General features: G+C 67.3%; 53 protein-coding genes and 4 tRNA genes (1 of these 57 only partly in view). 20 read left to right on the top strand and 37 right to left on the bottom strand.

What is annotated here, in order from left to right:
• A protein-coding gene (locus AC07NC_RS04315) for a TrmH family RNA methyltransferase (protein WP_494568695.1) crosses the window boundary here: on the bottom strand, window positions 1-750 show its 5' portion. The gene continues 63 nt to the left of window position 1, outside the view; only the first 750 of its 813 coding nucleotides appear in the window; the start codon lies at window positions 748-750; its stop codon lies off the left edge, out of view.
• 62 nt (window positions 751-812) lie between these two features.
• On the opposite strand from AC07NC_RS04315, the gene AC07NC_RS04310 reads away from it, so the two are divergent.
• A tRNA-Asn gene (locus AC07NC_RS04310) sits at window positions 813-887 on the top strand.
• Between the two features lie 148 nt (window positions 888-1035).
• Here AC07NC_RS04310 and trhO read toward each other — a convergent pair.
• The 9 genes from trhO to AC07NC_RS04265 all read right to left on the bottom strand — a co-directional run bounded on the left by trhO (window position 1036) and on the right by AC07NC_RS04265 (window position 6377).
• On the bottom strand, window positions 1036-1992 hold the full coding sequence (gene trhO, locus AC07NC_RS04305) for an oxygen-dependent tRNA uridine(34) hydroxylase TrhO (RefSeq protein ID WP_494568694.1): 957 nt from the start codon (window positions 1990-1992) through the stop codon (window positions 1036-1038).
• 31 nt (window positions 1993-2023) lie between these two features.
• Window positions 2024-2100, bottom strand: a tRNA-Arg gene (locus AC07NC_RS04300).
• 18 nt (window positions 2101-2118) lie between these two features.
• On the bottom strand, window positions 2119-2424 hold the full coding sequence (locus AC07NC_RS04295; protein WP_035308636.1) for an ETC complex I subunit: 306 nt from the start codon (window positions 2422-2424) through the stop codon (window positions 2119-2121).
• A gap of 78 nt (window positions 2425-2502) precedes the next feature.
• Window positions 2503-2579: transfer RNA gene (locus tag AC07NC_RS04290), tRNA-Pro, on the bottom strand.
• A 45-nt stretch (window positions 2580-2624) separates the two neighbouring features.
• Window positions 2625-3104, bottom strand: coding sequence for a DUF192 domain-containing protein (locus AC07NC_RS04285; protein WP_287926637.1), 480 nt, complete (start codon window positions 3102-3104; stop codon window positions 2625-2627).
• A gap of 22 nt (window positions 3105-3126) precedes the next feature.
• A complete protein-coding gene (locus AC07NC_RS04280; protein WP_494568693.1) occupies window positions 3127-3651 on the bottom strand; it encodes a cold-shock protein in 525 nt (174 codons plus the stop codon).
• A gap of 274 nt (window positions 3652-3925) precedes the next feature.
• Window positions 3926-4000 (bottom strand) — tRNA-Glu (locus AC07NC_RS04275).
• Between the two features lie 96 nt (window positions 4001-4096).
• Entirely contained in the window at window positions 4097-5908 is a 1812-nt protein-coding gene (gene recJ / locus AC07NC_RS04270; protein WP_494568692.1) for a single-stranded-DNA-specific exonuclease RecJ, read from the bottom strand.
• 40 nt (window positions 5909-5948) lie between these two features.
• Window positions 5949-6377: a hypothetical protein gene (locus AC07NC_RS04265; protein ID WP_494568691.1), complete on the bottom strand. Its 429-nt coding sequence runs from the start codon at window positions 6375-6377 to the stop codon at window positions 5949-5951.
• Window positions 6378-6499: 122 nt separating this feature from the next.
• Here AC07NC_RS04265 and phaC point away from each other — a divergent pair, with 122 nt between their 5' ends.
• A complete protein-coding gene (gene phaC, locus AC07NC_RS04260; protein ID WP_494568690.1) occupies window positions 6500-8572 on the top strand; it encodes a class I poly(R)-hydroxyalkanoic acid synthase in 2073 nt (690 codons plus the stop codon).
• Window positions 8569-8946, top strand: a complete 378-nt coding sequence (locus AC07NC_RS04255) for a hypothetical protein (protein ID WP_035310266.1) — start codon at window positions 8569-8571, stop codon at window positions 8944-8946. The genes phaC and AC07NC_RS04255 overlap by 4 nt, the downstream gene beginning before the upstream one ends.
• On the opposite strand, the gene msrB is transcribed toward AC07NC_RS04255, so the two are convergent.
• The 5 genes from msrB to rplM all read right to left on the bottom strand — a co-directional run bounded on the left by msrB (window position 8943) and on the right by rplM (window position 11922).
• Window positions 8943-9446 carry a peptide-methionine (R)-S-oxide reductase MsrB gene (msrB, locus tag AC07NC_RS04250; RefSeq protein ID WP_494568689.1) on the bottom strand — a complete coding sequence of 168 codons (504 nt, stop codon included), beginning with the start codon at window positions 9444-9446 and terminating at the stop codon, window positions 8943-8945. The two genes, AC07NC_RS04255 and msrB, sit on opposite strands and share 4 nt — an antisense overlap.
• A 64-nt stretch (window positions 9447-9510) precedes the next feature.
• Window positions 9511-10443, bottom strand: a complete 933-nt coding sequence (gene argC, locus AC07NC_RS04245) for an N-acetyl-gamma-glutamyl-phosphate reductase (RefSeq protein WP_494568688.1) — start codon at window positions 10441-10443, stop codon at window positions 9511-9513.
• A 3-nt stretch (window positions 10444-10446) separates the two neighbouring features.
• Complete coding sequence (locus AC07NC_RS04240) at window positions 10447-10881, bottom strand: hypothetical protein (protein ID WP_494568687.1); 435 nt, start codon at window positions 10879-10881, stop codon at window positions 10447-10449.
• A 70-nt stretch (window positions 10882-10951) separates the two neighbouring features.
• Window positions 10952-11446 carry a 30S ribosomal protein S9 gene (gene rpsI, locus AC07NC_RS04235; RefSeq protein WP_008260755.1) on the bottom strand — a complete coding sequence of 165 codons (495 nt, stop codon included), beginning with the start codon at window positions 11444-11446 and terminating at the stop codon, window positions 10952-10954.
• 2 nt (window positions 11447-11448) lie between these two features.
• A complete protein-coding gene (gene rplM / locus AC07NC_RS04230) occupies window positions 11449-11922 on the bottom strand; it encodes a 50S ribosomal protein L13 (protein ID WP_183196355.1) in 474 nt (157 codons plus the stop codon).
• A gap of 264 nt (window positions 11923-12186) precedes the next feature.
• On the opposite strand from rplM, the gene AC07NC_RS04225 reads away from it, so the two are divergent.
• Window positions 12187-13587 (top strand): alkaline phosphatase PhoX, encoded by a 1401-nt coding sequence (locus AC07NC_RS04225; RefSeq protein ID WP_494568686.1) that lies wholly within the window; start codon window positions 12187-12189, stop codon window positions 13585-13587.
• Here the strand turns inward: AC07NC_RS04225 and AC07NC_RS04220 are convergent.
• Window positions 13556-14656 (bottom strand): COX15/CtaA family protein, encoded by a 1101-nt coding sequence (locus AC07NC_RS04220; protein WP_494568685.1) that lies wholly within the window; start codon window positions 14654-14656, stop codon window positions 13556-13558. The genes AC07NC_RS04225 and AC07NC_RS04220 overlap by 32 nt on opposite strands.
• 135 nt (window positions 14657-14791) lie before the next feature.
• Here AC07NC_RS04220 and AC07NC_RS04215 point away from each other — a divergent pair, with 135 nt between their 5' ends.
• From AC07NC_RS04215 to AC07NC_RS04205, 3 genes are all read left to right on the top strand, one after another.
• Entirely contained in the window at window positions 14792-15043 is a 252-nt protein-coding gene (locus tag AC07NC_RS04215; protein ID WP_008260584.1) for a hypothetical protein, read from the top strand.
• A complete protein-coding gene (locus tag AC07NC_RS04210; protein WP_008261676.1) occupies window positions 15043-15237 on the top strand; it encodes a DUF2842 domain-containing protein in 195 nt (64 codons plus the stop codon). Before AC07NC_RS04215 ends, AC07NC_RS04210 begins: the two co-directional genes overlap by 1 nt.
• Before the next feature lie 148 nt (window positions 15238-15385).
• Entirely contained in the window at window positions 15386-17431 is a 2046-nt protein-coding gene (locus AC07NC_RS04205) for a TonB-dependent receptor (protein WP_494568684.1), read from the top strand.
• A gap of 64 nt (window positions 17432-17495) precedes the next feature.
• On the opposite strand, the gene AC07NC_RS04200 is transcribed toward AC07NC_RS04205, so the two are convergent.
• Both AC07NC_RS04200 and AC07NC_RS04195 read right to left on the bottom strand, forming a co-directional pair.
• Window positions 17496-19484 (bottom strand): phosphocholine-specific phospholipase C, encoded by a 1989-nt coding sequence (locus AC07NC_RS04200; protein WP_494568683.1) that lies wholly within the window; start codon window positions 19482-19484, stop codon window positions 17496-17498.
• 187 nt (window positions 19485-19671) lie between these two features.
• On the bottom strand, window positions 19672-20277 hold the full coding sequence (locus AC07NC_RS04195; protein ID WP_494568682.1) for a helix-turn-helix transcriptional regulator: 606 nt from the start codon (window positions 20275-20277) through the stop codon (window positions 19672-19674).
• A gap of 291 nt (window positions 20278-20568) precedes the next feature.
• Here AC07NC_RS04195 and AC07NC_RS04190 point away from each other — a divergent pair, with 291 nt between their 5' ends.
• Both AC07NC_RS04190 and AC07NC_RS04185 read left to right on the top strand, forming a co-directional pair.
• Window positions 20569-21561, top strand: coding sequence for a helix-turn-helix domain-containing protein (locus AC07NC_RS04190; protein WP_494568681.1), 993 nt, complete (start codon window positions 20569-20571; stop codon window positions 21559-21561).
• 80 nt (window positions 21562-21641) lie between these two features.
• Window positions 21642-22076: a hypothetical protein gene (locus tag AC07NC_RS04185; RefSeq protein WP_008259387.1), complete on the top strand. Its 435-nt coding sequence runs from the start codon at window positions 21642-21644 to the stop codon at window positions 22074-22076.
• Here AC07NC_RS04185 and AC07NC_RS04180 read toward each other — a convergent pair.
• The 7 genes from AC07NC_RS04180 to AC07NC_RS04150 form a co-directional block, all read right to left on the bottom strand.
• Window positions 22073-23023 carry a hypothetical protein gene (locus tag AC07NC_RS04180; protein WP_008261057.1) on the bottom strand — a complete coding sequence of 317 codons (951 nt, stop codon included), beginning with the start codon at window positions 23021-23023 and terminating at the stop codon, window positions 22073-22075. The two genes, AC07NC_RS04185 and AC07NC_RS04180, sit on opposite strands and share 4 nt — an antisense overlap.
• A complete protein-coding gene (locus AC07NC_RS04175) occupies window positions 23020-25446 on the bottom strand; it encodes a fimbria/pilus outer membrane usher protein (RefSeq protein WP_494568680.1) in 2427 nt (808 codons plus the stop codon). The genes AC07NC_RS04180 and AC07NC_RS04175 overlap by 4 nt, the downstream gene beginning before the upstream one ends.
• Window positions 25447-25450: 4 nt before the next feature.
• Window positions 25451-26218, bottom strand: a complete 768-nt coding sequence (locus tag AC07NC_RS04170; protein ID WP_008260166.1) for a fimbrial biogenesis chaperone — start codon at window positions 26216-26218, stop codon at window positions 25451-25453.
• Between the two features lie 105 nt (window positions 26219-26323).
• A complete protein-coding gene (locus tag AC07NC_RS04165; RefSeq protein WP_008263118.1) occupies window positions 26324-26944 on the bottom strand; it encodes a hypothetical protein in 621 nt (206 codons plus the stop codon).
• A gap of 148 nt (window positions 26945-27092) precedes the next feature.
• The gene (locus AC07NC_RS04160) at window positions 27093-27683 is read right to left on the bottom strand and encodes a hypothetical protein (protein ID WP_494568679.1); all 591 of its coding nucleotides are present in this window, start codon (window positions 27681-27683) and stop codon (window positions 27093-27095) included.
• Window positions 27684-27854: 171 nt separating this feature from the next.
• Window positions 27855-29225: an MFS transporter gene (locus AC07NC_RS04155; protein WP_494568678.1), complete on the bottom strand. Its 1371-nt coding sequence runs from the start codon at window positions 29223-29225 to the stop codon at window positions 27855-27857.
• 148 nt (window positions 29226-29373) lie between these two features.
• Complete coding sequence (locus tag AC07NC_RS04150; RefSeq protein WP_494568677.1) at window positions 29374-30246, bottom strand: NAD(P)H-hydrate dehydratase; 873 nt, start codon at window positions 30244-30246, stop codon at window positions 29374-29376.
• Window positions 30247-30360: 114 nt separating this feature from the next.
• On the opposite strand from AC07NC_RS04150, the gene AC07NC_RS04145 reads away from it, so the two are divergent.
• The 3 genes from AC07NC_RS04145 to AC07NC_RS04135 all read left to right on the top strand — a co-directional run bounded on the left by AC07NC_RS04145 (window position 30361) and on the right by AC07NC_RS04135 (window position 33219).
• Window positions 30361-30699 carry a P-II family nitrogen regulator gene (locus AC07NC_RS04145; RefSeq protein WP_008261682.1) on the top strand — a complete coding sequence of 113 codons (339 nt, stop codon included), beginning with the start codon at window positions 30361-30363 and terminating at the stop codon, window positions 30697-30699.
• A gap of 89 nt (window positions 30700-30788) precedes the next feature.
• Window positions 30789-32195: a type I glutamate--ammonia ligase gene (gene glnA, locus AC07NC_RS04140; protein WP_008258959.1), complete on the top strand. Its 1407-nt coding sequence runs from the start codon at window positions 30789-30791 to the stop codon at window positions 32193-32195.
• Window positions 32196-32364: 169 nt separating this feature from the next.
• A complete protein-coding gene (locus AC07NC_RS04135) occupies window positions 32365-33219 on the top strand; it encodes a DUF6065 family protein (RefSeq protein WP_035308514.1) in 855 nt (284 codons plus the stop codon).
• Between the two features lie 11 nt (window positions 33220-33230).
• Here the strand turns inward: AC07NC_RS04135 and tatC are convergent, their stop codons facing one another.
• Genes tatC through AC07NC_RS04120 form a run of 3 tightly spaced genes read right to left on the bottom strand, consistent with a single transcriptional unit; the run spans window position 33231 to window position 34956 of the window.
• Entirely contained in the window at window positions 33231-34124 is an 894-nt protein-coding gene (tatC, locus tag AC07NC_RS04130) for a twin-arginine translocase subunit TatC (RefSeq protein ID WP_292148489.1), read from the bottom strand.
• Window positions 34121-34714 (bottom strand): Sec-independent protein translocase protein TatB, encoded by a 594-nt coding sequence (gene tatB / locus AC07NC_RS04125; RefSeq protein ID WP_494568676.1) that lies wholly within the window; start codon window positions 34712-34714, stop codon window positions 34121-34123. The genes tatC and tatB overlap by 4 nt, the downstream gene beginning before the upstream one ends.
• A 23-nt stretch (window positions 34715-34737) precedes the next feature.
• On the bottom strand, window positions 34738-34956 hold the full coding sequence (locus AC07NC_RS04120; RefSeq protein WP_035308509.1) for a twin-arginine translocase TatA/TatE family subunit: 219 nt from the start codon (window positions 34954-34956) through the stop codon (window positions 34738-34740).
• A gap of 107 nt (window positions 34957-35063) precedes the next feature.
• Between AC07NC_RS04120 and rnhA the strand changes: the two genes are divergently transcribed.
• The gene (gene rnhA / locus AC07NC_RS04115; protein ID WP_008263255.1) at window positions 35064-35516 is read left to right on the top strand and encodes a ribonuclease HI; all 453 of its coding nucleotides are present in this window, start codon (window positions 35064-35066) and stop codon (window positions 35514-35516) included.
• Here the strand turns inward: rnhA and AC07NC_RS04110 are convergent.
• The 7 genes from AC07NC_RS04110 to kdsA all read right to left on the bottom strand — a co-directional run bounded on the left by AC07NC_RS04110 (window position 35513) and on the right by kdsA (window position 42955).
• The gene (locus tag AC07NC_RS04110) at window positions 35513-36922 is read right to left on the bottom strand and encodes an MFS transporter (protein ID WP_035308506.1); all 1410 of its coding nucleotides are present in this window, start codon (window positions 36920-36922) and stop codon (window positions 35513-35515) included. The two genes, rnhA and AC07NC_RS04110, sit on opposite strands and share 4 nt — an antisense overlap.
• 43 nt (window positions 36923-36965) lie before the next feature.
• Window positions 36966-37439 (bottom strand): NfeD family protein, encoded by a 474-nt coding sequence (locus tag AC07NC_RS04105; protein ID WP_494568675.1) that lies wholly within the window; start codon window positions 37437-37439, stop codon window positions 36966-36968.
• A 16-nt stretch (window positions 37440-37455) separates the two neighbouring features.
• Window positions 37456-38433 (bottom strand): SPFH domain-containing protein, encoded by a 978-nt coding sequence (locus tag AC07NC_RS04100; RefSeq protein ID WP_494568674.1) that lies wholly within the window; start codon window positions 38431-38433, stop codon window positions 37456-37458.
• Window positions 38434-38511: 78 nt separating this feature from the next.
• A complete protein-coding gene (locus tag AC07NC_RS04095) occupies window positions 38512-39609 on the bottom strand; it encodes a DUF3089 domain-containing protein (RefSeq protein ID WP_494568673.1) in 1098 nt (365 codons plus the stop codon).
• The gene (gene rfaD, locus AC07NC_RS04090) at window positions 39606-40607 is read right to left on the bottom strand and encodes an ADP-glyceromanno-heptose 6-epimerase (RefSeq protein WP_494568672.1); all 1002 of its coding nucleotides are present in this window, start codon (window positions 40605-40607) and stop codon (window positions 39606-39608) included. Before rfaD ends, AC07NC_RS04095 begins: the two co-directional genes overlap by 4 nt.
• Complete coding sequence (gene rfaE2, locus AC07NC_RS04085) at window positions 40604-42058, bottom strand: D-glycero-beta-D-manno-heptose 1-phosphate adenylyltransferase (protein ID WP_494568671.1); 1455 nt, start codon at window positions 42056-42058, stop codon at window positions 40604-40606. Before rfaE2 ends, rfaD begins: the two co-directional genes overlap by 4 nt.
• Before the next feature lie 18 nt (window positions 42059-42076).
• Entirely contained in the window at window positions 42077-42955 is an 879-nt protein-coding gene (gene kdsA, locus AC07NC_RS04080; RefSeq protein ID WP_494568670.1) for a 3-deoxy-8-phosphooctulonate synthase, read from the bottom strand.
• A 112-nt stretch (window positions 42956-43067) separates the two neighbouring features.
• Between kdsA and AC07NC_RS04075 the strand changes: the two genes are divergently transcribed.
• Genes AC07NC_RS04075 through sseA form a run of 3 tightly spaced genes read left to right on the top strand, consistent with a single transcriptional unit; the run spans window position 43068 to window position 46614 of the window.
• The gene (locus AC07NC_RS04075; protein ID WP_494568669.1) at window positions 43068-44504 is read left to right on the top strand and encodes a cryptochrome/photolyase family protein; all 1437 of its coding nucleotides are present in this window, start codon (window positions 43068-43070) and stop codon (window positions 44502-44504) included.
• A 37-nt stretch (window positions 44505-44541) separates the two neighbouring features.
• Complete coding sequence (locus AC07NC_RS04070) at window positions 44542-45762, top strand: class I SAM-dependent methyltransferase (protein ID WP_494568668.1); 1221 nt, start codon at window positions 44542-44544, stop codon at window positions 45760-45762.
• Between the two features lie 15 nt (window positions 45763-45777).
• The gene (gene sseA / locus AC07NC_RS04065) at window positions 45778-46614 is read left to right on the top strand and encodes a 3-mercaptopyruvate sulfurtransferase (RefSeq protein WP_494568667.1); all 837 of its coding nucleotides are present in this window, start codon (window positions 45778-45780) and stop codon (window positions 46612-46614) included.
• 1 nt (window position 46615) lies between these two features.
• On the opposite strand, the gene AC07NC_RS04060 is transcribed toward sseA, so the two are convergent.
• Both AC07NC_RS04060 and AC07NC_RS04055 read right to left on the bottom strand, forming a co-directional pair.
• Window positions 46616-47977 carry a dicarboxylate/amino acid:cation symporter gene (locus tag AC07NC_RS04060; RefSeq protein ID WP_035308490.1) on the bottom strand — a complete coding sequence of 454 codons (1362 nt, stop codon included), beginning with the start codon at window positions 47975-47977 and terminating at the stop codon, window positions 46616-46618.
• A 33-nt stretch (window positions 47978-48010) separates the two neighbouring features.
• Window positions 48011-49105: an amino acid ABC transporter substrate-binding protein gene (locus AC07NC_RS04055; protein ID WP_322298616.1), complete on the bottom strand. Its 1095-nt coding sequence runs from the start codon at window positions 49103-49105 to the stop codon at window positions 48011-48013.
• Between the two features lie 81 nt (window positions 49106-49186).
• Here AC07NC_RS04055 and metC point away from each other — a divergent pair, with 81 nt between their 5' ends.
• Genes metC through AC07NC_RS04035 form a run of 4 tightly spaced genes read left to right on the top strand, consistent with a single transcriptional unit; the run spans window position 49187 to window position 55273 of the window.
• Window positions 49187-50365, top strand: a complete 1179-nt coding sequence (metC, locus tag AC07NC_RS04050) for a cystathionine beta-lyase (RefSeq protein ID WP_494568666.1) — start codon at window positions 49187-49189, stop codon at window positions 50363-50365.
• Between the two features lie 23 nt (window positions 50366-50388).
• Window positions 50389-51738, top strand: coding sequence for an O-antigen ligase family protein (locus tag AC07NC_RS04045; protein WP_494568665.1), 1350 nt, complete (start codon window positions 50389-50391; stop codon window positions 51736-51738).
• Window positions 51713-53812: a DNA topoisomerase IV subunit B gene (gene parE, locus AC07NC_RS04040; RefSeq protein WP_494568664.1), complete on the top strand. Its 2100-nt coding sequence runs from the start codon at window positions 51713-51715 to the stop codon at window positions 53810-53812. The genes AC07NC_RS04045 and parE overlap by 26 nt, the downstream gene beginning before the upstream one ends.
• Before the next feature lie 48 nt (window positions 53813-53860).
• On the top strand, window positions 53861-55273 hold the full coding sequence (locus tag AC07NC_RS04035) for an FAD-binding oxidoreductase (protein ID WP_494568663.1): 1413 nt from the start codon (window positions 53861-53863) through the stop codon (window positions 55271-55273).
• The last annotated feature ends 89 nt before the right edge of the window (window positions 55274-55362 follow it).

Here is a 55362-nt window from a genome sequence, read left to right as displayed (position 1 = left end):
CAACGAATCAAAGCCCCCCGCCATGGGCACGCCGACAGCGCGGCACCGATCAATCACCGCGCGGGGCAGACCCGGCCCCTCCGACCCCACCATCAGGGCGACGCGGCCCTGGGGCCGGTAGTCCGCCAGCCTCAGCGTCGCCGACGGGGTCAGGGCCAGCACCTCCACCCCCGCCGTCTGCATCGCCGCCACCAGATCCTCGGCCGATCCGCCGACCGTGAACGGGGTCCGCAGCACGGCCCCGACCGAAACCCGGATAGCCTTGCGATAGAAGGGGGCGCAGCAGGTCTCATCCAGCAGGACGGCCCGCGCCCCGAAAGCCGCCGCATTGCGGAACACCCCGCCCATATTGTCGTGATTGCCGATGCCGCTGGCGATCACGAACACATCCTCGTCGGCGACGGCCGCCAACAGGTGCTCGACCGGCGGCGCGACGGGCTTCTCACCCAGGGCCAGGATGCCCCGGTGCAGCGGAAATCCGGCGATCCGGTCCAGAACGGCCTGGCCGGCGACATAGACGGGAACCGACGGCGCAAGCGCCGCAATGACGTCGCTCAGGGCCGCGACCCGTTTCTCCGCCAGCAGCAGGGCGCGGGGTCGGCATCGTGAGGCGGCCGAGGCCAGCACCCGCACCACCACCTCGCCTTCGGCCACGAACAAGCCCTCGCGGCCCGTCAGGTCGCGTTCGCGAATATCGCGAAAGCCGGAGATCCGGGCGTCATCGGGGTCATTGATCGAGATCGTGCGCATTCGTCGTTTTTCCCATTGCACGAATCGAATGGCCGCTGCTATAGGCCCGCCTCCCGAGCAGTTCCGCGGTAGCTCAGTGGTAGAGCAGCCGACTGTTAATCGGCTGGTCGTAGGTTCGAATCCTACCCGCGGAGCCACTCGGGGCTAAGACTGTCGGCATCAGGCATCTCGCCGCCAGCGCTGTTTTGGCCTGAAAATCGACGGGTTCAGCAAAGACCGCCCATTCGTTGGCGACGCCCTGACCGGTTCTCTTCTCTCCCTCATCGCCGCGCCTGGGCCTGACGATCACCCGTCTTCGCGTCGTCCCAGATGTTCCGTCCCGCGCAGATGGGCGAGCTCGATCTGTCTCTGACGTTCGGCGTAGCGCAGCCTCTGCGCGTCGTCGCGCGTATCCCGGCAGCGTTCGCAGCAGACGCCCTCGATGAAATGGGGCGACGCCCGGCCTTCGGCGTCCAGGGGCATACGGCACCCCCGGCACAGGGTGTGGTCGCCCTGAACCAGGCCATGACCGACCGAGACCCGCTCGTCGAAGACGAAACAGTCGCCGCGCCACAGGCTGTCGGCCGGTTCGACCTCTTCCAGATAGCGCAGGATCCCGCCTTCCAGATGGTGGACGTTCTCGACTCCCTCGGCCTTCAGGAAGGCGGTCGATTTCTCGCAGCGAATGCCGCCGGTGCAGTACATGGCCACCCGCTGCGGCTTCATCTGGTCCATCAAGGCGCGGCCATCGGTGCGGAACCAGTCGGGAAAATCGCGGAAGCTGCGGGTGTTCGGCTGCACCGCCCGCTCGAAGGCGCCGATTTCGCCCTCGTAGTCGTTGCGGGTGTCGATCACCAGGGTGGTCGGATCGGCGATCAGGGCGTTCCAGTCCTGAGGCGCGACATAGACCCCGGCCTGTCGCGCCGGATCCAGGTCCGGCTGGCCCATGGTCACGATCTCGCGCTTGATCCGGACCTTCAGCCGCAGAAACGGCATGTCGCCGGTCCAGGCGTATTTGACCTCCAGATCGGCGAAGCCCGGAATGGCGCGGATGTCGGCCAACACCGTTTCAATACCCGCTTCAGGACCGGCGATCGTGCCGTTCAGCCCCTCGGTCGCAACCAGCAGCGTGCCTTTGACCGCGCCGGCTTCGCACACGCTGTGCAGCCGCGCCTGCACCGCCTCGACGTCCTTGATCGCGGCGAATCGATACAGGGCGGCGACGCGAATCTCGCCGGGGTTCAGGGATTTTGAATCGGTCATGGCGTGGCTTTCAGCGGCGCCGTCGCGAGAGTGGCGCGCCCTGCAGGACTCGAACCTGCAACCGTCCGCTTAGAAGGCGGGTGCTCTATCCGGTTGAGCTAAGGGCGCTCGGCAGCGAGCCGGGCGTCAATGCGTCCAGGGCTGTTTGCGATTGGGGGCGAAATTGTCGGCGTAGGCCTTCAGGATCGTCGGGGCCTCGTTCGGCTCGTGCAGGCGGAACGGAATGCCGTGGCGTTCGGCATAGGCGACGGCTTCTTCCTTCGAATCAAAGGCGAGACGCACCTGACCGTTCATGTCCGACGAACTGGTCCAGCCCATCAGCGGATCGAGGCTGCGGGCCGAGGCCGGTTCAAACTCCAGACGCCAGTCGCGGCTCTTGGCCTTGCCGGACTGCATAGCGGTCTTGGCTGGGCGGTAGATGCGGGCGAGCATGGCGAAATCCCTAGTGATCGGCAGGTCCAGTGGACCTGCCATAACGCGCGCGGGACACGGAATCCAGCGGCCGTCCATTGGTCGGGGCGAGAGGATTCGAACCTCCGACCCTCTGGTCCCAAACCAGATGCGCTACCAGGCTGCGCTACACCCCGGACCGAACGGAGCGCTCTATTGGCACTTCGTCGCGCGATCCGCAATCAAGGCTTGAAATAAGGATGCAAAATCCTGTCGCCGGGCTTGGCGCCGATCTCGGCCGCGCGACCCGCGCGAAGCTCCAGCACGCCGTTCGCGGCCCCGTTCGACGGTATCGGAACCTCGGAAAAGGGCGTGGCGTGGGAGGCGATCGAGACGATCCGGCCTTTCGGATCGATATAGAGGATGTCCAGAGAACTGGGCGTATTGCGCATCCAGAAGCTCTGTTCCCGCGGCGCCTCTCCGGGCCACTGGAACAGCATGCCGCGATCATCGCCCAGCGGCGGGCGGAACATCAGGCCCCGCTGACGTTCAGGCTCTTCGTCTGCGATTTCGACCCAGAACGGGTGTTCGCCGGACGCCGTCACCACGGCCAGCTTCTGCAGGGGCTCGCCATTCGGCCCGGCCGGCGCTTTCGCGGCGCATCCGGCGACGGCGAGCGCCATCAGGCCAGCCATAACAAAACGTCTCGTCGCGTCGATCATGCGCCCTTCCTGGAGCGACCGATCAGCCGCCCGGTCTGATTTCAGCCACCACCAGCCCCTTGGGACCGCTGGCGAATCGTACCTGCACCGTGTCGCCTGGCACCAGATCGTCCAGGCCGCAGCGCCGCAGGGTTTCGATGTGGACGAAGATATCGCCCGGTTCGCGATCACGCACCACGAATCCATAGCCCTTGGTCCGATTGAACCATTTGACCACGGCCGGCTCCAGGACCGCATCGACTTCGGGCGACGTCGCGATAGCCTCGGCCATGGGCGCCGAACGACGCACGATGACGCTCGCCTCGCCCGCTCCCAGGTCATGGATCTCGACGGCCTGCCAGCCTTTGGATCGCCGAACACAATCGCAGACAATAGGCGCGCCTTCATCTGCCGTTTCGCGGCCGGTGTCGCGCAGACTGCTGATGTGCAGAAGAACATCCCGCAGCTCGGTCAACGTCGGGTCATCCGGCACGATGAAGCCATAGCCCTTCGCCGGATCGAACCACTTCACGCGCCCGACGACACGAACGGTCTCCGCCGTCTCCATCTCATCGTAGTCAGACAAATTATCAAACCCCCGTCCGCTCCTCTTACGGACACGATTACGTTTAACACTGTTCCGCGAATCTTTGGAAAGGTCAAAATGGGGGAAAGGCGCCCGAAACTTGCACCTTCTGGCGGAAAGCTTCCAGTTGTGTCGCGCGAATGACACCACCCGTGATGGTTTCCGCCCATGGCGACGACGGGGTTGGTGCAGGACTCAAATGAAGAGGCGAACGCCGCTCGGGCGGCCTATCGGCACGGCCCGTATTCATCCCGCGTGGCAGTCCCTAGGGGAGTCGAACCCCTCTTTTCAGGTTGAAAACCTGACGTCCTAACCGATAGACGAAGGGACCGCTGCGCGGGAGAGCCGGCGATATAGCCGCGCCCTCGGACGGGTGCAAGCGCGGATTTCGAGTTTTTTGCGACGGTCCAGGGCGTGCCCGCGCCGCTCAAACCCTGCGAGGATCGGCGACGTCCTCGATCTCGAACTGCACGCCGCGACGGCCGTTCCAGTCGTCCGCCTTCAGACGGCCGACGACATTCAGCCCGCCCTGCCCGCTCAGCAGCGCCTGGCCGGTCGGCAGATCGGCGCATCGCCAGGCCACGGCCCGCACCGAGGCGCCGTCCGGCCCGACCAGTCGACAGCGGACATGGCCGCCGTTCATCTGCACCGGTTCGCGGGCCTGAACCCCGTTCAGGGCGAAGACCGGCTCGGGGTTGGCGGGGCCGAAGGGGGCCAGTTGCTCGAACGATTCGAACAGGGCCCGGGTCGCTGCGCCTGGATCGATCAGGGCGTCGATCTCCAGCGCATCCATCGCCACCGCCTCGATCCGTTCGCCGGCCAGCCGGTCGTTCAGGAAGTCGGTCAGTTCAGCCAGTCGTGCGCCGTCCATCGTCAGACCGGCCGCCATGGCGTGCCCGCCGCCGGCCAAAAGAATACCCGCCTCCCACGCCGCCTGAATGGCGCGGCCCAGGTTCATGCCCGGCTGCGACCGGCCCGACCCCTTGCCCAGACCCGTCACCGGATCCAGCCCGATGACGATCACCGGCTTGCGCCAGCGTTCGCGCAGGCGCCCGGCGACGATGCCGACCACGCCGGGGTGCCAGTCCTCGCCCGCCACGACGACCAGGGCCGTCTCGTCGGCGTGGGCGCCGGTCGCCTCGACGCGGCGGACGGCGGCCTCCGTCACGGCGCGTTCGACCTCGCGGCGCGACAGGTTCAGGGCGTCCAGCTCCAGCGCCAGGGCCTGGGCCTCGGCGGGATCGTCGGTCGACAACAGCCGCGCGCCCAGGTCCGATCGGCCGATCCGCCCGCCGGCGTTGATGCGAGGCCCCAGTATAAAGCCGGCGTGGTTGCTCTTGGCCGGCCCTTGTTCGGCGCCGGCGGCGGCCAGCAGGGCGCGCAGGCCGGGGTTCTTCCAGTCGCTCATGACCTTCAGTCCCAACCCCGTCAGGGCGCGGTTGAACCCGGTCAGGGCCGTGACGTCGCAGATGGCGCCCAGGGCGGCCAGATCCAGCCACTGGCGAATATCGGGCTCGGGCCGGTCCGCGAACAGGCCGCGCCGCCGCGCCTCGCGGTTCAGGGCGGCCAATAGAACAAAGACCACCCCGGCCGCCGCCAGATTGCCCTGGCCCGAGTTGCAGCCCGGCCGATTCGGATTGACGACCGCCAGCGCCCTGGGCGGTTCGCTGCGCATCAGATGGTGGTCGATGACGACGACGTTCAGGTCGATGGCCGCCGCATGGGCCAGGGCCTCGTTCGCCGCCGCCCCGCAATCGACCGTCACCACCAGGTCGGCGCCGGCGGCCTTCAGGGTGTCGAAGGCCTTGGCGCTGGGGCCATAGCCTTCGGTCAGCCGGTCAGGAACATAGATGGGCAGGTCCGCCCCCATGGCCCGGAACCAGCGCACCAGCAGGGCCGCGCTGGAGGCGCCGTCCACATCATAGTCGGCGAAGATGTGAACCTGAGACCTGGCCTGGAACGCATCCAGCAAGGCCTCGGCGGCGGCGTCCATGTCCATGAAGCTGGACGGATCGGGAAACAGGGCGCGCAGGGTCGGGGTCAGGAAGTCGGCGCCCTGGTCGGCCCGCACGCCGCGCGAGGCCAGGGCCCGCGCCAGCGGCTCCTCCAGGCCCAGTCCCTGCATGTGGGCGCGGATGGTCGCGGCCTCGGCCGGGCGCTGACGCCAGGCCCGACCGGACAGGGACTGGGTCACACCCAGAAATGCGTTATCGATCTTGAAGCCGCCGTCGTCCGCCATCGTCGCATCATCCGGGGATTCTCGAGCCCCGGCGACAAGCTCATTCAATCGGACGCCGATCAATCGGCGGCGGGGCCTTGGCGCGATCCCGCAGGCTTTGGGCGAAGGCGTCGATCTCGGCCTCGGTGCGGGCCGCATCCGGCGACACGGGAACGGCTCCGACCTGGGCGCGGGTCTCGGCGGCCAGGGTTTCGGCGTCGCCCAGCGTCCAGTCGATCCGCGCCACCTCGCCGTCCAAGGCCCCGCCCTGGCCTTCCAGAGCCTGGACCCGGGCGGCCACCTGGGCCGCCTGCGGCAGATCGGCCGGCGCGGCGGGGAAGTTCTCCCAACTGGGATAATGGCGATTGGCGTCGACCAGGGCCTGAACCCGCGGCGCGATCGGCGACGTCGGATCGGTGCTCGGCGCAAACGCGCGCGCACAGGCCCCCAGAGACGCCGACAGCGTCGCCAGGCAGAGCAACGAAGCCATCAGCCCCGTTCTTTTTCGAAAGTGCGCGTTCATGTCGGGGTCGGTCTTATGCCATCATCGCTTCGTGCGGAAGGGCGAGGCGTCGAACCAGTCCTCCGAACCCAGGAAGGCGAAGGAAATTCATGGCCCAAGCTCCGAAGAACAAGACCCCGACGTCCCAGCCCGCTCCAAAGGGCGACGCCCGGAAGGCCAAGCCCGGCGCGTCCAAGTCAGCGGAGTCCAAGTCGGCGGCGTCCAAACCCGCAGCGGCCAAGACGCCCGGGCCCATGGCGCTTGACGACGCCCCGGTCGCCAAGACGCCGCGCAAGCCCGGTCGCCCGACCTCGGCCAAGCCCCGCCCGCCCCGCGCCAAGACTCCGGCGCCTGATCCCAGGATCGACTGGTCGGACGCCGCTCCTTCCGCCGAGACGCCTGCTGAACCCGCCCCCGGCGCCGACCAGGCCCAACTGCTCGAAACCCTGTCGATGAACCTGGCCAAGGCGGCCATGATGGCCCAGAGCGCGCTCGCCGAGGCCGCCCTGTTCCAGGCCGACCGCCCCGCCGCCCTGTCGCCCGACCCGTTCCATGTCGCCCCCGCCATGACCTCGGTCATGAGCAGCCTGGCCTCCCGTCCCGAAAAACTCTTCCAGGCCCAGGCCGACCTGTTCAGCCGCTATATGGATCTGTGGACCGGCACGGCGCGTCAGGCGGCCGGCGAGCCGATGCCGCCCGCCCCCGCCGACAAGCGGTTCAAGGATCCCGCCTGGTCGGACAATCCGATGTTCGACATGATGCGCCGCTCCTATCTGCTGACCTCGGACTGGATGAACGGCCTGATCGCGGGGGTCGAGGACGTCGATCCGGCGGTCAAGCAGCGCGCCCAGTTCTTCACCCGCCTGCTGACCGACGCCTTCTCGCCGTCCAACTTCCTGGCCTCCAACCCGGTGGCCCTGAAGGCCCTGGCCGAGACCAGCGGCGAATCCCTGGTGAAGGGGATGCAGAATTTCGCCGCCGATCTGGAACGCGGCGGCGGTTCGCTGCGCATCAGCCAGGCCGATGACGGCAAGTTCGTCGTCGGCGAGAACGTCGCCACCGCGCCGGGCCAGGTGGTGTGGCGCGACGACCTGTTCGAACTGATCCAGTACGATGCGGCGACCGAGACCCAGCATCAGATCCCCCTGCTGATCTTCCCGCCCTGGATCAACAAATTCTATATTCTCGACCTCCAGCCGACCAATTCGATGATCCGCTGGCTGTCGGCCCAGGGCTTCACCGTCTTCGTCTGTTCCTGGGTCAATCCGGGCCTCGACAAGGCGGGCCTCGGCTTCGACGACTATCTCGAAAAAGGCGTCTATCGCGCCATCGACAAGACGCTGGAGCAGACCGGCGCAGACCGGCTGAACGCGGTCGGCTATTGCATCGGCGGCACCCTGCTGGGCGCAGCCCTGGCCCATATGGCGGCGAAGGGCGACACGCGCGTCGCCGCCACCACCTTCTTCGCCGCCCAGCACGACTTCGCCGAGGCCGGCGATCTGCTGCTGTTCACCGACGAACACTGGATCGCCGAGATCGAACGCCAGATGGACGCCGCCGGCGGGGTCCTGCCCGGCGCCGCCATGGCCGACACCTTCAACGCCCTGCGCTCCAACGACCTGATCTGGTCCTTCTTCATCAGCAACTATCTGCTGGGCAAGGATCCGCCGGCCTTCGACCTGCTGTTCTGGAACGCCGACCAGACCCGGATGCCCAAGACCCTGCACCTGGCCTATCTGCGCCAGATGTACGGCGCCAACGCCCTGGCGCGCGGCGTGTTCGAGATCGGCGGCCTGACGGCGGACCTGTCGAAGGTCGCCATCCCCCTGTATTTCCAGGCCAGCCGCGAGGATCACATCGCCCCGATGAACTCGGTCTATCGCTCGGCCCGTCTGTTCGGCAGCCCGGACGTGACCTTCACCCTGGCCGGGTCCGGCCATATCGCCGGGGTGATCAACGCCCCGGCGGCGCGGAAATACCAGCACTGGACCAACCCCGCCCTGCCCGGGACCCTGGCCGAGTGGCAGGCCGGGGCCGTCGAACATCCGGGCAGCTGGTGGGACCACTGGGCCGGCTGGCTGCATGATCGTTCGGGCGCCAGGATTCCGGCGCGCGACCCTGCTAAGGGTCCGCTCCCGCCCCTGGCGCCGGCGCCGGGTCTGTATGTGAAAGTGAAGTCTTGAACCGTATCGAACCCAATATCCTGCTGGCCGTCAGCACGGGCGTCGCCCTGATCCTGCTGATCATGACGGCGGCCACCTTCGGCGAGCCGGGCAATACGGCGAAATATGTGATCAGCGCCGTCGTCTGTTCGGTCCTGTTCGTCGCCCTGAACGGCTGGATGGCCCGCCGGATGAACCGCCCGACGCCGCAGCCGGTCATCCGTGCGGCCTCGCCCGGAACCGCCGCCTGGGCCGGCCTGTTTCCCGCGCTGGTCATCGCCGCCGCCGTCGCCCCGGTCTTCCTGCCGGGCCACGACTACGGCCTGCTGATCATCATTGCGGCGGTCTGGTTCGGGGTGACGGTCGATTCGGCTGTACGCGCCAATCGGGGCTAGGCGGCCACGAACTTCAGCGCCACGCCGTTGTTGCAATAGCGCAGGCCCGTGGGGCGCGGCCCGTCGTTGAACACATGCCCCTGATGCCCCAGGCAGCGGGCGCAGTGGTATTCGGTGCGGGGAATGCCGATGGCCAGGTCGCGCTTGCGGCCGATGTTGGCGGCGATGACCTGATAGAAGCTGGGCCAGCCGGTGTGGGAGTCAAACTTCCAGTTCGAGCGGAACAGCGCCAGGTCGCAGCCCTTGCAGACGAAGGTCCCGCGCCGATGTTCGTCGTTCAGCGGGCTGGTGTAGGGGCGTTCGGTGTCCTCGTGACGCATCACGCGCCAGGCCGCGTCGCCGAGCCGCCGTCGCCAGTCGGCGTCCGACACGCGACGATAGGGCGAGGCGGCGTAGGCCCCCTGCCCCGCCTGGGACGGTTCGGGCGAACAGGCGGCCAGGGCCAGCGCGCCGGCGCCTGCCAGAAGGCCGCGTCGATGGAGGATCGGGGACTGGGTCATGCCACCCAGTACGACGGGGCGAGGGGAAAGGTTTCTCGCCTCGTTTCTTCTCCCGATCAGGGCTTCAGATCAGACCGGTCGCCTCATCCAGGCCCAGCATGATGTTCAGGTTCTGGACCGCCGCGCCCGAGGCCCCCTTGCCCAGGTTGTCCAGCAGAGCGACCAGACGCACCTGCTCGCCGGATCGGTCGCCGAACACGTGCAGACGCAGGCGGTTGGTGCCGTTCAGCCCCTCGGGCTCCAGACCCGTCATGGCCTCGGTCTCGTCCAGATCGGCCACCTCGACGAAATACTGGCCGTCATAGGCCTCGACCAGGGCCCCATGAATCCGCTCGACCGACGGGGTTTCCGGCAGGGCGGCCAGGTGCAGCGGAACCTCGACCAGCATGCCCTGGCGGTAATTCCCCACTGCGGGGGCGAACAGCACCTCGCGGCTCAACCCCGTGTGTTTCGTCATCTCCGGCACATGCTTGTGCTTCAGCGACAGACCATAGGCGCGATAGGCGGTTGCAGCGCCTTCCGCTTCGAATTCGGCGATCATGGCCTTGCCGCCGCCGGAATAGCCCGAGACCGCATTGACCGTGACCGGATGGCCGGCCGGAACCAGGCCCGCCTTCACCAGCGGCCGCATCAGGCCGATGAAGCCGGTCGGATAGCAGCCGGGGTTGGACACGAATCGCGACCGGGCGATCAAGGCGCGCTGGCCTGCGTCCATCTCGGGGAAGCCATAGGCCCAGCCCGGCGCGACCCGATAGGCGGTCGAGGCGTCGATCACCTTGACCGACGGGTTCTCCACCATGGCCACCGCCTCGCGCGCCGCATCATCGGGCAGGCACAGGATCACCGCATCGGCGCTGTTCAGAGCCTCGCGCCGCGCCTCGACGTCACGCCGACGGTCGCCCAGCAGGATCAGCTCCAGATCCGAGCGCGCCTCCAGCCGCTCGCGGATTTCGAGGCCCGTAGTGCCGGCTTCGCCGTCGATGAAAATTGCAGCCATCAGCTAGTACCGCTCATGCATCAAAGAACCCAAAGCCCTGTTGAGATTTCGCACGCCGAACGTCAATTCGAGATGGTTTGCCAACCTTTTTGCCTTTGGGCCTATGGGTGCTCGTATAGGCTTTTGAATGCTGACATTGGCGTCACTCTGATCAGCAGTGAATTGCATCAGCATCCCACTGTAGAGCCCGGCAGAATCTATAGAGAGGGTCAGTGGTCCGAGAAAACTGATGATAGAAAAAGAAAAATCTGGAAGATCTGGATACACATAGGCGATCTGATCATGCCCCACAAAGTGGTCCATCTCTGGATTGTCATTGCGGATCAGTTCCGCTGCTTCGGCCAGCGTCAACTTAAGATAGCGGTCCCGGTCACGAGTGGCCCGCGCATAAAGACGCTCAGCAAGCGCCGGCGTTTTGGTGTCTAGGAAACCAAACATCGCCCCTCCTAAGAAAAAGGGCGCTCCGGGTCTCCCCGAAGCGCCCCAAATCCAAACCGCGTGAACGCGATCAGCGCTTCGAGAACTGGAACGAACGGCGAGCCTTGGCGCGGCCGTACTTCTTGCGCTCGACGACGCGGCTGTCGCGGGTCAGGAAGCCGTGCGGCTTCAGAACCTTGCGCAGTTCCGGTTCGAAATGCGTCAGGGCGTGCGACAGGCCGTGGCGGATGGCGCCGGCCTGGCCGGACAGGCCCGAACCTTCGACGGTGCAGACCACGTCATATTGCGTGGCGCGGTCCGAGACGGTCAGCGGCTGGGCGATCATCATGCGCAGCACGGGACGAGCGAAATACTGCTCCTGGTCCTTGCCGTTGATGGTGATCTTGCCGGTGCCGGGCTTCACCCAGACGCGGGCGATGGCGTTCTTGCGCTTGCCGGTCGAATAGGCGCGGCCCTGGGCGTCCAGCTTCTGGACATAGACGGGGGCGTCGTTCTCGACCGAAGAGCTCAGGCCCTTCAGGGCGTCGAAACCGGTGGCGGCTTCGGTGTTGGTCACGTCGGTCATGCTCAGACGCTCCGGGTGTTCTTGGGCGACGCCGACTTGAAGTCGATCGTTTCCGGTTGCTGGGCTTCATGTTCGTGCGCGCCGCCGGCGAACAGGCGCAGGTGCGTCATCTGCTTGCGGGCCAGCGGGCTTTCCTTCGGCAGCATGCGCTCGACGGCCTTCTCGAGCACGCGCTCGGGGAAGCGACCGCCCAGAACCTTCTCAGGGGTCGTCGACTTGACGCCGCCCGGGTGGCCGGTGTGGCGATAATAGACCTTGTCGGTCGACTTCTTGCCGGTGAACACCACCTTGTCGACGTTGGTGACGACGACATAGTCGCCGCAGTCAACGTGCGGGGTGTAGTCGCCGCGGTGCTTGCCGCGCAGACGGTTGGCGATGAAGGTCGCGAGACGGCCCACCACGACGCCTTCGGCGTCGATGTGGATCCATTTCTTCTCGACCTCGGCCGGCTTCAACGAAGCCGTGGTGCTCTTCAGCATTGAGGGGGTTCCTGGAGACGAAAATCGGGTCCGGCCCCCGAAGGAACCGAATGAAGGCGCGCTGATACAGGAGACGATAAGCCGCGTCAACGCGCCTTAAAGCCGAACAGTAGAGGTAACATATTGTTTAAATAAGATATTTCATATGCGGTATTAAAATACCCGTCAAATTGACCAGCCCGTCGTTACAAATTAACGGCGTTCGTCATCAAACCATAGCCATTCGGAGTCATCGGGGACCAAATCCTTCGGAGCTCTCCCATGATCCTTCACCGCCGCGGCCTCATAGCCTCCAGCGCCGCCCTCGCCTTTTCCGGCCTGGCTCAGAGCGTCAAAGCCGCCGAGGAGGAGACCTACCTCAACGAGGTCATCGGCTACGGCCCTCTCAAGCGTGATCCCAACGGCGTGCTGGACCTGCCGGAAGGCTTTTCCTACCGCATTGTCTCTCAAGGCGGAGAGACCATGGCCGACGGCCTTCTGGTGCCGGGACAGTTCGACGGCATGGGGTGTTTCGCCCTGGACGACACCCGCGTCGCCCTGGTCCGCAATCACGAACTGAAGGGTTCATCGGCCAGCCACCGCAACTGGGGGCCGGGCGGCTATAATCAGGAACGGATCGGCCGGCTGGACGTCAGCCGCGCCTATGACACCTACAAGGACGGGCGCCCCCTGCCCGGCGGCACGACCACAGTCATCTATGACCTGTCGACCGGCCGCACCGAACGTCAACACCTCAGCCTGGCGGGCACCAGCACCAACTGCTGCGGCGGTCAGACGCCCTGGGGGTCATGGCTCAGTTGCGAGGAGACGAGCGAGCTTCCGACCGACTCGGACGTGACCAAGGATCATGGCTATGTCTTCGAGGTGCCGGCTCGCGCCGAGGGTCTCGTCGATCCGGTCCCGCTGAAGGCCATGGGGCGGTTCGAGCACGAGGCCGTCTGCGTCGATCCCCGGACCGGGATCCTCTATCTGACCGAGGATCAAGGCGACGGTCTCTTCTATCGCTTCATTCCCAACACACCCGGCGAACTGGCCAGGGGCGGCCGACTGCAGGCCATGGTCCTGCGCGGCCACCGGGGCGCCGACACCTCGAACCACGCCGATCGCATCTGGTCTATCGGAGACTGGCGCGAAGTGGACTGGATCGACATGGAGGAGGTCGAAAGCCCCAAGGGCGACCTGCGTCGACGCGGTCATGCTCAAGGCGCCGCCCTGGTGGCCCGCGCCGAGGGCATCTGGTGGGGCGACGGCGAGCTGTATCTGACCGCCACCTCGGGCGGACCGATCCAGCGCGGTCAAATCCTGCGCTATGTCCCCTCGCCCGAAGAAGGTCGTTCCGGCGAGACGCGTCATCCCGGCCGTGTGCAGTTGTTCGTTGAAAGCACCGATGTGAAGACCCTGAACATGGGCGACAACATCACCATCGCGCCTTGGGGCCATCTGATCGTCTGCGAAGACAACTATTCGACCGAAGTCCGCAACCACCTGAAGGGCGTCACGCCCGAGGGCAAGCTCTACACCCTGGGGCGCAACGTGTTTCAGGGCAATTCCGAGTTCGCGGGCGCGGTGTTCGCCCCCGACGGCCGGACCCTGTTCGTCAACATCCAGTACCCGGGTCTCACCGTGGCCATCACCGGCCCATGGTCCTCGGTCCGGACATGAAGATCCGGGGCTGAGCCCGCAGCACCAGCCAAAGGTTCGCCGTCGCCACAGCCAGGACGACGGCGGCCCCGGCCTGGTGCAGCACGCCCAGCCATACCGGCACGGCGTGCATCAGGGTGACGATCCCCAGCACGGCCTGGAACCAGACCACGGCGGCCAGGACAAAGGCCGCCAGCCCCATTCCCTCGGCCACGCGCCAGCGCCAGGCCTGGAAGGCGTAGATGCTGACGGCGATCAACAGGCCATAGGCCACAAGCCGGTGATTGAACTGGATCAGGGCCTTGTCATGCAGGAAGGCCCCGGCGCCCAGGCTCCAGTCGGCCGGCGGCAGGATCGCCCCGTCCATCAGCGGCCAGTCGGTATAGACCAGTCCCGCGTGACCGCCCGCAACCAGGGCGCCCAGCAGACACTGGACGAAGACCACGCCCAGCAGAATCCCGGCCCCGCGCGCCCATCCGCCCGGCGCACGCCCGTGATCCTCGCCGTTCCAGGCCTCAAGCCCGGTCCAGATCAGGGCGGCGAACAGGATGAAGGCCAAGCCCAGGTGGGTCGCCAGCCGTTCGGGCGCGACACTGACCCGTTCCGACAGGCCGCTGGACACCATCCACCACCCGATCAGACCCTGAAGCCCGCCCAGGGCCAGCAGCAACACGCAGCGCCAGATCAGCCGGTCGGGCATGGCCCATTGCCGCAGGACCGAACGCTGCGGCGACATCCTGCACGCCAGGAAGAAGACCAGCGGCAGGGCGAACACCAAGCCGACCACACGCCCGATCAGGCGGTGCAGCCATTCCCACCAGAAAATGCCCTGGAATTCGCCCAGGCTCATGCCGGCGTTGATCTGGGCGTACTGGGGAATCTGTTTGTACTTGTCGAAGGCCTCGGCCCACTGGGCGTCGTTCAGCGGCGGAACCGCGCCCATGATGGGCTGCCATTCCGTGATCGACAGACCCGATCCGGTCAGGCGGGTGATGCCGCCGACCACCACCATCAGGAAGACGACGGCCGCCGTGGCGAACAGCCACACGGCGACGGCGCGATTGCGATCTGGATTTCCGAAACGGTTCATTCGACGCCCGACACTGACCCGGATATGGTGTCGCGCTCGACCGTGACCAAATCGCGACCGTGGCGGTATGCCCGCCCGACGCGACAAGATCGAGTCGGATTGAGTTAACGGCGCTGACGCCGCAGGAGATCAGGGTTGGAATACGCCGACATCGTCGCCGCCGTTCTGGGCGGACTTCTGCTGGCCTGGATCGCCGATCTGCTCACCGGCCGCCGTGGCTTTGGCGGAACCAGCCTGGTGTCCGGCGTGGGCCTGGCCTGCGGCTGGTTCCTGGCGGTGCGGGTTTTCGCCGTCAGCACCATGGACAGCTGGGCCTGGGTGCCCTGGGCCCTGATCGGCTCCGGCGTCTGCCTGGTCGCCTTCTTCCTGTTCCGGAACAAGCGCTGATGCCGCCCCGTGCGCGCCGATTCGTCGCGGCGGTCGGCGTGCTGGTTTTTTTGATCTTCTGGGTCTGGGGCCTGATCGCCCTGCGCGGGCTCCTGCCGGCCTCCCCCTGGATCGACTTCCTGTTCTTCGGCGTCGGCGGCACAGCCTGGGGCCTGCCGCTCATTCCCCTGTTGAAGTGGGCCGAGCGGGGCTGACCCTTCATGGGACCTGACCGTTCCAAGTCACCGATCACAGTCTCCCATCCGCCACAGGCGTTGAGGATGAAACGCGCGGGGCTGCGACAGTCTTGACCAAGTGTGATGTTATCTCATAACTACATCACCCTCCGGTGAAAGATTTCTCATGCGTCTGACTTCCTCCTCCCGCTCCTTGCTGCTTGGAGCCGCCGCCTCCGCCTTGCTCGCGGGCGCCGCTTCGGCCCAGACCGCCACGACCCAGACCGCCCCCAAGCCCGTCGATCTTGACGACATCATCGTCACCGGCGCGCCCTATGGCATAAGCCAGCGCGCCACGACGATCGCCACAGACGTGATCGACGCCCAGACCCTGGCCACCGCGCCGGCCGTGTCTCTGGGCGATCTGGTCAGCACTCGCCCCGGCATCCGTTCGACCGACTTCGCCCCCGGCGCGAGCCGCCCGGTCATTCGCGGTCTCTCCGGCCCCCGCGTGCAGGTGTTGACCAACGGCATCGGCTTGATCGACGCCAGTTCAGTCTCGCCCGACCACGCCGTGGCCACAGACCCGGCCGAGGCCAGCCGCATCGAAATCATCCGCGGACCGGCGACGCTGGTTTATGGCGGATCGGCCATCGGCGGCGTGGTCAATGTCATCGACGAACGCATCCCGACTGCAATTCCCGAGGGCGGTATCTCGGGCGTCGTCTCCACCCAGGCGTCCAGCGTCGACGACGGCCGCAGCGCGTTCGGCCGCGTCACCCTCGGCAGCGGCAATTTCGCCTTCAACATCGATGGCGTGAAGCGCAAGTCGGACGATTACGACATTCCCGCCCCGGCCCTGTCCGCCCGCAAGGCCGCCGCCGACGGCGTGGATCGGGGCGAAGGCGGATCGCAGCCCAACAGCTATTCGGATCTGGAGGCCTGGGGCGTCGGCGGTTCCTATATCGGCGACAAGGGATTCCTGGGCGCCTCCTACAAGAATACCGACAGTGAATACGGCACGGTCGCCGAGGAGACCGTCTTCATCAAGCTGAACCAGGAACGCTATGATGTTCGGGGCGAATATCGCTTCGACGACGGCCCCTTCTCGGCCTTGCGCGGATCCTACGGCCACGCTGAGTACACCCACACCGAGTTTGAGGATGTCGGCCAGCCCGGCACCGTCTTCAACTCAGACGGCTGGGAAGGCCGCGCCGATCTGGTGCAACGCAAGCGCGGCGATTGGAACGGCGCGGTCGGGGTGCAATCCCTTTCGCGCAACTTCAAGGCCATCGGCGAGGAAGCCTTCGTTCCGACGACCGACATCGACGAACTGGGCGTCTACACGGTCCAGCGTCTGGACCGCCAGGGTTACGGCTTCGAGGGCGGCCTGCGTTATGATCGTCGCGAACTGAGCGCCACGCCGATCGGCGAAGACCGCCAGGTGGATCGCACGTTCGACAACTGGTCGGCCTCGGCCGCCGCCTTCCTGCGGCCCGCGCCCGGCCTGTTCCTGGGCCTGAGCCTGGCGCACAACGAACGCGCGCCCAGCGAGGTGGAGCTTTTCGCCGACGGGGTGCACATCGCCACCGCCGCCTACGAGACCGGCGACGTCAATCTGAACAGCGAAAAGGTCAATACGCTCGAAGCCACCGCGCACTATGATCTCGGCCGGTTCACAGGCGACCTGCACGTCTACCATTCCTGGTACGACGGCTTCATCGACGAGCGGGCCACGGGCGAAACCTTCCTGTTCGAGGAAGAGAACGAGGAATTCCCAGTCTATCAATTCGTCCAGACCGACGCCCGCTTCTATGGTTTCGAAGCCGAAGGCTCCTACACGGCCTGGCAGAACGGCGACCGCAAACTGTCGCTGGAAGCCGCCGCCGACTTTGTCCACGCCCAGACGGACCTGGGTCCGGCAGCGCGTATTCCGCCCTATTCCCTGACCGGCCGCCTCGCCTGGACCTCCACCCCGTTCGACGCCAGCGTCGAGGTGCGCCATGTCGGGGAACAGGACCGGGTCGCGAACGAATATGAACTGCCGACCGACGACTACACCCTGCTGAACCTGGCCGCCGCCTGGCGTCCGCTGACGGATCGAAACGTCACCGTCTTCGCCGAGGCGCGCAACCTGACCGACGAGGAAGCCCGCGAGCACGTGTCCTTCCTCAAGGACATCGCGCCTCTACCGGGTCGCAACCTGCGGGTCGGCGTCGCCTACCGCTTCTGATCCGGGCGGAAGCCATGTGGGGGCGGCGTCGCATCAGCGCGCCGCCCCTTTTCTTTTGTATTGATCACCCGCGCCCGGCGAACTCGCTTCGCCAACCCGCAGCTTCGACCGCGATATCATAGCGATGGTTGACGTCGTCCCAGGCGAGATCCATCCGATGTTCGCCGTCGACGGCGAGGGATCGAACGCCTGCGCCGGCCGTCACCTCCGCCGCGCCCCTGCCTGTCAGGACCAGAACGGGCGCCGCGCCGCGCCAGTCCAGGCGCGCGGACACGACTTCGTCCCCCGCGCCGACGAACCGTCGGTGGAAGCCGTCCGGCCCCATGACCTGCAGATCGACGCCGCCGGCCGTGCTCCAGTCGTCCTGAAGCCGTTGGCCGCCTTCGACCGTATAGCGGCGCGGCCCAGCCTCCAGGTTCATCCGGTCATAGACATGAAAGACCGCTGTGCGGTTGCCCGTGTTGACGAAGCTCAACCGCACCCGGTCGCCCGCCGTCTCGCGCTCGCATTCCAGGGCGTAGACGCTGGGACAGGCCGGGCGGAAGCCGGCGACCTGGTGCGGGCGCGTCGGTTCGGCGGGGGTCGGCGGGGTGGTGCGGCCGTCCAGGGCGGCGGCGCGCGTGGCGTCCGCCTGGGTCGCCGGCAGAGGCACGGGCCGGGCGTCCACGCCGGAGAAGTCGAGGCAGGACGTCAGGTCGCCGCACACTGCGCGCCGCCAGGGCGAGATATTGGGCTCCATGACCCCGAAACGGGCCTCCAGGAACCGGATCACCGAGGTGTGGTCGAACACCTCGGAATTGACCCGACCGCCCCGGCTCCAGGGCGACAGCACATACATGGGCACCCGCGGCCCCAGACCGTAGGGACGGCCGCGGTATTCCGGCAGGTCCAGACGCGCGTCGGCGGGGCTGGGCTGAAGGTGATATTCGCCCGCCAGATCGACGGTCGAGCCGCCCTTCAGTCCGCCCGCCGCATCGCGCGACGGCGGCGCGGGCGGCGGCACATGGTCGAAGAAGCCGTCGTTCTCGTCGAAATTGACCAGCAGGACCGTGCGCGCCCAGACCGCGGGGTCGGCGGTCAGGGCGTCGATCACCTGGGCCGTATAGTCGGCGCCCTGGGCCGGGCTGGACGGGCCGGGGTGTTCCGAGCCACTGGCGGTGGCGATGACATAGGACACCTGCGGCAGACGTCCGGCCAGGACATCGGCCTTCAGCCCGTCCAGCGCCCGCGTGGTCAGGCCGCGCTCGACCAGGGCCGGGTCGGACCCCGGCGCCCCGGCCACCGCCTTCTGGAAGGCTTCGAACCCGACCAGGGGGTTGTCGGTAAAGTTGTCGGCCATGTCCTGATAGACGCGCCAGTCGATCCCCGCCGCCTGCAGCCGCTCGACATAGGTGGTCCAGCGATAGGGCTCCATGGCCTCGCCCTCGCCCGGCAGGGTGTCGTGCGAATTGCCGATACAGGGACCGCCGCGCTCGCCCGACCCATCGTTACAACCCGACCACAGCATGACCCGGTTCGGATTGGTGCCGGTCTGAAGCGAACAGAAATAGGCGTCGCACAGGGTGAAGGCGTCGGCCATGGCGTACTGGAACGGAATGTCGGCGCGCTCATAATAGCCCATCGAATGGGCGTGCTTGGCCTCGGGCCAGCGGCCCATCCGCCCGTCGTCCCAGGCCGCCTGGGCGTCGGGCCAACTGTGCGGCGTGCCCTCGACCCGCATATGGGCGAAGGTCTGACGCGTGTTCAACGGGAAGGGCGCCAGCCAGGCCGGCCCCTCGCCGCCGCCGTCATGTTGAAGCAGCACGTCGCGCGCGCGGCCGTCGACGCCGGGCGCGGGGGCCGGATGAGGATCGGAGAAGCCCCGCACACCGTTCATCGTGCCGAAATAATGATCGAAGGAGCGGTTCTCCTGCATCAGGATGACCACATGGTCGACGTCCTGGATCGTACCCGTCCGCACCTTCGGCGCGATGCTCAGGGCCCGCGCCAGCGAGGGAAAGGCGGCGGCGGCGGTCAGGCCGGCCAACAGGCCGCGGCGGTCGATCTTGGGCATGGGTGATCCCCGTTTAACTTGGAACGGTCGAACCCGCCGGCTTGAAATAGGTGCGGTTCAGGCGAGCGTGAAGACGACAGCGCCGTCATCAGCGCTGCTTCCGCCGGGCTTAGAACTCGACTGTGACAATCAACACCACGCGCCGGCTCAAGAGGATGCGCCCTTCAGCTCCAAGGCGGCGCGACGATCAACCCTTAAGCCGGTAGGGCGCGACGGCGGCGAACAGTTGCTCGCGATTGCTCACTCCGATCTTCAGATAGGAACGCCGGACGTGCGTCCGTGCGGTCTCGACGCTGATGCCGAGATCTTCGGACAGGGTCTTGATATTGGCGCCGCCGACCAGAAGCTTGATCAGACGATCCTCCGACGGCGTCAGGCCGAAGATCACGCCCATGTTCGCCCACAGGCCTTGATCCTCGTCCTGGGCGATCGGGAAAAGCTGAACGGCGATCACATCGGTCTCGTCGACCCTTTCCACGCGCATGAGAAGCGGCCTGTGGTGATCGCCGACCATGTGGATCTCGGGGGCTCCGTCGAGACTGTAGACGAACCGGCGAAACTGTTCCGCCGCCGCCTTGCCCCGGACGACCAGTTTGCCGCCGCTGAGCGCGAGTTCATCAGACGCATCGACGAGGCGGATGGCTGCGGCGTTCGCATCCAGCACCTCCTGGGTCTGTGCGGAAAGGAAAAGGCAGGCGATGGCGTGGTTGGCGAACCAACGGGACAGGTGAAGAGAGGGAGCCTCATCCTCCCGTCCCGTTGCGCCTGCCAGCGCAACGAGCCGAGAAGTCATCGGGAGCGACATGGTTTACCAGGGATTAATAGTCTGGCTTGGCTATAAGTACGCCCCATCCCCAAGTGTGGGTATTGCGCCCTTGATCTCACGATTGAGACTGGAGGATCGGATTCGCTTCGTCTGCTGAGGATGGCGCCAATCCTGCATCACCATCTCGCCGAGATCAGGATAGTCAGTGCCGCGTACCAAACAGGGATTCATTTCCCCGCTTTTCATCTTGCCCGTTGGGCTCACAGTATCGCTCTCGACAGACCGCACGCGGAGCCCCCGACGGGCCAACGCCGGATCATGATCGAAAGCTTCAGCTTTTCGACGCAAGGCCTGACGCCGCCCGAAGCCGCCGAAACCTATCGCAACCTCTATGACGGCGGCGCGGATGTGGTCTCAAGCGGACAGGCCGTGTCTGCTGAGGTCACGGCTCATCGCCTGGATCGTCTCATCCTGTTTGATCGCCGGCTGACGGGCGTCGGGCACGCCCGTCCGGCGCAGCGCGTCGGTCTCAACGGCTTTTCCCATTTCGTCGTTCATCTGGTGGTCGAGGGCGTTCTCGTCGGCAGCGAGGTCAGCGGTTTCGAACAGGCCCGCCCGGGCGACCTGGTGCTTCAGGATCTTCGCCGACAGACCCGAACCACGATCCCGGATGGACGTCTCATCACGGTCAGCGTGGCCCGTGATCTGATCGAGGCTGCGGCCGGCGCCGCCAACGGCCTGCATGGCCGGGTCCTGGACCCCGATCAAGCCGGTCTGCTGGGGGACTATCTTCTTTCCTTGTGTCGCCGGGCCGGTGCGCTCGAGCATGATGCGCTTCCGACGGTGTCGCGGACCTTTGTGGATCTGCTGGGGCTCGCCATCGGCCCGACAGGCGGCGGCGCCACGGCTTCGAAACGGCGGATGGAATTTGATCGCCGCGAGGCCATCCAGAGGATCATCGAACAAGGTCTCGGCGATCCCGGGCTCAATGCCGGCGTCATCGCCAGGGAGACCGGCGTTTCCAGGGCCACGCTATACCGGCTGCTCGCGCCCCACGGCGGCGTCGACAGTTTCATTCAAAGCCGGCGGCTGGCGGCGGTTCGCACCACGCTGGATCGCTCGGACGACACCACGCCGCTCGCCGAACTGGCGATCCGATACGCCTTCCGCAACGAAGCGGACATGCGCAGCCGTTTCCGCGCCCGCTTCGGCCTATCCCCCGCCGCCTACCGCCAGATGGTCGATGACCCGACACGTCGCCTGGAGACGATCAAACGGCGCTGGGCGTCCTGGATGGTCGAGGTAAGGTAAACAGGCGTTGACCACGCCGGTTAAAGTGACTTTCAGGCGGAGCGGATAAATGTGAAGCCTCGCTCCTGGAAGGACGCCTGATGGTTTCGCGCTCTGACATTCTGAAAACGGCCACGCTTGCAGCGGCCGTCTCCCTGCTGGGCGTCGCCCCTGCCCTCGCCGGCGGGGTTTCGATCGGCATTCGAGCGACAGCTCGAACCATCTGCCGGGTCGAGGTAGGCGCGGCCGTCATCCCCGCCTTCGAAACCGGCGAAACCGGCCTGGGCCGAATGACCGAGCTCTGCAACAACGTCGAGGGTTATCGCCTGATCCTCAACCATCCCGCCGGCTTGGTCGACGCCTTCGCCGTGGTCGACGGCCAGCGTGTGCCGCTCTCCTCGACGGCCACCCAGACGGTCATCATCGACAGCAATCAGCCGGCGTTCCGCCAGCGAGACCTCGGCATCATCCTGTCGTCGCCTCAGGACGCCATGAGCCTGAGCCTCCGGGCCGAAGCCAAGGGCATGATCTTCTAGATCGAACAGCCGGCGCCGGGCGACAACCCGAGCCGCGGAGAAAAGGTCAGGGTCACAACGTCGCTGTAGGCGCCGGCGGGCTGGGCGGACACGTCCTCGCCGCTGACCGTGACCTGCAGCGGATGGCTGCGGCCAGAGGGCGCCGGCGTGCGGTCGCACACCAGAGCCGCCCCCGCCTCGACCGGAATTCCGCCCAGACGCATCGAATAGCGAAGGCCGGCGGCATCCGCGTCGCCACGACGCAGCACACCCCATTTCGACGACACGCTCAACTCGTAGGGCGAGGTCGACTGCGCGGTCACGACCACGGTTCCGCTGGAGGACTGATCGGGATTCAGGACGCCCAGGTCGATCTCGCCCCGTCGCATGCCTGCGGATCCGATAAAGGCCGAAATCATGTCCGGCGTCTCCAGGTCCAGCGCGACCCGGCCGGCCTGCTGAATCTCCGCCGCGTCGAGCCGCTCCTCGCCCGAGTAGCAGACGTAACGAACCTCGAGCGGTTCGTAATAGTCTCCCGATCCCACAGACTGGCCGGCCGGCGCCATCAGCCGGAAACTCTCGTTGACGACGTCGCCCGCAGGCCCGGCCTTGAAACTGACCACGGCGCCATTGGTCGCATTGGGCTGTTCTGCGCCGCTGAAAAACACCGGCCGGGAAGAGTCACGCGCCCACTCGACATCGTAGCCCTGTGGCCCGCCCGCCCCGAACTGCGAACGACCGCCCCGGGGGTCAGGGTCGACCAGGATGAAGCGGACGGCCGTCACGGAGGGATCGGTCCGGCTGACCCGGATGTTGAATGCATGATTGATCGGCGCACCCGAGAACGGATCGTAGCGAACGGACAGGCCCGTTCCCTGCGACTCGAACCCTGCGCATCCGGCCTGTGCGGCGGCGGGCGCGAACATCAGGGCGAGCGCGGCAAGACCGGTCGGCAAAACGATCTTCATGGACGGGGCTCCGGTGTGATGACGCCCAGACGGACCAGGCCGTCCGCGCCAGCGGGAATGACGATCATATAGGTCTGCGCGCCGTCGATCCCGGCCTCGATCCGCCAACGGCCCGGCCGAAGGCCCTGAACGGCGAAGCGGCCGGAGTTGTTCGTGAACATCCGCACGCCGGGTTGATCCGGTCGCGCCATCTCATAGGCCGTGCCGACCAGGAGCTTCAGCGGCGCGCCGTCCGCCTGGACAAGCTGGCCGGTGGCCGAGACCGAATAGTCCGAACCGACGGTGATCAGATAGCCGGAACGATACGGCGGCAGCAGTTGCACCGAGCCGGCGCCGATGTCGTAGCCGGTGGGCGCATCCGGCACGTCGAACGTCACCGTGCGCGGCGAATAGGCGCTGAGTTCAGGCGTCACGGCCCCGCCCAGCCGACCGGACCGCGCGGTGTAGTTCCCCTCGCGGGGCTCCACATAGACTTGGGAATCGTTCAGGCTGGCGTGCGGCGCGAACAGGGCGAAACTGTCGTAGATCGGACGCGACACGGCCATCTTGCCGTCCGCATAGACCAGCGCGCCCCCGGCCCGGAATGAAGTCCGCTGATCCGAGATTTCGCCGCTGTCGGCGTTGAACGATGTCAGATGAGACCCGCCGATTTCGGCGCGATTCAGCAGGGCTGTGAACGACCCGTTGACCCCGGCCGCGTCTTCGGACGTGTCCAGGTTCGCCGCCGCGCTCCAGGAGCCGACGCCCCGTCCGCGCGATGTCTGGTACCCGACACGCGCCCGATTGCGGCGACTGTCGACCTCCGCCGTCGCGCTGGCGTAGGAGCCCATGCGATAGGTGAGGCCAAACCGGATGCCGGTCTCGGTGCGGTTCTGACGCTTCTCGAAATTCGCCTCGGCGTTGAACAGCAGCCGGCCGCTGGCGCGCCAGCCGTAGCTTGCGCGGGCCGACGCCTGGTCTTCTCGTGCGCCCCGCCCCACCGAATAGAAGACGTCCGCCGACACATACTGGGTCGTGCCGATCGACTGCGAATAGGTGACCCCGGCCTCATAGGCGAAGGGATTGTCCGCCAGTTCGACGCCGGGCGTGGCGAAGGATTCGCTGATGGTTTGGACCGTGGCGTTCAAGGAACGGGCGCTGCTTCGGTCGGCGCCGAAGACGCGTTCGAAGCTGAGGTTCAACGCATAGCCTTCGCCGATATCGGCGATGGACGATCCAGCCAGATTCATGCCGATCGTGCCGATCGGCGCCGCCCAGACGATTTCACCGCCCACCACGCCGCCGCGTGCGCTGGCCTGGAAGTTGGCGCCCGCCGTCAGATCGTCGGTCAGGCCGCGCCGATAGAAGCCCGACCCGGCCGCGTCCCCCGAGTATTTCCGGCCGCCCTGGTCGAAGTCGGTTCGCGTGCCCGCGTAGAAGCCGAATTCCGTCAAGCCGGCCGCAAGCAGGCTTCGGTCGAAGAAGATGGAGAAGGAGAAGACGCTCTCGACGCCCGCATCGTCGCGGATCACCAGCCGCACGTCATTGCCGCCCTGGGCGAAGGGAAAGTCGCTGACGTCGTAGGAGCCGGGGTTCAGCCGCGTCTGCTGAACCGAGCGGCCGTTTATGAACACCTCCACCGTCGAAGGCCGTACCAGGGTGAAGGACCGTTGGCCCCTCGGCTGGATGTTCCGTTGGGGATCGAGATCGGCGTAGACCCGCTCCAGCGACAGGCCCGCGATAGGGCTGGCCCCCGAAAAACCCCGCGCCTGGGGTCTCAGATCACCGGCCGTCCAGCGCCCGGTGCGTGCGACGTCGTCGTAGACCAGACGCGTACCCTCGCGGATGAACGAATCCTCCAGTGTCGCTTCGTTCTCGAGGACGACCCCCCGGAATCGGACCGCGCTGTCGATCAGCAGGCTGGGCGTGCCGAAGCCGGTGTCTTCGCCCACATGTACATAGTCGGTGGTCAGATAGGTGGTCACATAGGCCGAAAGGTTTGCGGGCTTGGCCACGGGCCCGCGAAACTGTTCACGTCCCCCGGAAATGCTCAGGCTGGTTCTGGGCCGCACATCAGGGCTGATCGCCAGCGTCAGACCGAAGGTGGCCGGATCATAGGCGATCGGAAAGCCGAGGTCCGTCAGTTCGACGGTCGAGACCCGCTGCCGGCCCGCCAGGGCGCTGGCCAGCGCCTGCCAGGAGGCCGGCGAAATCACGGGCTGAAGCAGGTCCAGAAGCGGATCGACGTCCACCTGGATACGCGCGTCGGCGGTCAGCAGGTAAGAAATCTCGCCCAGGATGAAGGGGCCGTCCTTCAGCGGTCCGCCGAGGTAGACGTCGCGGCCGGAAGGGTTCAGCGCCGGCGACGGGGGTGCGGTCTGCATCACCTCGAACGCCGCCTCTGATGCGGCGGAATAATAGGAAGGCGGTTGAGCGTCGATCACACGATCACCGATCCTGAACCGGCGTCAGTTCGACCGTCACAGCGCCATTGGGTTGCGGCAGGCGAATATTGATCGGCAGCCGGCGCGTGGCGCCCGAAGGCACCAGGCCCAGGCCCATCAGCTGCTGCAGTTGCTCGGGCTCCCAGGATTCGCGCAGGATTTCGTCGCCATTCGGCGCGCGCTGCACCAGGGTCAGACGGTTCTTGCCGACATAGCCGTAGGTGTTGCCGGAGTTGCTGACCATAAGCACAGGGCGGCCGACGCCGTCCTCGCCCGTCTCGATCGCCACCGATTGGACCGCGAGGGCGGACACGGCTCCGGGCGCGCCGACGCTGACCAGAACCTTGAAATTATACAGCACCTGAATCGCGTTCTGGTTTTCAGGCAGCACGACAGGCAACTGGGCGACCGTGACGAAGAAGTGCTGGCTTGCTTGGATCTCGGGGTCGCCGACCCACTGAATCCGGAACGCCTGGGACTGGCCCGGCTCCACGGTGGCCTGGGCCGGGAAGACCAGAAGGTCTTCGGCCTCGACATCGGTTTCGCGCAATTCGCCGTCGACGACGTCCAACCGGCGGGCGGTCAGTTCGACCGGAACTGTGGTGGAAAAAGTATTCTGGAGCGTCAGCACCGTCGAGGTGCGCCGGCCAGAAGACAGGAGATCGATGATCACCGGCTGAACATTCAACGCCGTGGCGGGAATGCCCGAGGCCAGCAAGGCCGCAGCAGTTAGAAGGACTCCGACGAGGCGTCGGGCGGCGGCGGGCATCATGGGAAACTACCTGGTGGATCCAAAGGGGGGTCGGACCGGCCCTGTGCGGGGGGACCGGTCCGACGGACGCCGACGCCCAGTGGGAACGTCGGCGCTTATTGGGGCTTAGGCGCCCGGAGCAACGGTCACATTGACCGAGCCGGTGTAGGCGCCAGCGGCCAGCCTACGGTCGGTGTTGGAACCCCAGTTGGTCGCGATGTCGCTCGAACCGCCCGACGTCGCCACAGCGCCGCCGTTCGACGCCGCTTGGGCGAAACGAACGTGGGTGTTGCTGTCGCTCAGGCTGACGTGGCCGCCGAAGCGCTGGGCCACGTTCGAGGCGCCGGCGGTGCTGGTGGTGTCCAGGGCCAGGCCGTTGATCGTGGTGTCCAGGTTGTAGCGGATGAACTGGGCGAAGCCGCCCTCGGTCAGGCCGTTGCCGGTGGCGCCGGTGCGGGCCAGAACGGCGCGGTCGACGGTGACCGAATTGTTCACGCCGTTGCAGAAGGCGATGATGCGGGCGCCGTTCAGGGCGTCTGCGATTTCAGTGGTCACGCCGCTGCGGACCTTGGCTTCCGAGTCGGTCAGGTCGCCGGCCAGGGTCACGGTGGTGGCTTGAGCCGAGACGCCGCACTTGGCGGCGACCGAGGCGTTGATCGCGACGGATTGGCTGTCTTGAGCCGAGGCGGCGCCGGCGGCGGTCAGGGCGAGAGCAGCGGCCGAGGCCGCGAAAACGATACGCTTCATAGGGTAGTCTCCGTCTTGGATTGAGCGCCGGAGAAGCCCGGCGTGTTTTCGAGCGGGCGGAAGGCCCGTCGAGGGCTCCGTCGCCCGCGATATGCGGTCGACGAATTCGGTAGGGCGCGATGCGCCGATCCGGCCGAGGGCGTGCGCATCAGGCGCGCGCTCCGACGACCAGAGTGATGGTGTCGCTGTAGTCGCCCGCGGCGAGGCGCTGGTTCAGCGTGGTCTGGTCCGGCCAGTCTATGGTCAGGGTCACGCCGCCCGGCGCCGCGATGCCTGAGCCAGAGCCCAGGCCCCTGCCCGGCTGGTCCGACGCGAAATCACAGTTTCCACCGGCCACGATCTGGTCGGACAGGCAGCGACCGCTGCGCACGTCGCCTTCGCTGGTTTCGAGCGTCAGCCGTACGCCATAGCTCTTGTCGAAGGCGTATCCCGACCCGTCGGGTGCGCCGGTGGTGTTGACCAGACGGCCCTTTTCGCCCCGAACGCCGACGGCGAAAGGCGTGTTGCAGTCGAGCGGCAGAGAGACGCTGAAGGTCTGGGCCGTCTCAAGATCCGGGGTGACGCCGCGCAGAGGCGTCGGCGCAATCCGGCTGAAACCACACCGACCTGGAATGACGGCTGAGACGGTGATGTCGACGCCGGCGTCCTGCGCGGCGGCAGGCGCTGCGGATGCGAGGACGGCGAGGATCGCCAGACCCAGGGCGGCGCCACCGGCTGGGTGTCGCGCACGGCGGCGCATCCACGTCGGCTCACCGCCGACATTCGCGTGCTGGATAGCGTGCAATGCCCGTCCCCCCGCGGCGCCCTGGGTTCGGGCGTCTCGCTGACCGGACAGTTGCAGTTAAGAAAACATTAAGCGTCGCCAGATTTGGGTATATCGCTGTGGACGATATATTTTTCTTCAGCGTTTTTATGTATTTCGCCTGATTGGGGAATTAAACGCCACCGGCATGCGAGGGAGCTCAGACCCGAAACCAGGGGCATTTAGGCCGGAAATCCAGCGCCGGCCTTGCCAGAGCGCCAGGGGAATCACGACCGCGGCTACAACCATGACGACACACGCCAGGCTGGTTGCGAGACCAAACCGCGTATCGATATTCCGGTCGCTGACCACGCCGGTGACCCATGGCCCCAGTCCGACGCCGACGACGGACACGGCGGCCAGTAAGATGGCGTTCACCCCGCTGCGGATCGGATCAGGCGTCAGCGGCTGCAATCCGATCAGCGCGGACGCGGCGGCCATGCCGCTGCTCGCGACCAGCAGACTCAAGCATGCAAGCGTCATCGGCAGCCAGGTCGTGGTCATCAATCCGAAGGCGGCGAGCACCGAAACGGCCAAGGCGCCTGCTATGACCGGCGCCGGTCCCGACGCCTTCATGCGTTCGAGCCCCAACAGCCATCCGGCCGTCAAATGGCCCGCAGGAGCCGCGACCAGCACCACGCCGCCGATCGCGATCGCGGCGTGACCGCTGCTGAGTTCATGCGCGCGCGCAAGGATGGACGGCATCCAGGCGCCCGCCGCCTGAATCGACAGCACGCACCCGGCGCTTGCCCCCATAAGCCCGAACACCGCTCGTCCGTCCCCGGCGAGCCAGCTGACGGCCGTGCGCAGGCCCCGCGTCGGTTCCGCCGAAACCATCCGACGCCCTCGCGCCTTCCAGAGAAGGCCGCCGATCAGGCCGAGGTTGAGCAGGATCGGAATCAGGGAGGCCGAGCGCCAGGGTGAAAGGCCCGCCACGGTCTGCCCTCCGACCAGCAACAGAATTGCGCCCACCAGAAAGAAGCTGCCGCTTCGTCCGGCGGCCGACCCGCTTGTGAACATGGAAACGGCGCGCGCCCGCCCCATGCCGACGCTCGACGACCCAAGGATCATAAGAGCGGCAGGTGCAAAGGCGGCCTGGCCGACCCCCAGCACCATCCGCGCCGCCATCAGGGCTTCATAACTCGAGGCCAGAGCGAAGGCCGCGCCGCCGACCGTCCAGACGGCCACGCAAAGCGCCATCAGCCGGAAGGGCTCGATCCGCCGCCCCCAGTGCCCCGCCGCCAGCATGGCCCCCGCATAGGTCAGGGCGAAGGCCGGGCCCTGCAGAGCGCCGATCTGGCGGTCCGTCAGGTCGAACTCGCCCTTCAGCGCTCCAGCGACGACAGACGGCACAGCGCGATCCACAAAGGCCGCGAACTGCACAGACGCCAGAAGCAACACTGTGCCCAGCCCGACCTTCGACGACGCAGCGAGCGCCGACTGGCCGGGCCGCAGGACCGCCCCAGAGCCAAAACTCATATGGAATACAGACCCTTTTCACCTCACGGGGTCTGCAATAGGCGCTGCAGGCGTCTTCCGATAGTCCCGTTTTGAAACAGACCGCAATCCAGGCCTGGCGGTCGCGCAGGCTCCAGATGCGCGTTCCACAATGGGATCGCAGGGGTCTTCAGAATTCGTCAGGGGCAGGACGTCCGCGACGCCCTCCCCCTTGGCGATCAGCCATCCACAACGCCCTGAGCGAGACCGGCGAGGTCTCGCTCAGGTCCTCGGCGATCAGGCCTGGTCCGAATCGGTCGGCGGCGTCGGCGTGGATCCACACGGCGGCGCAGGCGGCGTCGAAACTGTCCATGCGCTGGGCCATCAGACCGCCGATCATCCCGGACAGGACATCGCCGGTTCCCGCGGTGGCCAGCCAGGGCGACCCGTTGCGATTGATGCGGAGACGACCGTCCGGGGCGGCGATGACGGTCTCGGCGCCCTTCAGCACCACGACGGCCTGGGCGCGCTCCGCCGCCTCGGCTGCGGCGGCCACTCGCCCCCTGTGAAGCAGACCCGGGAAGAGGCGTTCGAACTCCCCCTCGTGCGGGGTGAGAACATCATCGCGGTCCAGCAGGGCGAACAGTTCGGCGCTGCGCCCCTTGAACACCGACAGACCGTCGGCGTCGATCACCAGGGCGGCGCCGCTGGACGCCAGGGCCTGGATATTGGCCACGGTCGCCTCGTCCAGACCCGCCGCCGGGCCCACCACGACCGCGTCCATCTCCTCGACCTCGCGCGCCAGCGCCTCGGCCGAGACGAAGGGCGTCAGCATGACGGCCTCGATCGCCGGGGCGATCACAGCGACCGCGTCGGGGGGGCAGTAGATACGCACCACCCCGGCCCCGATCCGCAGTCCGGCCCGCGCCGCCAGCCGCGCCGCCCCGGTCTGGTGCGCCCGACCCGAGACGACCCCAAGGCGCCCCCGCGCATGCTTGTGCGTTTCCGCGCCCGGCCACGGAAGAAAATTGCGCCAGATCGCCGGGTCGTTGGTTTCTATCATCCGGGCTCCGAATATCCGTGACTTTTCTGCGAAAACCGCTTGCTTTGAACGGCCTTGATGTGTCCCATTCCCGCCCGAGCGCCGCTGCATTCCGCACGCCGCTCAGGGGTCGCCATGAAGAAGATTGAAGCCATCATCAAGCCTTTCAAGCTGGATGACGTCAAAGAGGCGCTCCAGGACGTCGGCGTGCAAGGCATGACCGTGTTGGAGGCCAAGGGATATGGCCGCCAGAAGGGTCATTCGGAGCTGTATCGCGGCGCCGAATACGTCATCGACTTCCTGCCCAAGATCAAGATCGAGGTGGTCGTCGCCGACGATCTCGCCCCTGCGGTCGTCGAGGCCATTCAGACCTCGGCCCGCACTGGCAAGATCGGCGACGGCAAGATTTTCGTGTCCGACGTCGCCGAGGTGATCCGTATCCGCACCGGCGAGACCGGGGCCCAGGCCGTCTGAGTTCGCGTACCCCTCCTCCGGCGGCCGGCGCGTCCATGCGCTGATCGATCGGTTCCTCCCCAACGACCAAGAAAACAGGACTTCCGAGAATGAGCGCCAGCAAGATCCTCAAGGAGATCAAGGAGAAGGACGTCAAATACGTCGACGTTCGCTTCACCGACACCCGCGGCAAGCTGCAGCACGTCACCTTCGACATCGACCTGGTCGATGAGGACTTCCTGAACGAAGGCACGATGTTCGACGGCTCGTCCATCGCCGGCTGGAAGGCCATCAACGAGTCCGACATGCTGCTGAAGCCGGACCTGACCACGGCCTATATCGACCCGTTCTACCAGCAGACCACGATGTTCCTGTTCTGCGACGTGCTGAACCCGGACACCGGCGAACCCTACAACCGCGACAGCCGCTCGATGGCCAAGAAGGCCCTGTCCTATGTCCAGTCCTCGGGCGTGGGCGACATGGTCTATTTCGGCCCGGAAGCCGAGTTCTTCATCTTCGACGACGTGCGCTGGTCGACCCAGCCGCACAACACCTCCTATTCGTATGATTCGACCGAGCTGCCGGCCAACACCGGCGCCGAATACACCGAGGGCAACATGGGCCACCGCCCTGGACCCAAGGGCGGCTATTTCCCGGTCAACCCGGTCGACTCCGGCCAGGACCTGCGCGGCGAAATGCTGGGCGTCATGCGCGACCTGGGCCTCCAGCCCGAGAAGCACCACCACGAGGTGGCCCCGGCCCAGCACGAACTGGGTCTGAAATTCTCGGACCTGCTGACCATGGCCGACCGGCTGCAGCTCTATAAGTACGTGATCCACAACGTCGCCGCCGCCTACGGCAAGTCGGCGACCTTCATGGCCAAGCCGATGTTCGCCGACAACGGCTCGGGCATGCACGTCCACATGTCGATCTGGAAGGACGGCAAGCCCCAGTTCGCCGGCGACAAATACGCCGGCCTATCGCAGGAATGCCTGTGGTACATCGGCGGCATCATCAAGCACGCCAAGGCCATCAACGCCTTCGCCAACTCGACCACCAACAGCTACAAGCGTCTGGTCCCCGGCTATGAAGCCCCGGTGAAACTGGCCTATTCCGCCCGCAACCGCTCGGCCTCGATCCGCATCCCGCACGTCTCCTCGCCGAAGGCCAAGCGTCTGGAAGCCCGCTTCCCTGACCCGATGGGCAACCCCTATCTGACCTTCGTCGCCCTGCTGATGGCGGGTCTGGACGGGATCGAGAACCGCATCGATCCGGGCGCGCCCGCCGACAAGAACCTGTACGACCTGCCGCCGGAAGAGCGCGGCTCGATCCCCGAGGTCTCCGGCTCGCTGCGCGAAGCCCTCGAGAACCTCGACAAGGACCGCGCCTTCCTGAAGAAGGGCGGCGTCATGGATGACGACTTCATCGACAGCTATATCGAGCTGAAGATGGAAGAGGTGATGCGCCTGCAACTGCACCCGCACCCCGTCGAATTCGACATGTACTACAGCTGCTGATCCCTTCAGCAGTCTGACTTCAGGAAAGCCCCGGACGGTCCGCCGTCCGGGGCTTTTCTTTTCCGTGCGTCACGCGGCCGGCCCAGACGCGACCGGCCCAGACGCGGCTGGCTTACACGCCGCCGGCGCCCATGCCATAAGGCCGCATCGGCGGCATACGAGGCTCGAAATGGTCAAGCGTCTCAAGGGGTCTGTTCCCGCGCGTCCCAAGGGCGCCCCGGTCCGCGCGGCCGAAACCGAACTGGTCTGCTATGTGCGCGAGGGCTGGGCCCCGCGCGTGGCGCCCGCCTCGCCCAGGCGCGACTGGATGACCGAAACGCCCGACAGTTTCGCCTATCGCTGCCTGCCCCTCGCCATCGCCAACACCCACGGCTGGGAGATGCTCAGCCCCTGCGGCTTCAAGGCCCGCTGGCATGGCGGCGTTGACGCCAGCTCGGTCGAGATCGTGCTCGATCCCGGCTCGGACCCGAAGCGGGGTCCGGTCTCCCTGTTCGGCAGCGGGACCCTGACCTTCCACGTCGACGGCATCATGCGCACCTCGGAAGGCTGGAACCTGTGGGTCGGCGGCCCGCCCAACGCCATGAAGGACGGCATCGCCCCGATGGGCGGGGTGATCGAGACGGACTGGTCGCCCTACACCTTCACCATGAACTGGCGCTTCACCCGCCCCGACGTCTGGATCCGGTTCGAGGAAAACGAGCCCTTCTGCTTCTTCTTCCCCACCCCGCGCGGCGTGCTGGACCGGCTGAAGCCGGAGCTGCGGCCGATGGAGGACCAGCCCGAGATGCTGCAGACCTTCGACGCCTGGCGAGCCTCGCGGCTGGCCTTCCAGGAGTGGGTCAAGAAGACCAAGCCCACGGCCCCCGCCGATCAATGGCAGAAACTCTACTATCGCGGACTGCATCCGGAGGGCCATGCCGGGCCGGCCGACCATGAGTCCAAGCTCAGACTGTCGCCCTTCCGCCAGACCGGCTCACGACGGGTCTGCCCCGTCGATCACGCGGACGGCAAGAAGAGGGGCTAGAGCGACGGGGCTCAGGCCGAGGCCAGCCCCTCCTCGTCATCCGCCTTCCTGCGGCGCAGTTCGATCAGCCGCACGCACCAGATCGAGACCTCGTAGAGGATGACCAGGGGCACGGCGAGCATCAGTTGGCTGATGGGGTCCGGCGGCGTCACCACGGCGGCGACCACCACTACGGCGACGATCGCATAGCGCCGCCCGGCCGCCATCGCCTTGGAACTGATCATGCCTGCGAGACCCAGTAGGGTCGTCACGACCGGCAGCTGGAAGCACAGGCCAAAAGCGAGCAGCAGCGAGGTCACCAGGCTCAGATAGTCCGAGATCTTCGTTGTCTGGGCCACGGAAATCCCGTCGCTGACCACCTGCTGACCCAGCGAGAACAGCATGACGAAGGGCAGCATGACATAATAGACCAACGCCCCGCCCAGGCAGAACATCACCGGCGCCGCGATCAGGAACGGCAGGAAGGCGCCCCGCTCGTTTCGGTACAGGCCCGGCGCCACGAACCGGTACATCTGCCAGGCGATGACCGGGAAGGTCAGGACCGCCGCGCCGAAGGCCGCGATCTTCATCTTGGTGAACAGCTGCTCCAGCGGCGCGGTGGCGATCAGCTGCACCACGGCGGCGCTGCCGGGCGGATAGGGGCGCAGGCCGGTCATGGTCGCGATCAGCTCCAGCGGGTTGGCGTGTCCGCCGGATGCCAGGGCCGCCGCATGAATGGCCGCCGCCGCCTGATAGGGTTTGATCAGGGCGATCTGGATCTGGTTGGCGAAGGCGAAACACAGGATGAAGCCCAGGCCGAAGGCGATCACGCAGATCAGCAACCGGCTGCGGAGCTCGATCAGGTGGTCCATCAGCGGCGCGCGCGACGCCTCGATCTCGGCCTCGTCACGATCGGAAAAAGTCAAAGCTCGACGGCCTTCTTGCGCGGGGTCCGGGGCTTGGCGGGCGTCTTGGTCGCGGGGATCGTGGCCGTGGACGCGGCCTTCGGCTTCGCCTTCGGTCGCGGCTTGGGCTTAGTCTCGGCCGTTGCCGATACGGCGGACTTGGCGGCGGTCTTCGCCGTCGCGCGCTTCGTCTTGGACTCAATCGTCGGCGTCGGCTCAACGAGCGGCGGGGTGTCCGGCCATTCGTCGGCTGCGGGGGTCATGATCGGCGCCTCGGCGGTCGGCGCCGGCAGGGCGGCCGGCGCGCCCGGCCCGGTCAGGCCGGCGTTGATGTCCTTGAAGGCCGCATCGGCGTCGGCGCCCAGGGGGTACATGGGCCCCTGCCCGCTCCGCAGCGCCTCGACCTCCTTGCGCAGGTCGTCCAGTTCGGACTGACGCGCCATCTCGTCGAAACTGGAGCGGAACTCGTTGGCCATGGCGCGCGCCTTGGCGACCATCTGGCCGACGCGACGCATCAGAACAGGCAGATCCTTTGGCCCCACCACAAGCAGGGCCACCAGGCCGATCACCACTAATTCGAAGCCCCCGATACCGGGGCCGAGCCCGCCCATGCGTCAGCCCTTACAGACGACGACTAGCGCTTCAGCTCTTCCTTTTCCGCCTCAGTGCGGGGCAGCGAGCTGACGCCGTCGTGCGGGCCGTCCTTCTTGTCGTCGTCCTTCAGGCCGTCCTTGAAGGCGCGGATGCCCTTGGCGGCGTCGCCCATGATGCCGGACAGCTTGCCGCGTCCACCGAACAGGACGGCGACGACGACAATGACGATGGCCCAGTGCCAGATGCTCATGGAGCCCATGGCTCGTTCTCCTCACGCGGACCGATCATCGATCCCGTCACTTATCTTCAGCGCATATAGGCGCAGTGATGGCCCCGCGCCAAGGGAGGCTGTAGGTCTTCGCGACCATGAGTCCCACCGATCACGTCATCATCCACACCGACGGCGCCTGCAAGGGCAATCCCGGCCCCGGCGGCTGGGGCGCCCTGCTCCAGACCGGGGGCGGCCACGAAAAGGAATTGTGGGGCGGCGAGCCCAACACGACCAACAACCGCATGGAGCTGATGGCCGCCATAATGGCGCTGGAGGCGCTGAAACGGCCGTGCAGGGTCGAGCTTCACACCGACAGCAAATACGTCATGCAGGGCATCACCGAATGGATGCGCGGCTGGAAGGCGCGCGGCTGGCTGACCGCCGACAAGAAGCCGGTCAAGAACGCCGACCTGTGGCAGCGTCTGGACGCCGCCCGGCTGAAGCACGACGTCAAATGGCGCTGGGTCAAGGGCCACGCCGGGCACGAACTGAACGAACGCGCCGACCAGCTGGCGAATCGCGGTGTCGCCGACCTCAGGCGCGTCTAGACCGCCTCGACTTCCTTTTCCGGCTCAACGATGCGGCGTCGGATGCGCGCTCCGCTCATCACCGCGCCGAACAGGGCCGCGACGGCGGCCAGCTCGAAGCCGTGACGCACGCCCGAGACCGGGGCCGCCGACAGCAGAAAGGCGACCACGACCGCCCCCATCGACTGGCCCAGCACCCGCGCCGTGCCCAGGGCGCCGCCCGCCGCCCCGGCCCGCTCACGCGGAGCCTCCGACAGCAGGGCGCGGTTGTTGGGCGACTGGAAGAAGCCGAACCCGGCCCCGCACAGGGCCATGCGCCAGATGATGTCGAACCGCGACGAATCCCCGTCGAGGAAGCTCAGCGCCATCAGACCGCAGGCGAACAGGCTCAAGCCGACGGCGCCCAATATCCCGGCCGAGTACCGGTCCGACAGCCACCCGGCCAGCGGGGCGGCGAACATGGTCGCCAGCGGCCAGGGCGTCATCAGCAGCCCCGTTTCCACTGCGCTGAGCCCCAGCGAGCCCTGCAGGAAGAACGGCAGGGAGATGAAGGCCATCATCTGGGCGGTGAAGGAGATGATGGAGGTGGCGACCGACAGGGCGAACATCGGCCGCGCCAGCAGGTCCAGCGGGATCAGCGGCGTCTTGCTGGGCCTCTCATGCCGCACCAGCAGCACCCCGGCCGCCAGCCCGAGCCCCGTCAGGCCGAAGCCCAGGATCGAAGCCTCGCCGTGGGCCAGGGCCTGCATCCCCGTGATGACGAGGCCGAAGGCCGCCGCGCTCAGCGCCGCCCCGGTCAGGTTCAGCCTGCGCTTCTGCAACGGGTTGTGCGGCAGGGTGAAGCCCGCCATCGACACCGCCAGAACCCCCAGCGGAATGTTTAGGGCGAACAGCCAGCGCCATTCGCCGAGGCTCAGCACGGCGCTGGCGATGGTCGGGCCGGCGGCGGCGGCCATGGAGACGATCACCGCATTGATCCCGACCGCCCGGCCCAGCATCCGCTGCGGATAGGTGAAGCGCACCAGGGCGCCGTTGACGCTCATGATCCCCGCCGCCCCGAACCCCTGCAGCACCCGCGCCAGGCTCAGGGTCAGGATCGAATCGGACAGGGCGCAGGCCAGGGAGGCCAGGGTGAAGACCGCCAGCCCCACCTGCGACACCCGACGATAGCCGACGATCTCGCCCAGCGACGCCAGCGGCAGAAGCGCGACGACGATGGCGATCTGATAGGCGTTGACGATCCAGATGGACGCGGCCTCCGACGCCTGCAGATCCCGGGCGATGGACGGAAGCGCGACATTGGCGATGGCGCCGTCCAGCACGGCGAGGGTGATGCCCAGGCCGATGGAGACGATGGCCCAGTAGCGCCTCGGAACCGGCAGTCCATCCTGGGCCGGGACGACGGAGGCGATACGGCTGTCTGACATCAGCGTCGAACGTCGTCCCACGGCAAAGGTTGCGCGGGACGGCTCAGGTCGCGGCGCGCACCGTCAGCAGCGAGCCGCTGACCCCGTGCACCACGACATCCTGCCCGACCTCGGGCTGCCCCGTTTCGGGTGCGGCCCCGTCGATGACGGCCGACCATTCGGCGCCGGAGACGAACACCCGGCCTCGACCGCCGACGAAGGCCTCCACCACCCGGGCGCGCTGGTCGATCAGACGACTGTTCCGGTCGTTGATGTCGACCCCGTCCGGATTGGCCTTCTGGATCAGGCGTCGCGACAACAGGGTGGCGATGACCGTCAGCACGGCGAAGACCGCCACTTCGCCGGGCAGGCCCAACCGCACCCCGACCGCCGTCATGACCGCCACCAGCCCGGCCGAAACCGCCGGCCACAACAGCCATTCGGTCGAGAACATCGACTCGACGGCCAGCAACAACACCCCGACGGCCAGCCAGATCCAGAACGGCTGGGCGGCGTACAGATCGGCGACGAGGGTCATGACCTGGGCTCCCGGATCAGGCGGTGGGCGGAACGGAGGGACGACGCGGGGCGGCGGCGGGCTTGACCGGGGTCGCCTGCTGCTGCCCCTTGGCCAGGTTCACCATCTCGCCGATGCCGGCGATGGTGCCGACCAGGGCCCCCATTTCGGCGGGCACGATGACGGTCCGCTGTTGCGGGCTGCGGGCCAGTTCGGCGAAGGCCTCGACGTATTTCTGCGCCACGAAATAGTTGATAGCGTTGACGTCGCCCCGGGCGATGGCTTCCGACACCATGGTGGTGGCGCGGGCCTCGGCCTCGGCTTCCCGCTCGCGCGCTTCGGCGTCGCGGAAGGCGGCCTCCTTGCGGCCTTCGGATTCCAGGATGGCCGCCTGTTTGGCGCCCTCGGCGCGGGTGATGGCCGCCTGTTTCTCGCCGTCCGCCTCGGTGACCACGGCGCGGCGCTCGCGCTCGGCCTTCATCTGGCGGGCCATGGCGTTGGTGACGTCAGTCGGCGGGGTCAGGTCCTTGATCTCGATCCGGTTGACCTTGACGCCCCAGGGCTCGGTCGCCGCGTCGATGACGTGCAGCAGGCGGGTGTTGATGCTGTCGCGCTGGCTCAGCACCTCGTCCAGCTCCATCGAGCCGACCACGGTGCGCAGATTGGTCATGCACAGCTGGGAAATGGCGTAGGGCAGATCATCGACCCGATAGGCGGCGCGGGCGGCGTCCATCACCTGGATGAAGACGATGCCGTCCACCCGGACCATGGCGTTGTCCTTGGTGATGACCTCCTGGGTCGGCACATCAAGAACCTGCTCCATCATGTTCATCCGCTTGCCGACCCGTTCCACGAACGGGGTCAGGAAGCCGATGCCGGGGCTCAGGGTCTTGGTGTATTTGCCGAACCGTTCGACCGTGAATTCACGACCTTGCGGCACGATCTTGATGACGCTGAACAGGAGCGCGATCGCGAGCAGCAGCAGAACGCCGGCGAAGATGGTGAGAACGTCCATGTGTATCCTCCGTATGCGAGGAGGTTACGCGCGGGACGCGAGCCGCGCCACCGAAACCGGACGACCTTCGTCCGATTTTCAACCGGTCTGCCGAGCGTAGGTTGCAAGCCGTTCCGCCACATCTGCTTCCAGATCGCCGTAGAACAGGTTGTAAGGCCGCGCCTTTCTCCGGTCAGCCCAGTTGCCGGTCTCCCGGAAGGATTCAAGATCGGGCCAGGTGTGGCGCAGCAGACCTTCGCGGCACTGGGTCGCGACCTCGCGCGCCATCAGCGCCGGACGCGCCCCCCATTCCAGCCCCGTCGCATTGGTGGCGCCCCGGTGCAGGCGCGCGGGAACGGGCGCTTCGCCCGTGCCCCCCGTCACCGGGTTCACACAGACCGCCGGCCGCCCCGCCAGATCGACCAGATGCCCCCGCGCGTCCCAGACGGTCGCCCGCCGCAGTCGCCGACGGGCGGCCGAGTCGTCGCGGTCGCCGACCTGCGACCAGGCGATCACGCAATGGATCTGGCGCCGATCGGCGCAGGCCGGAATGGAGTCCGGCAGATTCTCGGCGGCGATGATCGTGTCCATCAGATAGGCCGCCACCACACGGTCGCGGACCGCCGCATCCGGCGCGATCCGTTCGCGGATCAGCCGGTCCAGCAGATCGGCGCCCTGCTCAACCCCCGCCAGGACGATGGGGCCCTTGGGATGACGCGCCAGCCAGGCGTCGAAGGCCGCCAGGACGTCCCCATAGGCGAAGGCCCGGGCCTCACGCGCATCGTCGCGCAGGGTCAGGCGCGTATAAAGGCTGGCCTGCCGATAACGCGGCGCGCTGACCGCGCCCGCCCGTGCGAAGGGGCCGGCGTAATTGGGCAGGACCACCCGGTACAGATAGGCGTCGGCCTTGGGGTCGCCGATGGCCCCGTTCCAGTCGCGCCCGCCGTTGAAGGTGGTCGAATGAACGAAGAAGACGTTGGCCCCGCCCGCCCCCGGCGCCCGCGCGTCCCGCAAGGCCCAGGCCCTGGGATCGGCGTAATCGGGCGCCGGCGGGGGCTTGTAGGTCTGGAACGGCACCTGGGGATCCAGACCGGCGCGCAGAATGTCCCCGCGCCATACCGCGACGGCGGCGGTCAGCAGGAACACCAGGACGAACCCGATGTAGCCCATCCACTGCCGGGTCGTCAGGCCTCTCATCTGTACTGATCTGGCTGGGCCAGGAAGTTCTGGACGTAGCGACGCACGCCCTCTTCCAAAGGCGTGGACTGGCCCTCGAACCCGGCGGCGCGGATGCGATCCATCCGGGCCTGAGTGAAATACTGGTACCGGTCGCGGATCGCCTCGGGCATGTCGACATACTCGATCGACGGCGCCTTGCCGGCCGCGGCGAAGGTGGCCTTGGCCAGATCGTCAAACGACCGCGCCTGGCCCGACCCGGCGTTGAAGACGCCCGAGACTTCCGGCGACTGCAGCAGGAATTCGATGATATCGACCACATCGTCCACATAGACGAAGTCACGCAACTGGCCGCCGTCGGCATAGTTGGGATTGTGCGACCGGAACAGGCTGACGGTCTCGCCCGCCGCCACCTTGGGCCAGATCTGGGCCACGACCGACTTCATCCCGCCCTTGTGCCCCTCGTTCGGCCCATAGACGTTGAAGAATTTCAGCCCCGCCCACTGGGGCGGCGCCTGACCCCGATCCGACTGGCGCACCGCATACTGGTCGAACAGCATTTTCGAATAGCCATAGGCGTTTAGCGGCCTCAGCTTCGATAGCGACTCCGCATCATCGTCGTCATTGAACCCCGTCTCGCCGTCGCCGTAGGTCGCCGCCGACGAGGCGTAGATCATCCGGGCGTCCCGGATCGCGCACCAGTCCCACAGGTCGCGCGACAGGGTGAAGTTGGTGCGCAGGATCAGGTCCGCATCCGGCTCGGTCGTGGACGAGATGGCGCCCATATGCACCACGGCCTCGATCCGCTCCGCATGACGCTCCAGTTGTTCGAACATCTCTTCCGGCGCCCAGAAGTCGGCGATCGGATGTTTGGCCAGATTCTTCCACTTGGCCAGATCGGCCGTCTCCAGCCGATCGCAGACCACCACGTCATAGGCCGTCTCGGCCGTCAGCCGCGCCACGATATTGGAGCCGATGAAGCCGGCCCCGCCCGTCACAACAATCATTCTGGGCGTCATTGCGCGCTTCCCGTCATCTTCTCGATCGTCCGGGTCGTCGAATACCCATCCTTGAATTCCGCCAGACGGACCACGCCGCCCCAGCTCTCGACCAGGTCGCCGCCGACCACGCCTTCGCGGGTATAGTCCGATCCCTTGATCAGCACGTCCGGCCGCAGCCGTTCGATCAGGGCGATGGGCGTCGGATCGTCAAACGACGTCACCCGATCCACGCTGCTCAGGCCGCCGATCACGACGGCGCGGCTGTCCAGGTCATTGACCGGCCGCCCCTCGCCCTTCAGCCGCCTGACCGAGGCGTCGGTGTTCAGCGCCACCACCAGCCGGTCGCACCAACCGCGCGCCTGGGCCAGATAGGCGACATGGCCCCGGTGCAGAATGTCGAAACAGCCGTTGGTGAAGCCGACCTTCAGCCCCTGCCGCCGCCAGGCCTCGACCTCGGTCGCCAGTTCGTCCAGCGGCGTCACCTTGGCCTGGGCCGCGACGGCGTGCTGGCTCAGCTCCGCCTCGATCAACTCGGCGGGCGTGACCACGGCCGTCCCGGCCTTTCCGACCACCACGCCCGAAGCCAGGATGGCGAACTGCACCGCCGTCTCCAGCGAGGCCCCGGCGCCCAGGGCCAGGCCCAGCGACGCCAGCACCGTATCCCCGGCGCCCGAGACGTCGAACACTTCACGGGCCCGACCGGGGAAATGCCGCACCGGCCCGTCGCGCCGCGCCAGGCTCATGCCCTTGCCGGCGCGGGTGACGATGATGGCCTTGGCCGTCGTCGCAGCCAGCAGGGCCGCCAAGGCCGCCTCAACCTCGGCGTCGGTCTCGACCGGCAGGCCCGTGGCCCCGGCCAGTTCCGACGCGTTCGGCTTGATGACGTCCACCGCACCATAGCGGGCGAAATCCCGCCCCTTGGGATCGACAATGACCGGCGCGCCGGTCTCGCGCGCGGCTTTCAGGGCCGAGTTGATTAAGGCGTCGCCGACCACCCCCTTGGCGTAATCCGAGAGCAGAATGGCGGAGACGCCTGAAAACGCGTCCGTTTCGGTCAGAGGCGAAGCCGCCGCCTCCTCGTCCAGCCGCAGAAGTTGCTGACCCGCCGCCACGAACCGCGTCTTGACGATGGTCGCGGCGCCGGCCGGCCTGGCGATGAAGTCGACGACCCGGTCCTCTGCGGCGATCAGGTCGCGCAGTTCCACGCCGGCCGCATCCTCGCCCGTCACGGCGCCCAGATGCGCCACCCCGCCCAGGGCCGCGACATTGCGCGCCACATTGCCGACCCCGCCGGGCATGGCCGTGGTCCGTCGGGTGCGCAGCACCGGGATCGGCGCCTCGGGCGAGATCCGGCTGACCTCGCCATAGACATAGCGGTCCAGCATCAGGTCGCCGACGCAGGCCGTCTTCAGGTCGCGCACGCGCTCCAGCAGCTTCTGCAGGGCGCCCAGATCGAGGGTGTCAGACATGGGCCCGACCTAGAGGATTCAGGCGGCCTGCGCCACCGGCGGCTTGGCCCCGATCTGGATGGCCAGGTCGTCGAAGGCGATCAGCTGCGCGGCCAGGGCCTCGAACTGGTCCAGCGGCACCATGTTCGGGCCGTCCGACGGCGCATTGTCGGGATCCGGGTGGGTCTCCATGAAGACCGCGTCCACGCCGACCGAGACGGCGGCGCGGGCCAGAACCGGCACGAACTCGCGCTGCCCGCCCGAAGACGTGCCCTGCCCGCCCGGCTGTTGCACGCTGTGGGTCGCGTCGAACACGACCGGGCAGCCGATCTCGCGCAGCACCGGCAGAGCGCGCATATCGCTGACCAGGGTGTTGTAGCCGAAGCTGGCGCCCCGCTCGCAGGCCATGACGTTCGGATTGCCGGCGCCGACCACCTTGGCAATGACGTTCTTCATGTCCCAGGGGGCCAGGAACTGGCCCTTCTTGATGTTGATCGCCTTGCCGGTCGCGGCGGCGGCCAGCAGCAGGTCGGTCTGGCGGCTCAGGAAGGCCGGGATCTGCAGCACATCGACCACCTCGCCCACCGGGCCGCACTGGGCCTCGGAGTGGACGTCGGTCAGGGTCGGCAGGCCGACGGTTTCGCGGATCTCGGCGAAGATCGGCATGGCGTCCTTCAGGCCGATGCCGCGCGCGGCGCTGGCACTGGTGCGGTTCGCCTTGTCGAAACTGGTCTTGTAGATGATGCCGACGTTCAGCCGCTCGCCGATTTCCTTCAGCGCATGGGCGGTTTCCAGCGCGTGCTGGCGGCTCTCCATCTGGCAGGGACCGGCGATGAAGGCGATTCGTGCGCCGCCGCCGATGACGACAGGCGTCCGAAGACCTTCGGACAACGTAATGACGGCGTTGGGTCGGCTCACGAGGCGGCTCTTTCGAAGTTCGGGCGTTATGGGAGCGGCGTTTGCCGCAGCTATGAGGCCATCAGGTGGCGCTCGTTTTGTGTGAGCGCAAGTTATCATGGAGTTCGCCTGCGTGGCCACCAAGCCTGTCGTCCTTTGTTTTCGCCGCGACCTGCGTCTGAACGACAATCCCGCCCTGTATCACGCCGTCGCCACCGGCCGTCCGATCCTGCCGGTCTTTATCCTGGATCGCGACCCTGACCGTCCGGCGGGCGCGGCCTCGCTGTGGTGGCTGGACAAGTCCCTGCGCGCCCTGGACGCCGCGCTTCAGGAACGCGGTTCGCGGCTGATCCTGCGGCGCGGCGATTCGCTGACGCAGCTTCAAAGTTTGGTTCAGGAAACCGGCGCCGACGCCCTGTTCATGAACCGGCTGTTCGAACCCGCCGCCTTCGCCCGCGACACCGAGATCGCCCACGCGCTGACATCAAGCGGCATTGATTGCCAGGACTGCAACGGGTCGTTGCTGGCCCGACCGGGCGCCGTGCTGAACGGATCGGACGCGCCCTACAAGGTCTTCACCCCCTTCATGAAGGCCCTGCTGGCCGCCGCCGAGCCGCCGCCGCCCGCGCCCGCCCCCCGCCGCATCGACACGCCCGATGCCGTCCAGACCGAGTCGCTCGACGACTGGGGCCTGCACCCCACCCGCCCCGATTGGTCCCAGGGCTTCGACTGGACGCCGGGCGAGGCCGGCGCCGACGCCGCCCTGTCCGACTTCCTCGCACGCGGCCTGAAGACCTACGCCAAGGGCCGCGACCATCCCGCCCTTCCCGTGACCAGCCGCCTGTCTCCCCATCTGCACTGGGGCGAGATCAGCCCCTGGCGCGCGGCCCAGCAGGCCCAGGACGCGGCGGAAGCCGGCACCATCCCCTCTGCCGAGGCGGACAAGTTCGTCGCGGAACTGGGCTGGCGCGACTTCTCGGCCCATCTGCTCCACCATTTCCCGACCATGACCGACCGGGCCTTCCGCCCCGAATACGAATTCATGCCCTGGCGCGACGATCCCGAAGGGCTGGAGGCCTGGAAACGCGGCCGCACCGGCTATCCGCTGGTGGACGCCGGCATGCGTCAACTGTGGACGACCGGCTGGATGCACAACCGGGTGCGGATGGTCGTCGCCTCCTTCCTGGTCAAACATCTGCTGATCGACTGGCGCCAGGGCGAGGCCTGGTTCTGGGACACTCTGGTGGACGCCGACCTGGCCAGCAATGTGCAGAACTGGCAGTGGGTCGCCGGATCCGGCGCCGACGCCGCCCCCTATTTCCGCATCTTCAACCCCATCACCCAGGGCGAGAAGTTCGACGCGACGGGCGGCTATGTCCGCCGCTGGGTTCCCGAACTTCGCCGCCTGCCCGACCGCTGGCTCCAGTCGCCCTGGACCGCCCCGCCCGAGGTGCTGCGCGACGCCGGCGTGCGACTTGGCAAAGACTATCCCCACCCCATCTTGGATCATGCCCAGGCCCGCGCCCGCGCCCTCGACGCCCTGAAGACCGTCACCGGTCGCGACGACTAGGCCGGTCATGACTGACGACGCACAAAGAGGTTCCCGCATGAGTGTCGCCACCGTCGATATCGAGGCTGCAGCCGCCCGCACGCCGCGCGTGTTCGCCATGCTGCTGCGTCTGCTGGCCTCGAACTGGACCTTCGGCCGCCTGACCGTCCACCTGCCCAATGGCGAGACCCATGTGCTGGACGGCGCCCGCCCCGGCCCCAGCGGCGTGCTGGACGTCAAAGACTACGGCTTCGCCCGCCGCGTCCTGGCCGCCGGCGACATCGGCTTCGCCGAGGCCTATATGGCCGGCGAGTGGGACAGCCCGCATCTGGCCGCCCTGCTGGAGACCCTGGTCGAGAACTACGACCATATCCGCCGCCTGTTCGACGGCAACTGGCTGATGATGGCGGTCAACTGGCTAGCCCATCGGCGCAATCGCAACAGCAAGAGCGGATCGAAGAAGAACATCCACGCCCATTACGACCTGGGCAACGCCTTCTACCAGACCTGGCTCGACCCCTCGATGACCTATTCGTCCGCCCGGTTCGAGCGGGCGGACGCCCCGCTGGACGCCGCCCAAAAGGCCAAATACGCCGCCCTGGCCCGGATGATGGACCTGAAGCCGGGCATGTCGGTGCTGGAGATCGGCTGCGGCTGGGGCGGTTTCGCCGAGTTCGCCGCCCGCGAGATCGGCGCCCAGGTCACCGGCGTGACGATTTCGAAGGAACAGCACGACTTCGCCCGCCAGCGTCTGTTCAACGCCGGCCTGTCGGACCGCGCGACAATCGACCTGATGGACTATCGCGACGTCCAGGGCCGGTTCGACCGCGTCGCCTCCATCGAGATGTTCGAGGCCGTCGGCATGGAATACTGGCCGACCTATTTCGAAAAGATCCACGACGTCCTGAACCCCGGCGGCCGCGCCGGGCTTCAGATCATCACCATCCAGGAGCCCCTGTTCGAGGAATATAACGCCCGCACCGACTTCATTCAGAAATACGTCTTCCCCGGCGGGATGCTGCCGTCGGAGGAGCGGCTGAAGCCGGTCGTCGCCGCCGCCGGGCTGAACTGGGGCCCCATCGAACGGTTCGGCCTCGACTATGCCGAGACGCTGAAACTCTGGGACGACCGGTTCCAGGCCGCCTGGGGCGACATCCGCCGCATCGCCGGCTTTGACGAGCGGTTCCGTCGGCTGTGGCGCTTCTATCTGGCCTATTGCGAAGCCGGCTTCCGCTCGCGCCGGACCGACGTGGTGCAACTGGTGCTCGACCGCGCCTGACATTAGGCTGGGGCCATGACCCAGTCCTCCCCCCTGATCTCCACCGACGCCCTCGCCGCCCTGATGGAGGATCCGACGCTGCGGATCGTCGATGGGTCCTGGCATCTGGACGGCCGGGACGCCCAGGCGGACTTCGACCAGGCCCGGCTGCCGGGCGCGGTCTTCTTCGACCTCGAGGCGGTCTCGGACCACGGCTCGGACCTTCCGCATATGTTGCCGACCGCCGCCGCCTTTGCCGAAGCGGTCGGGGCGCTCGGGATCGCCGCGACCGACACCATCGTCATCTATGACACGGTCGGCCTGCGCTCCGCCCCGCGCGTCTGGTGGACCTTCCGGCTGATGGGGGCGACGAACGTCCGGGTGCTGGACGGCGGCCTGCCGCTCTGGCGGGCCGAAGGGCGGCCTCTGGTCTCGGGTCCGGCGCCGACGCCCACGCCGGCGTCGTTCACCGTCTCGCGGCGCAGCGACGCGGTCGCCGACCTGCCCACCGTCCTGGCGGCCCTGACCGGCGAGGCGCAGATTCTGGATGCGCGGCCGGCGGCCCGGTTCGCGGGTCAGGCGGCGGAGCCCCGGGCCGGCCTCCGCGCCGGCCATATGCCGGGCGCGCTGAACCTGCCCTTCCTCTCCGTGATCGGCGAGGACGGACGACTTCTGGAGCCCGAGGCCCTGCGCGCCCGGTTCACCCAGGCCGGGGTGGCCTTCGACCGGCCGATCATCACCAGCTGCGGCTCGGGCGTCACCGCCGCGATTCTCACCCTGGCCCTGGCCACGCTCGACGCGCCGTCCAGCCTCTACGACGGCTCATGGGCCGAATGGGGGTCCCGGACCGACACCCCCGTCGTTCTCGACTGACTCAGCCCGCCGTTCCGTGCTTCAGGCCGCGTCGGGCGGCCCCCGGAAGATCTTCGGACGCCGTCGGATCGACCGGCTCAACCGGATCGTCCTTCTCGCCGCGCGAGACCACCGTGGCCAGAACCAGATCGCCGGTGACGTTCAGCGTCGTGCGGCACATGTCCAGGAAGCGGTCGACCCCCAGGATCAGGCCGATCCCTTCCGGCGGCACCTTCACCATGACCAGGATCATGGCCACCACCGGCAGCGAGCCCGCCGGCACCCCGGCCGTGCCGATCCCGCCCAGGATACAGACCAGCATGACGATGACCTGCTGGGTCAGGCTCAGTTCGACGTTGAAGAACTGGGCCAGGAACAGCACCGTCACCCCCTCGAACAGGGCCGTGCCGTTCTGGTTGGCGGTGGCCCCGACCGTCAGGACGAAACGGGCGATCTTCCTGGGCAGTTTCAGCTCCTGCTCGGCCGCCTTCAGCGACACCGGCAGCGAGGCGTTGGACGAGGCGGTCGAGAAGGCCACCACCATCGGCTCGCGCACCGCCCTGAAGAAGGCGATCGGCGAACGCCCGCCCAGCAGCCAGATGACCAGCGGATAGACCACGAACATGTGGATCGCCATGGCCCCGACGGCGACGCCGACGAAGGCCGCCAGACGCACCAGCAGATCCCAGCCGAACAGGGCCGCCAGGTTGAACATCAGGCAGGCGATGGCGAAGGGCGCCAGTTTGATGAAGAGGTTGATCAGCTTCATCGTCACTTCCAGCAGCCCCTCGATCACCTCTTGCAGGCGGTCGGTTGCAGGGCTCTTGGCCATGACCAGGCCGATGCCGAAGAACAGGGCGAAGACCATCAGGGGCAGGATCTGGTTCTCCGCCGCCGCCGTGACCGCGTTGGACGGCACCAGTCCCAGGAAGAAGTCGCCCAGTTGAATGGTCTCCGGCGCGTTCTGGACGATGCCGGCGGCGCCGTCGCGTCCCTGTTCCAGCAACTGCTGCGCCATGGCGGGATCGACGCCCCGGCCGGGCTGCAACAGATTGACCATGACCAGGCCGATCACCACCGCGATGCCCGAAACCAGTATGGTCAGCAGCAGGGTCTTGATCCCCGCCCGTCCCAGCGAATTCAGGTCGCCCATCTCGGCCACCCCGATCACCAGGGCCGAGAACAGCAGCGGGATGACCATCATGAACAGCAGGCGCAGGAAGATCTGCCCCGCCGGTCCTGTGATGTTGTCGGTGACCCAGACCACCCAGGCCGTATCGGCGCCCAGCGCCAGATTGACCCACAGCCCCCCGCCCAGGCCGACGGTGAAGCCGATCAGCATCAGCCAGTGGAGGGCTATGCCCCCAGGTTTCGTCTCGGTCATCCATCCCCCAGGAAAAGACTCAAGCTGCGGCGCTTAACGGATCGGCAATCCATAGATCAAGCCGGCCGGCCGCGCGTTCCACTGTGCGTTCAATCCGCGCGCCAGGTCGAGCGGCGATTGCGAACCCAGGTTCCGGTCGAAGATCTGGCCGTAATTTCCGACCGACAGTATGGCGTCCTTCGCCCAGTCGTCGGACAGACCCAGCAGGGCGCCGTATTCGCCCTCAGACCCCAGCAAACGCTTGATGCGCGGGTCGTTCGACGTCTTCGACAGGGCTTCGGCGTTCTCCTGCGTGACCCCGAATTCCTCGGCCAGGACGACGGCGTTCAGGGTCCATCGCACCACGTCGGCCCAGCGTTCGTCCCCGGCCCTGACGACGGGTCCCAGCGGCTCCTTCGACACCACGTCTGACAATATCGTGTGCGCCTGAGAATCCGCCAGAACCGTGCGGGCGGCGGCCAGGGCCGATATGTCGGCGCTCAAGGCGTCGCAGTCTTCCCGGCCATAGGCGTCCCGCGCCGCCTCCTCGCTGGGCAGAACCACCGGGCGATAGGCGATGCCGCGCGAGCGGAAGAAGTCGTCGGCGTTGGCCTGGGCTGTCGATCCCGCCTGGACGCAGATCCGGGCGCCGTTCAGTTCCGTGGCACTGGCCAGGCTCAGAGACCGCCGCACCAGGAAGCCCTGGCCGTCGTAATAGTTGATTCCCGCGAAGACGAAGCCCTCGCCGGCGTCCCGGCTCATGGTCCAGGACGAATTGCGCCACAACACGTCCACACGGCCTTCCTTCAGCGCCGCGAACCGGTCGGACGCAGACAGGGGCACGAACCGAACCGCGTTCCCGTCGCCGAAGATGGCCGCCGCCATGGCGCGACAGAAATCGGCGTCGAACCCACGCCACTGACCGCGGTTGTCGGTATAGGCGAAGCCGACCAGTCCTTGATGTACGCCGCAGTTCAGCCGCCCGCGTCGCTTGACCGCGATCAGGGTCGGGCTGTCGGGGCGATCCGTGGCCACGCTGGGCGTCGGCAGGGTCTGCGAGGCGGTTTCCGGCGTCGGGTCGGGATTCCCGCGTCCGCAGGCCGCCGTCAGCAGGGCCGCCGCCATAACTCCGATCGTCAAGACCCGCATCGCGTTTCGCATCCTCCGCCGCTTGCGCCCCGCTGACTTTAGAGGCCTTTAGGCCTTGATCCGCAACCCATCGGAGAGGCCATGTCGCCGCATTCGGACCGCACCCGTCTGATCTCGTCCGCCACCCGGCGGGGCCAGGGACGCCGCCCGGTCAACCCGCCCATCGAACGCGCCTCGACCATGCTCAGCGACCGGGCGGAGACCATGCGAAACGACGCCGATGGTCCGACCTACGGCCTGGACGGCGGCTCGGCCGCGCGCCAGCTGCGCGCCGCCCTGGCCGATCTGGAAGGCGCGGCCGACGCCTTCATCGTCCCGTCCGGCCTGGCCGCCGTGACCGTGCCCCTGCTGGCCCTGACCCGGCCGGGCGACGAGGTGATCACGAGCGACGCGATCTATGGCCCGTCCCGCCGGTTCCTGGCCCGCTACCAGGCCGCGCGCGGGGTCACGACCCGCTTCCTGCCCGCCGATACGGATGCGGCGGGCCTGATCGCCGCCCTCGGCGACCGCACCCGTCTGGTCCTGATGGAATCCCCCGCCTCCCTGACCTTCGAGATGATCGATGTGGCCGCCGTGACGTCCGCCTGTCGCGAACGCGGCGTCCTGACCGTGATCGACAACACCTGGGGCGCGGGCCTGGCCTTCAAGCCCCTGGCCCACGGCGTCGATGTCAGCATCCAGGCTCTGACCAAATATGTCTCCGGCCATTCCGACGTCCTGATGGGCGGGATCGCCGCCCGCGCCCCCGCCTGCCTGCGCGCCGTCGCCGACACGATCGAGGATCTGGGCTGGCACGTCTCGCCCGACGACGCCTGGCTGGCTCTGCGCGGCCTGCGCACCCTGCCGCTGCGCTATGGGGAACAGGGGCGTTCGGGCCTGATCGTCGCCGAATGGCTGCAGGCCCGGCCCGAGGTGGCGCGGGTCCTCTATCCGCCCCTGCCCGGTTCGGTCGGCCATGATCTGTGGACGCGGGATTTCACCGGCGCCGCCTCCCTGATGGGCGTCGTTCTGACGGGCGGAAACACGGCCGCAGCCTGCGCCTTTCTTGACGCCCTCAACCTGTTCGGCATCGGCTATTCCTGGGGCGGGTTCGAAAGCCTGATCACCCCCGAGACGCACCAGATGGCCTATCGCGATCATCCGCCGGCGCTGGAGGGCGAGATGATCCGCCTGCATATCGGGCTGGAAGACCCCGCCGACCTGATCGCCGACCTCGAACACGGCTTCGCCGCCTTCCGCGCGGCGCTCACCCTTCCTTAAGCGGCCGGGGCGACAGTCGCCCCGTGCACGCCTCGCCCGTCCAGATCGATGATTCGGACGCCCCGCCCGCCTGGGAACAGTGGGCGGCGGGCTTCGTCGTCTTCATGCTGACCGGCGCCCTGATCGCCCCGGTCATCGCCCCGGACCAGGGCGAGACCCCGATCCTTCGCCTGATCTGGCTGCCCGTCTACGCCGTCACCGCCGGCCTGATCGTGTTTCGCTTCGAAAAAATCATCCGCGCCTGGCCCGCCTGGCTGATGGTCGGCGGACTGGTCGGCCTGGCCTATGTCTCGCAGTACTGGTCCATTGATCCCGGCGTCACCGACCGGCGCGTCATCGCCCTGGCGATCAACAGCGCCTTCGCCGTCTATCTGGGCGCGGTCTTCCGGGACGCGGCCCTGCCCCGCGTCCTGATGCACACCTGTCTTGTCATGGTGATCGGCAGCCTGATCATGGTCTTCGCCTTTCCCCGCATCGGGGTTCACCAGTACGACAACGCCGGTCTGTGGCGCGGCCTCTGGTACGAGAAGAACCAGATGGGCCTGGTCATGGTGGTCGGTGCGGTCTCGGCCGCCGCCAGCCTGGCCGCCGACCATCTGGCCGGAAACGGGCGCAAGCCGTGGGTCGCCCTGCTGACCTTCGCCCTCACCACGCTTCTGGTCGTGGCCACCCAGTCCAAGACCTCGCTGCTGTGCTGGATGCTGGGCGTCGGCATGGTCGGCGGCTGGTGGACGCTGAAACAGGGCGGCGCGGCCGTGACCGTCGCGGCCGTCTGGCTGGGCGTGGTGATCGCCGCCGTCGGGACCTGGTTCTGGAACACCGATTCCGCCGCCATTCTCGAAGCCCTGGGCAAGGACCCGTCCCTGACCGGCCGGACCCTGATCTGGGAGGCCCTGATGCGCAAGGTCGCCGAACGCCCCTGGACCGGTTACGGCTTCAGCGCCTTCTGGGGCGTCGATTCCATTCCCGCCCGCGAGATCCGGCTGGAGACCCAGTGGCCCGTCCCCTCGGCCCACAACGGCTGGATCGACCTGCTGGTCCAGCTGGGCTGGCCCGGCGCAGTCGCCGTCGGAACCCTGATGGCCGTGTCCGCCGTCATGATCCTGATCCGTATGAACGGCCTGGGCGCCCGCGAGGGCTTCTGGAGCGTCGGCTATCTGGCGGTCTTCTTCGCGCTGAGCCTGTCCGAGAGCGTCCTGCTGACCCACGCCAACCTGCCCTGGGTGCTGATGCTGGCGATTCTGGCCCGCGCCGTGACCTTCGATCCGGTTCCGGTGCGACCGCCGCTTGCTCGACCGGCGACACGGGCCTACCAGAACCGGCTCCGAATCGCCTCAGACTATGTGAATGGCCGCAGACCTCTTCGCTTTTGACGACACCCCCGACGCTCCCAAGCCCGAGGCGCCCAAACCTGCTGCGGCGACGCCGCCCCAGGCTGCGCCCGCCCCTGCGCCAAAACCGGTCCCGACGCCTGTCGCCCCGGCCCCGACCGCCCCGGCCCCGACCGCAGGCGCCCAGAACGCCTATTCCGCCTCCTCCATCGAGGTTCTGGAAGGGCTCGAGCCCGTTCGCAAACGCCCCGGCATGTATATCGGCGGCACCGACGAACGCGCCCTGCACCACCTGTTCGCCGAAGTCCTCGACAATGCGATGGACGAGGCCGTGGCCCGTCACGCCAAGCTGATCACCGTCGAACTGGACGCCGACGGCTATCTGTCGGTCCGCGACGACGGCCGGGGCATCCCGGTCGATCCCCACCCCAAACATCCCGGCAAGTCGGCGCTGGAGGTGGTGATGACCGTCCTCCACTCGGGCGGCAAATTCTCCGGCAAGGCCTATGAGACCTCGGGCGGCCTGCACGGCGTCGGCGTCTCGGTCGTCAACGCCCTGTCGGAACATCTGGACGTGACCGTCTGGCGCGACGGCTTCGAGTGGAAACAGTCCTTCTCGCGCGGCAATGTCCTGGGCCCGATCCAGCAGGTCCAGCCGTCCAGGAAGCGCGGCACCCAGATCCGCTTCAAGCCGGACGACGAAATCTTCGGCATGGGCGCGGCCTTCAAGCCCGCCCGCCTGTTCCGCATGGCCCGCTCCAAGGCCTATCTGTTCCGCGGCGTCGAGATCAAATGGACCTGCGCGCCCGAGCGGATCACCGACGCCACACCGACCCAGGCCCTGCTCCACTTCCCCGGCGGTCTGGCCGACGCCCTGATCGACCGGATCGGCGAGCTGGAGACCGTCACCCCCACCTTCGCCGGCCGCGCCGAGCGTCAGGGCGAGGCGGGCGCCTTCGAATGGGCCGTCACCTGGTCCCCCATCGGCTTCGGCGAGGCTGACGGCTTCATCCAGTCCTACTGCAACACCGTCTCCACCCCCGACGGCGGCACCCACGAGGCCGGCTTCCGCGCCGCCCTGGTCAAGGGTCTGAAATCCTACGGCGAGCTGACCAACGAGAAGCGCGCCGCCATCATCACGGCCGAGGACGTCACCGCCAACGCCGGCGCCCTGATCAGCGTCTTCATCCGCAATCCCGAGTTCCAGGGCCAGACCAAGGACCGCCTGTCCTCGCCCGAGGGCGCCCGGCTGGTCGAACAGCTGCTGCGCGACCCGCTGGACCACTGGCTGACCGAAAGCCCCAAACAGGCCAACGCCCTGCTCGGCTTCGTCGTCGATCGCGCCGAGGACCGTCTGCGCCGCCGCAAGGACAAGGAGGTCCAGCGCGCCGCCGCCACCCGCAAGCTGCGCCTGCCGGGCAAGCTGTCGGACTGCAGCCGCCAGTCGGCCCAGGGCACCGAACTCTTCATCGTCGAAGGCGATTCGGCCGGCGGCTCGGCCAAGCAGGCGCGCGACCGCACCACCCAGGCCATCCTGCCCCTGCGCGGCAAGATCCTGAACGTCGCCTCCGCGACCGCCGACAAGCTGCGCCAGAACATCGAACTGTCCGACCTGGCCCTGGCCCTGGGCGTTCAGCCCGGCAATCGGTTCAACATCGACGACCTGCGCTACGAGCGGATCGTCATCATGACCGACGCCGACGTGGACGGCGCCCATATCGCGGCCCTGCTGATCACCTTCTTCTATCGCGTCATGCCCGAGACCATCCGCCAGGGCCGGGTCTTCATGGCCCTGCCGCCCCTGTACCGGATCTCCGCCGGCCCCTTGAGCGAATACGCCCGCGACGACGCCCACCGCGACGAACTGCTGGCCACCGTCTTCAAGGGCAAGAAGACCGAGATCGGCCGGTTCAAGGGTCTGGGCGAAATGATGGCCTCCCAGCTGAAGGAGACCACCATGGACCCCAAGAAGCGCACCCTGGCCCGGATCACCGTCCCCGACGCCGAAACCAGCGTCGAAGACCTGGTCGAACGCCTGATGGGCAAGCGCGCCGACGCCCGCTTCCAGTTCATCCAGGAAAACGCCCAGTTCGTGAAGGAAGACCTGGACGTCTGAGGCCGACGGCCCTTCCACCTCGCCCTCGCGCCTGACAAAAGGGGAGCCATGCAGACGCCCGCCCCCTCTCCCGCCGTTCTGGACGAACTGAAAGCCGCCCTCGGTCCGGGCGGCTGGACCCAGGATCCCGAGGTCATCGCCCCGGCCCTGACCGAATGGCGCAACCGCTGGACCGGCCATACGCCGATCCTGCTGACCCCGCGTTCGACCGAGGAGACGGCCAGGGCCGTGGCCATCTGCGCCCGCGAAGGCGTGGCCATCACGCCCCAGGGCGGCGGCACCGGCCTGGTCGGCGGCCAGATCCCCTTTGGCGAGGTCCTGCTGTCGACCCGCAAGATGCGCGCCGTCCGCGACGTCACCCCCCTGGACGACGCCATGACGGTCGAGGCCGGCCTGACCCTGCTGGAGGCGCAACAGGCGGCGACGGCCGCCGGCCGCTATTTCCCGCTCAGCCTCGCGGCCGAGGGGTCGGCCACCATCGGCGGCGTCATCTCCACCAACGCCGGCGGCACCCAGGTGCTGCGCTACGGCATGATGCGCGACCTGGTGCTGGGCCTCGAGGCCGTCATGCCCAATGGCGAGATCTTCCGGGGCCTGAAGCGCCTGCGCAAGGACAACACCGGCTACGACCTGAAACAGCTGCTGATCGGCGCCGAGGGCACCCTGGGCGTCGTGACAGCCGCCACCCTGAAACTCTTCCCCATCATGCGCTCGCGCGCCGTCGCCGTGGTCGGCCTGGAAACCGCCGCCGCCTCGGTCGAGCTTCTGGCCCGCGCCAAGGCCGAGACCGGCGGCGGGGTCGAAGCCTTCGAGCTGATGAAGCGTCTGGGCATGGAACTGGTGCTCAAGAACATCCCCGACACCCGCGAACCGCTGGACTCGACGCCCGACTGGTACGTCCTGATCGAGATCGCGTCGGGCACGCCCGGCGGCGCCGAGGCCCAGATGGAGGCCCTGCTGGAAGTCGCCTTCGAGCAAGGCCTGATCACCGACGCCGCCATCGCCCAGAACGACGCCCAGCGCGCCGCCTTCTGGCGTCTGCGCGAAGAACATTCGGCGGCGCTCAAGCCCGAGGGCGGCGGCTGGAAACACGACGTCTCCGTCCCCATCAGCCGCATCGCCGAATTCATCGACGAAGCCTCGGCCGCCGTCGAACGTTTTCATCCCGGCGCCCGCATCTCGGTCTTCGGCCACGTCGGCGACGGCAATCTGCACTACGACATCCTGCCCGGCGTGGGTCAGGACATCCCCGCCTTCATCGGCCGCTGGAAGGAAGGCTCGCAAGTGGTTCACGACGTTGTCGGAACCTATGACGGCTCCATCTCCGCCGAACACGGCCTGGGCCGGCTGAAGACCGAAGATGTCAAACGCTACAAATCCCCCCTCGAGATCGAAACCATGGCCGCCCTGCGCCGCGCCATCGACCCCAAGCGGATCATGAACCCGTCGGTGTTGTTCTAGCGCTCGGCGACGCGCCCCCTCCGTCACGGCGCTCTGCGCCGCGCCACCTCCCCCAAGGGGGGAGGAATGCGAGCACCGAAATCCTCCCC

Source organism: Brevundimonas sp. GW821-FHT10A07 (assembly GCF_059415785.1).
Note: the sequence above shows the minus strand (reverse complement) of the source record. Positions and strands in the feature narration are given on the sequence as shown.

What these genes read in the sequence shown, in the direction of transcription:
- recJ (WP_494568692.1), bottom strand. Translation starts at nt 5,908, where the DNA reads ATGGCGGACGACGGCGGCTTCAAGATCGATAACGCATTTCTGGGTGTG.
- AC07NC_RS04295 (WP_035308636.1), bottom strand. Translation starts at nt 2,424, where the DNA reads ATGCTCGCCCGCATCTACCGCCCAGCCAAGACCGCTATGCAGTCCGGC.
- AC07NC_RS04190 (WP_494568681.1), top strand. Translation starts at nt 20,569, where the DNA reads ATGATCGAAAGCTTCAGCTTTTCGACGCAAGGCCTGACGCCGCCCGAA.
- AC07NC_RS04070 (WP_494568668.1), top strand. Translation starts at nt 44,542, where the DNA reads ATGAGTGTCGCCACCGTCGATATCGAGGCTGCAGCCGCCCGCACGCCG.
- glnA (WP_008258959.1), top strand. Translation starts at nt 30,789, where the DNA reads ATGAGCGCCAGCAAGATCCTCAAGGAGATCAAGGAGAAGGACGTCAAA.
- AC07NC_RS04210 (WP_008261676.1), top strand. Translation starts at nt 15,043, where the DNA reads ATGCCGCCCCGTGCGCGCCGATTCGTCGCGGCGGTCGGCGTGCTGGTT.
- AC07NC_RS04280 (WP_494568693.1), bottom strand. Translation starts at nt 3,651, where the DNA reads ATGGAGACGGCGGAGACCGTTCGTGTCGTCGGGCGCGTGAAGTGGTTC.
- AC07NC_RS04135 (WP_035308514.1), top strand. Translation starts at nt 32,365, where the DNA reads ATGGTCAAGCGTCTCAAGGGGTCTGTTCCCGCGCGTCCCAAGGGCGCC.
- AC07NC_RS04055 (WP_322298616.1), bottom strand. Translation starts at nt 49,105, where the DNA reads ATGCGGGTCTTGACGATCGGAGTTATGGCGGCGGCCCTGCTGACGGCG.
- argC (WP_494568688.1), bottom strand. Translation starts at nt 10,443, where the DNA reads ATGGCTGCAATTTTCATCGACGGCGAAGCCGGCACTACGGGCCTCGAA.
- rnhA (WP_008263255.1), top strand. Translation starts at nt 35,064, where the DNA reads ATGAGTCCCACCGATCACGTCATCATCCACACCGACGGCGCCTGCAAG.
- metC (WP_494568666.1), top strand. Translation starts at nt 49,187, where the DNA reads ATGTCGCCGCATTCGGACCGCACCCGTCTGATCTCGTCCGCCACCCGG.
- AC07NC_RS04105 (WP_494568675.1), bottom strand. Translation starts at nt 37,439, where the DNA reads ATGACCCTCGTCGCCGATCTGTACGCCGCCCAGCCGTTCTGGATCTGG.
- AC07NC_RS04095 (WP_494568673.1), bottom strand. Translation starts at nt 39,609, where the DNA reads ATGAGAGGCCTGACGACCCGGCAGTGGATGGGCTACATCGGGTTCGTC.
- rfaE2 (WP_494568671.1), bottom strand. Translation starts at nt 42,058, where the DNA reads ATGTCTGACACCCTCGATCTGGGCGCCCTGCAGAAGCTGCTGGAGCGC.
- AC07NC_RS04060 (WP_035308490.1), bottom strand. Translation starts at nt 47,977, where the DNA reads ATGACCGAGACGAAACCTGGGGGCATAGCCCTCCACTGGCTGATGCTG.
- AC07NC_RS04110 (WP_035308506.1), bottom strand. Translation starts at nt 36,922, where the DNA reads ATGTCAGACAGCCGTATCGCCTCCGTCGTCCCGGCCCAGGATGGACTG.
- AC07NC_RS04150 (WP_494568677.1), bottom strand. Translation starts at nt 30,246, where the DNA reads ATGATAGAAACCAACGACCCGGCGATCTGGCGCAATTTTCTTCCGTGG.
- AC07NC_RS04165 (WP_008263118.1), bottom strand. Translation starts at nt 26,944, where the DNA reads ATGAAGCGTATCGTTTTCGCGGCCTCGGCCGCTGCTCTCGCCCTGACC.
- rpsI (WP_008260755.1), bottom strand. Translation starts at nt 11,446, where the DNA reads ATGACCGACGTGACCAACACCGAAGCCGCCACCGGTTTCGACGCCCTG.
- AC07NC_RS04200 (WP_494568683.1), bottom strand. Translation starts at nt 19,484, where the DNA reads ATGCCCAAGATCGACCGCCGCGGCCTGTTGGCCGGCCTGACCGCCGCC.
- AC07NC_RS04120 (WP_035308509.1), bottom strand. Translation starts at nt 34,956, where the DNA reads ATGGGCTCCATGAGCATCTGGCACTGGGCCATCGTCATTGTCGTCGTC.
- msrB (WP_494568689.1), bottom strand. Translation starts at nt 9,446, where the DNA reads ATGACCCAGTCCCCGATCCTCCATCGACGCGGCCTTCTGGCAGGCGCC.
- AC07NC_RS04170 (WP_008260166.1), bottom strand. Translation starts at nt 26,218, where the DNA reads ATGATGCCCGCCGCCGCCCGACGCCTCGTCGGAGTCCTTCTAACTGCT.
- AC07NC_RS04220 (WP_494568685.1), bottom strand. Translation starts at nt 14,656, where the DNA reads ATGAACCGTTTCGGAAATCCAGATCGCAATCGCGCCGTCGCCGTGTGG.
- AC07NC_RS04205 (WP_494568684.1), top strand. Translation starts at nt 15,386, where the DNA reads ATGCGTCTGACTTCCTCCTCCCGCTCCTTGCTGCTTGGAGCCGCCGCC.
- parE (WP_494568664.1), top strand. Translation starts at nt 51,713, where the DNA reads ATGGCCGCAGACCTCTTCGCTTTTGACGACACCCCCGACGCTCCCAAG.
- AC07NC_RS04265 (WP_494568691.1), bottom strand. Translation starts at nt 6,377, where the DNA reads ATGGCTTCGTTGCTCTGCCTGGCGACGCTGTCGGCGTCTCTGGGGGCC.
- AC07NC_RS04225 (WP_494568686.1), top strand. Translation starts at nt 12,187, where the DNA reads ATGATCCTTCACCGCCGCGGCCTCATAGCCTCCAGCGCCGCCCTCGCC.
- tatB (WP_494568676.1), bottom strand. Translation starts at nt 34,714, where the DNA reads ATGGGCGGGCTCGGCCCCGGTATCGGGGGCTTCGAATTAGTGGTGATC.
- AC07NC_RS04285 (WP_287926637.1), bottom strand. Translation starts at nt 3,104, where the DNA reads ATGATCGACGCGACGAGACGTTTTGTTATGGCTGGCCTGATGGCGCTC.
- AC07NC_RS04100 (WP_494568674.1), bottom strand. Translation starts at nt 38,433, where the DNA reads ATGGACGTTCTCACCATCTTCGCCGGCGTTCTGCTGCTGCTCGCGATC.
- AC07NC_RS04145 (WP_008261682.1), top strand. Translation starts at nt 30,361, where the DNA reads ATGAAGAAGATTGAAGCCATCATCAAGCCTTTCAAGCTGGATGACGTC.
- AC07NC_RS04240 (WP_494568687.1), bottom strand. Translation starts at nt 10,881, where the DNA reads ATGTTTGGTTTCCTAGACACCAAAACGCCGGCGCTTGCTGAGCGTCTT.
- phaC (WP_494568690.1), top strand. Translation starts at nt 6,500, where the DNA reads ATGGCCCAAGCTCCGAAGAACAAGACCCCGACGTCCCAGCCCGCTCCA.
- AC07NC_RS04180 (WP_008261057.1), bottom strand. Translation starts at nt 23,023, where the DNA reads ATGAAGATCGTTTTGCCGACCGGTCTTGCCGCGCTCGCCCTGATGTTC.
- AC07NC_RS04195 (WP_494568682.1), bottom strand. Translation starts at nt 20,277, where the DNA reads ATGACTTCTCGGCTCGTTGCGCTGGCAGGCGCAACGGGACGGGAGGAT.
- rfaD (WP_494568672.1), bottom strand. Translation starts at nt 40,607, where the DNA reads ATGACGCCCAGAATGATTGTTGTGACGGGCGGGGCCGGCTTCATCGGC.
- sseA (WP_494568667.1), top strand. Translation starts at nt 45,778, where the DNA reads ATGACCCAGTCCTCCCCCCTGATCTCCACCGACGCCCTCGCCGCCCTG.
- AC07NC_RS04155 (WP_494568678.1), bottom strand. Translation starts at nt 29,225, where the DNA reads ATGAGTTTTGGCTCTGGGGCGGTCCTGCGGCCCGGCCAGTCGGCGCTC.
- AC07NC_RS04185 (WP_008259387.1), top strand. Translation starts at nt 21,642, where the DNA reads ATGGTTTCGCGCTCTGACATTCTGAAAACGGCCACGCTTGCAGCGGCC.
- AC07NC_RS04035 (WP_494568663.1), top strand. Translation starts at nt 53,861, where the DNA reads ATGCAGACGCCCGCCCCCTCTCCCGCCGTTCTGGACGAACTGAAAGCC.
- AC07NC_RS04160 (WP_494568679.1), bottom strand. Translation starts at nt 27,683, where the DNA reads ATGCGCCGCCGTGCGCGACACCCAGCCGGTGGCGCCGCCCTGGGTCTG.
- trhO (WP_494568694.1), bottom strand. Translation starts at nt 1,992, where the DNA reads ATGACCGATTCAAAATCCCTGAACCCCGGCGAGATTCGCGTCGCCGCC.